The organism is Pseudomonas kulmbachensis (assembly GCF_963681935.1).
GTDB classification, from domain to species: domain Bacteria; phylum Pseudomonadota; class Gammaproteobacteria; order Pseudomonadales; family Pseudomonadaceae; genus Aquipseudomonas; species Aquipseudomonas kulmbachensis.
Map to the genome: position 1 here is coordinate 4,114,027 of NZ_OY817088.1, position 57,671 is coordinate 4,171,697.

Annotated in this window: 47 protein-coding genes and 1 pseudogene (2 of these 48 only partly in view); 16 read left to right on the forward strand and 32 right to left on the reverse strand. The window is 57.8% G+C overall.

Annotation, left to right across the window (positions count from 1 at the left end):
• From eno to rpsB, 21 genes and pseudogenes are all read right to left on the reverse strand, one after another.
• A protein-coding gene (gene eno / locus U5A05_RS19035; RefSeq protein WP_261739436.1) for a phosphopyruvate hydratase crosses the window boundary here: on the reverse strand, positions 1–322 show its 5' end (the start). It extends 968 nt beyond the left edge of the window; 322 of the gene's 1,290 nt are visible here — the first part of the coding sequence; its start codon is at positions 320–322; its stop codon lies off the left edge, out of view.
• 154 nt (positions 323–476) lie between these two features.
• Positions 477–1,322 (reverse strand): 3-deoxy-8-phosphooctulonate synthase, encoded by an 846-nt coding sequence (gene kdsA, locus U5A05_RS19040; protein WP_060694718.1) that lies wholly within the window; start codon positions 1,320–1,322, stop codon positions 477–479.
• A 5-nt stretch (positions 1,323–1,327) separates the two neighbouring features.
• Entirely contained in the window at positions 1,328–2,959 is a 1,632-nt protein-coding gene (locus U5A05_RS19045; RefSeq protein WP_261739437.1) for a CTP synthase, read from the reverse strand.
• A 272-nt stretch (positions 2,960–3,231) separates the two neighbouring features.
• Complete coding sequence (gene tilS / locus U5A05_RS19050; protein ID WP_321834342.1) at positions 3,232–4,548, reverse strand: tRNA lysidine(34) synthetase TilS; 1,317 nt, start codon at positions 4,546–4,548, stop codon at positions 3,232–3,234.
• 113 nt (positions 4,549–4,661) lie between these two features.
• A complete protein-coding gene (locus tag U5A05_RS19055) occupies positions 4,662–5,609 on the reverse strand; it encodes an acetyl-CoA carboxylase carboxyltransferase subunit alpha (RefSeq protein WP_261739439.1) in 948 nt (315 codons plus the stop codon).
• A 184-nt stretch (positions 5,610–5,793) separates the two neighbouring features.
• Positions 5,794–9,315: a DNA polymerase III subunit alpha gene (gene dnaE, locus U5A05_RS19060; RefSeq protein ID WP_261739440.1), complete on the reverse strand. Its 3,522-nt coding sequence runs from the start codon at positions 9,313–9,315 to the stop codon at positions 5,794–5,796.
• Between the two features lie 78 nt (positions 9,316–9,393).
• The gene (rnhB, locus tag U5A05_RS19065; RefSeq protein WP_261739441.1) at positions 9,394–10,011 is read right to left on the reverse strand and encodes a ribonuclease HII; all 618 of its coding nucleotides are present in this window, start codon (positions 10,009–10,011) and stop codon (positions 9,394–9,396) included.
• Positions 10,012–10,022: 11 nt separating this feature from the next.
• A complete protein-coding gene (lpxB, locus tag U5A05_RS19070) occupies positions 10,023–11,153 on the reverse strand; it encodes a lipid-A-disaccharide synthase (RefSeq protein WP_321834346.1) in 1,131 nt (376 codons plus the stop codon).
• Positions 11,154–11,155: 2 nt separating this feature from the next.
• Positions 11,156–11,932 (reverse strand): acyl-ACP--UDP-N-acetylglucosamine O-acyltransferase, encoded by a 777-nt coding sequence (gene lpxA / locus U5A05_RS19075; RefSeq protein ID WP_261739443.1) that lies wholly within the window; start codon positions 11,930–11,932, stop codon positions 11,156–11,158.
• Positions 11,929–12,369, reverse strand: a complete 441-nt coding sequence (gene fabZ / locus U5A05_RS19080) for a 3-hydroxyacyl-ACP dehydratase FabZ (RefSeq protein ID WP_261739444.1) — start codon at positions 12,367–12,369, stop codon at positions 11,929–11,931. Before fabZ ends, lpxA begins: the two co-directional genes overlap by 4 nt.
• 109 nt (positions 12,370–12,478) lie before the next feature.
• Positions 12,479–13,533 (reverse strand): annotated as a pseudogene (gene lpxD, locus U5A05_RS19085) (UDP-3-O-(3-hydroxymyristoyl)glucosamine N-acyltransferase).
• A gap of 2 nt (positions 13,534–13,535) precedes the next feature.
• Positions 13,536–14,039, reverse strand: coding sequence for an OmpH/Skp family outer membrane protein (locus U5A05_RS19090; protein WP_003440444.1), 504 nt, complete (start codon positions 14,037–14,039; stop codon positions 13,536–13,538).
• 44 nt (positions 14,040–14,083) lie between these two features.
• Positions 14,084–16,432, reverse strand: a complete 2,349-nt coding sequence (gene bamA, locus U5A05_RS19095) for an outer membrane protein assembly factor BamA (protein WP_321834355.1) — start codon at positions 16,430–16,432, stop codon at positions 14,084–14,086.
• A 75-nt stretch (positions 16,433–16,507) separates the two neighbouring features.
• Positions 16,508–17,860, reverse strand: coding sequence for an RIP metalloprotease RseP (rseP, locus tag U5A05_RS19100; RefSeq protein WP_321834357.1), 1,353 nt, complete (start codon positions 17,858–17,860; stop codon positions 16,508–16,510).
• 45 nt (positions 17,861–17,905) lie between these two features.
• Positions 17,906–19,093 carry a 1-deoxy-D-xylulose-5-phosphate reductoisomerase gene (ispC, locus tag U5A05_RS19105; protein ID WP_261739447.1) on the reverse strand — a complete coding sequence of 396 codons (1,188 nt, stop codon included), beginning with the start codon at positions 19,091–19,093 and terminating at the stop codon, positions 17,906–17,908.
• On the reverse strand, positions 19,090–19,896 hold the full coding sequence (locus U5A05_RS19110) for a phosphatidate cytidylyltransferase (protein ID WP_261739448.1): 807 nt from the start codon (positions 19,894–19,896) through the stop codon (positions 19,090–19,092). The genes ispC and U5A05_RS19110 overlap by 4 nt, the downstream gene beginning before the upstream one ends.
• Complete coding sequence (gene uppS / locus U5A05_RS19115; RefSeq protein WP_261739449.1) at positions 19,896–20,651, reverse strand: polyprenyl diphosphate synthase; 756 nt, start codon at positions 20,649–20,651, stop codon at positions 19,896–19,898. Before uppS ends, U5A05_RS19110 begins: the two co-directional genes overlap by 1 nt.
• 15 nt (positions 20,652–20,666) lie before the next feature.
• Positions 20,667–21,224 (reverse strand): ribosome recycling factor, encoded by a 558-nt coding sequence (gene frr / locus U5A05_RS19120; protein WP_261739450.1) that lies wholly within the window; start codon positions 21,222–21,224, stop codon positions 20,667–20,669.
• Complete coding sequence (gene pyrH / locus U5A05_RS19125) at positions 21,221–21,964, reverse strand: UMP kinase (RefSeq protein ID WP_003440426.1); 744 nt, start codon at positions 21,962–21,964, stop codon at positions 21,221–21,223. The genes frr and pyrH overlap by 4 nt, the downstream gene beginning before the upstream one ends.
• A 203-nt stretch (positions 21,965–22,167) precedes the next feature.
• Entirely contained in the window at positions 22,168–23,037 is an 870-nt protein-coding gene (gene tsf / locus U5A05_RS19130; protein ID WP_048359908.1) for a translation elongation factor Ts, read from the reverse strand.
• Positions 23,038–23,243: 206 nt separating this feature from the next.
• The gene (gene rpsB, locus U5A05_RS19135; RefSeq protein ID WP_016781981.1) at positions 23,244–23,987 is read right to left on the reverse strand and encodes a 30S ribosomal protein S2; all 744 of its coding nucleotides are present in this window, start codon (positions 23,985–23,987) and stop codon (positions 23,244–23,246) included.
• Between the two features lie 1,049 nt (positions 23,988–25,036).
• Here rpsB and map point away from each other — a divergent pair.
• The 3 genes from map to dapC are packed head-to-tail and all read left to right on the forward strand — an operon-like array spanning position 25,037 to position 29,851.
• Positions 25,037–25,864: a type I methionyl aminopeptidase gene (gene map, locus U5A05_RS19140; protein WP_321836536.1), complete on the forward strand. Its 828-nt coding sequence runs from the start codon at positions 25,037–25,039 to the stop codon at positions 25,862–25,864.
• 58 nt (positions 25,865–25,922) lie between these two features.
• Entirely contained in the window at positions 25,923–28,625 is a 2,703-nt protein-coding gene (locus U5A05_RS19145; RefSeq protein WP_261739453.1) for a [protein-PII] uridylyltransferase, read from the forward strand.
• 26 nt (positions 28,626–28,651) lie between these two features.
• Complete coding sequence (dapC, locus tag U5A05_RS19150) at positions 28,652–29,851, forward strand: succinyldiaminopimelate transaminase (protein ID WP_261739454.1); 1,200 nt, start codon at positions 28,652–28,654, stop codon at positions 29,849–29,851.
• Between the two features lie 175 nt (positions 29,852–30,026).
• Here the strand turns inward: dapC and U5A05_RS19155 are convergent, their stop codons facing one another.
• Positions 30,027–31,667: a Na+/H+ antiporter gene (locus tag U5A05_RS19155; protein ID WP_261739455.1), complete on the reverse strand. Its 1,641-nt coding sequence runs from the start codon at positions 31,665–31,667 to the stop codon at positions 30,027–30,029.
• Between the two features lie 229 nt (positions 31,668–31,896).
• Between U5A05_RS19155 and U5A05_RS19160 the strand changes: the two genes are divergently transcribed.
• The 4 genes from U5A05_RS19160 to U5A05_RS19175 are packed head-to-tail and all read left to right on the forward strand — an operon-like array spanning position 31,897 to position 34,993.
• Entirely contained in the window at positions 31,897–32,259 is a 363-nt protein-coding gene (locus U5A05_RS19160) for an ArsC family reductase (RefSeq protein ID WP_321834373.1), read from the forward strand.
• Between the two features lie 35 nt (positions 32,260–32,294).
• Complete coding sequence (gene dapD, locus U5A05_RS19165; RefSeq protein WP_321834375.1) at positions 32,295–33,329, forward strand: 2,3,4,5-tetrahydropyridine-2,6-dicarboxylate N-succinyltransferase; 1,035 nt, start codon at positions 32,295–32,297, stop codon at positions 33,327–33,329.
• A gap of 57 nt (positions 33,330–33,386) precedes the next feature.
• Complete coding sequence (locus U5A05_RS19170; protein WP_321834377.1) at positions 33,387–34,592, forward strand: aminotransferase class V-fold PLP-dependent enzyme; 1,206 nt, start codon at positions 33,387–33,389, stop codon at positions 34,590–34,592.
• On the forward strand, positions 34,589–34,993 hold the full coding sequence (locus tag U5A05_RS19175; RefSeq protein WP_321834378.1) for a SufE family protein: 405 nt from the start codon (positions 34,589–34,591) through the stop codon (positions 34,991–34,993). The genes U5A05_RS19170 and U5A05_RS19175 overlap by 4 nt, the downstream gene beginning before the upstream one ends.
• Positions 34,994–35,114: 121 nt before the next feature.
• Here U5A05_RS19175 and tcdA read toward each other — a convergent pair whose 3' ends face one another.
• Positions 35,115–35,933, reverse strand: a complete 819-nt coding sequence (gene tcdA, locus U5A05_RS19180; protein WP_261739459.1) for a tRNA cyclic N6-threonylcarbamoyladenosine(37) synthase TcdA — start codon at positions 35,931–35,933, stop codon at positions 35,115–35,117.
• A gap of 276 nt (positions 35,934–36,209) precedes the next feature.
• Between tcdA and U5A05_RS19185 the strand changes: the two genes are divergently transcribed.
• From U5A05_RS19185 to U5A05_RS19200, 4 genes are all read left to right on the forward strand, one after another.
• Positions 36,210–38,801, forward strand: a complete 2,592-nt coding sequence (locus U5A05_RS19185; protein ID WP_261739460.1) for a glycosyltransferase — start codon at positions 36,210–36,212, stop codon at positions 38,799–38,801.
• Between the two features lie 107 nt (positions 38,802–38,908).
• Positions 38,909–40,060 carry a succinyl-diaminopimelate desuccinylase gene (dapE, locus tag U5A05_RS19190; protein ID WP_321834380.1) on the forward strand — a complete coding sequence of 384 codons (1,152 nt, stop codon included), beginning with the start codon at positions 38,909–38,911 and terminating at the stop codon, positions 40,058–40,060.
• Entirely contained in the window at positions 40,060–40,869 is an 810-nt protein-coding gene (locus tag U5A05_RS19195) for a putative RNA methyltransferase (protein WP_321834381.1), read from the forward strand. The genes dapE and U5A05_RS19195 overlap by 1 nt, the downstream gene beginning before the upstream one ends.
• 80 nt (positions 40,870–40,949) lie before the next feature.
• A complete protein-coding gene (locus tag U5A05_RS19200) occupies positions 40,950–41,327 on the forward strand; it encodes a hypothetical protein (RefSeq protein WP_261739463.1) in 378 nt (125 codons plus the stop codon).
• A gap of 160 nt (positions 41,328–41,487) precedes the next feature.
• Here U5A05_RS19200 and U5A05_RS19205 read toward each other — a convergent pair whose 3' ends face one another.
• Complete coding sequence (locus U5A05_RS19205; protein ID WP_261739464.1) at positions 41,488–41,697, reverse strand: cold-shock protein; 210 nt, start codon at positions 41,695–41,697, stop codon at positions 41,488–41,490.
• 240 nt (positions 41,698–41,937) lie between these two features.
• On the opposite strand from U5A05_RS19205, the gene plsB reads away from it, so the two are divergent.
• From plsB to U5A05_RS19220, 3 genes are read left to right on the forward strand one after another with little or no spacing between them, the layout of a single operon-like run.
• Positions 41,938–44,448: a glycerol-3-phosphate 1-O-acyltransferase PlsB gene (gene plsB, locus U5A05_RS19210; protein ID WP_321834384.1), complete on the forward strand. Its 2,511-nt coding sequence runs from the start codon at positions 41,938–41,940 to the stop codon at positions 44,446–44,448.
• 12 nt (positions 44,449–44,460) lie between these two features.
• Positions 44,461–44,859 (forward strand): YbaY family lipoprotein, encoded by a 399-nt coding sequence (locus U5A05_RS19215; RefSeq protein ID WP_261739466.1) that lies wholly within the window; start codon positions 44,461–44,463, stop codon positions 44,857–44,859.
• 15 nt (positions 44,860–44,874) lie between these two features.
• Positions 44,875–45,564: a DUF4197 domain-containing protein gene (locus U5A05_RS19220; RefSeq protein ID WP_261739467.1), complete on the forward strand. Its 690-nt coding sequence runs from the start codon at positions 44,875–44,877 to the stop codon at positions 45,562–45,564.
• A gap of 151 nt (positions 45,565–45,715) precedes the next feature.
• Here the strand turns inward: U5A05_RS19220 and U5A05_RS19225 are convergent, their stop codons facing one another.
• Positions 45,716–48,781 carry an efflux RND transporter permease subunit gene (locus U5A05_RS19225; RefSeq protein ID WP_261739468.1) on the reverse strand — a complete coding sequence of 1,022 codons (3,066 nt, stop codon included), beginning with the start codon at positions 48,779–48,781 and terminating at the stop codon, positions 45,716–45,718.
• A gap of 5 nt (positions 48,782–48,786) precedes the next feature.
• A complete protein-coding gene (locus U5A05_RS19230; protein WP_261739469.1) occupies positions 48,787–49,887 on the reverse strand; it encodes an efflux RND transporter periplasmic adaptor subunit in 1,101 nt (366 codons plus the stop codon).
• Positions 49,888–49,977: 90 nt separating this feature from the next.
• Between U5A05_RS19230 and U5A05_RS19235 the strand changes: the two genes are divergently transcribed.
• Positions 49,978–50,619, forward strand: a complete 642-nt coding sequence (locus tag U5A05_RS19235; RefSeq protein WP_321834387.1) for a TetR/AcrR family transcriptional regulator — start codon at positions 49,978–49,980, stop codon at positions 50,617–50,619.
• Positions 50,620–50,718: 99 nt separating this feature from the next.
• Here U5A05_RS19235 and U5A05_RS19240 read toward each other — a convergent pair whose 3' ends face one another.
• Positions 50,719–51,501, reverse strand: coding sequence for a class I SAM-dependent methyltransferase (locus U5A05_RS19240; protein WP_261739471.1), 783 nt, complete (start codon positions 51,499–51,501; stop codon positions 50,719–50,721).
• A 93-nt stretch (positions 51,502–51,594) separates the two neighbouring features.
• On the opposite strand from U5A05_RS19240, the gene U5A05_RS19245 reads away from it, so the two are divergent.
• Positions 51,595–52,215, forward strand: a complete 621-nt coding sequence (locus U5A05_RS19245; protein WP_321834390.1) for an energy transducer TonB — start codon at positions 51,595–51,597, stop codon at positions 52,213–52,215.
• On the opposite strand, the gene U5A05_RS19250 is transcribed toward U5A05_RS19245, so the two are convergent.
• The 5 genes from U5A05_RS19250 to ppc all read right to left on the reverse strand — a co-directional run.
• Positions 52,212–53,081, reverse strand: coding sequence for a DUF72 domain-containing protein (locus tag U5A05_RS19250; protein ID WP_321834391.1), 870 nt, complete (start codon positions 53,079–53,081; stop codon positions 52,212–52,214). The two genes, U5A05_RS19245 and U5A05_RS19250, sit on opposite strands and share 4 nt — an antisense overlap.
• A 3-nt stretch (positions 53,082–53,084) precedes the next feature.
• Positions 53,085–53,381, reverse strand: coding sequence for a hypothetical protein (locus tag U5A05_RS19255; protein WP_261739474.1), 297 nt, complete (start codon positions 53,379–53,381; stop codon positions 53,085–53,087).
• Positions 53,382–53,614: 233 nt separating this feature from the next.
• On the reverse strand, positions 53,615–54,292 hold the full coding sequence (gene tsaB, locus U5A05_RS19260) for a tRNA (adenosine(37)-N6)-threonylcarbamoyltransferase complex dimerization subunit type 1 TsaB (protein ID WP_321834394.1): 678 nt from the start codon (positions 54,290–54,292) through the stop codon (positions 53,615–53,617).
• Positions 54,293–54,387: 95 nt separating this feature from the next.
• A complete protein-coding gene (adk, locus tag U5A05_RS19265; protein ID WP_261739476.1) occupies positions 54,388–55,035 on the reverse strand; it encodes an adenylate kinase in 648 nt (215 codons plus the stop codon).
• A 286-nt stretch (positions 55,036–55,321) separates the two neighbouring features.
• A protein-coding gene (gene ppc, locus U5A05_RS19270; RefSeq protein WP_321834396.1) for a phosphoenolpyruvate carboxylase crosses the window boundary here: on the reverse strand, positions 55,322–57,671 show its 3' portion. 281 nt of this gene lie beyond the right edge of the window; the window shows 2,350 of its 2,631 coding nt (coding positions 282–2,631); its start codon lies off the right edge, out of view — the gene reads right to left on this strand; it ends in the stop codon at positions 55,322–55,324.

Genomic DNA, 57,671 nt, shown 5'->3' on the forward strand with positions numbered 1-57,671 from the left:
CGCCCAGGGAGCCTTTGTTCTCAGTACCGTCCAACGCGATCATCGCGTGGTCCAGCGCCTTTTGGTCAACCGGGTCTTTACCCAGCAGCAAGTCACGAATCGGGCCGTTGATATTGGCAACGGCTTTCAGTACGCCCTTGCCCAGGTAACGGCTCTTGTCGCCATCACGCAGTTCCAGCGCTTCACGGGAACCGGTGGATGCACCGGACGGCGCGCAAGCGCTGCCGATGATGCCGTTGTCGAGAAGCACGTCCGCTTCCACAGTGGGATTGCCACGGGAGTCGAGAACTTCACGACCTTTGATGTCGACGATTTTTGCCATTGTTGTAAACACTCCAAAGTTGACGAAAACGACGCAGCTGAGGGAAATATTGTTATCGGCGGCAAGGGTCAAACAGCAGGCAGCCTTGCGGGCGATAAGGCTCGGGCTTCATCAGCCCGAGAAATCGTGCGGTACTTTACCGGAGAAACGAGGGTTACGCGGTTTCTATTGTCGGAAAACTTTTAACCAACTCATCCAGAGACTTCAACTGGGCCAGGAACGGCTCCAGCTTGTCCAGACGCAAGGCACAAGGGCCGTCGCATTTGGCGTTGTCCGGATCCGGGTGTGCCTCAAGGAACAGACCCGCCAGGCTCTGGCTGATGCCAGCCTTGGCCAGATCGGTCACCTGGGCACGACGACCACCGGCAGAATCCGAGCGACCACCAGGCATTTGCAGCGCGTGGGTCACGTCGAAAAACACCGGGTACTCGAACTGCTTCATGATGCCGAAGCCCAGCATGTCTACAACAAGGTTGTTGTAGCCAAAGCTGGAACCACGTTCGCAGAGGATCAACTGATCATTGCCCGCTTCTTCGCACTTGCTCAGGATGTGTTTCATCTCCTGGGGCGCAAGGAACTGGGCTTTCTTGATGTTGATCACGGCGCCGGTCTTGGCCATTGCCACGACCAGGTCAGTCTGACGCGACAGGAAAGCCGGCAGCTGGATGATGTCGCAGACTTCGGCGACCACGGCTGCCTGGGCAGGTTCGTGGACGTCGGTAATCAGCGGCACACCAAAAGCGGCCTTGATGTCTTGAAAAATCCGCATGCCTTCTTCGAGGCCAGGGCCACGGTAAGAGCTGACAGATGAGCGATTGGCCTTATCGAAACTGGCCTTGAACACGTAAGGGATACCGAGCTTTTCAGTAACCCGCACGTACTCTTCACACACCTTCATGGCCATATCACGGCTTTCCAGCACGTTCATGCCACCGAACAAGACCATTGGCTTGTCGTTGGCAATTTCGATATTGCCTACACGGATAATCTTTTGCGCCATGCTGATTACGCCTTCTTCTCGTGTTGTGCCAGTGCTGCCTTGACGAAACCGGTGAACAATGGATGGCCATCACGTGGCGTGGAGGTGAACTCCGGGTGGAACTGGCAAGCGACGAACCAAGGATGATCCGGAGCTTCAACCACTTCTACCAGCGCGCCGTCACCGGAACGACCGGTCACTTTCAGGCCAGCTTCAGTCAACTGCGACAGCAGGTTGTTGTTCACTTCATAGCGATGACGGTGACGTTCAACAATCACGTCCTTGGCATAGCAATCGTGAACCAGGGAACCGGCTTGCAGCTGGCAATCCTGGGCACCCAGACGCATGGTGCCGCCCAGATCCGAGGTTTCAGTACGGGTTTCGACTGCACCAGTGGCGTCTTCCCACTCGGTGATCAAGCCTACAACCGGGTGGCCGCTGCTGCGATCGAACTCGGTGGAGTTGGCGTCTTTCCAGCCCAGCACGTTACGTGCGAACTCGATAACCGCTACTTGCATGCCCAGGCAGATACCCAGGTATGGAACCTTGTTCTCGCGAGCATACTGAACAGCCGTGATCTTGCCTTCGACGCCGCGCAGACCGAAGCCGCCCGGAACCAGAATGGCATCACAGCCTTCAAGCAGTTCAGTGCCTTTGTTTTCGATGTCTTCGGAGTCGATATAACGCAGGTTGACCTTGGTACGGTTGGAAATACCGGCGTGGCTCATCGCTTCAATCAGCGACTTGTACGCGTCCAGCAGTTCCATGTACTTGCCAACCATCGCGATGGTGACTTCGTGCTCTGGATTGAGCTTGGCATCGACAACCTGTTCCCATTCGGACAGGTCGGCGCTGTTGCATTCCAGGCCAAAACGCTCAACAACGAAATCATCCAGACCCTGAGCGTGCAGCATGCCCGGGATACGGTAGATGGTGTCGGCGTCTTCCAGCGAAATAACGGCACGCTCTTCAACGTTGGTGAACAACGCGATCTTGCGACGCGAAGAAATATCAACGTGGTGATCGGAGCGGCAGATCAATACATCTGGCTGCAGGCCGATGGAACGCAGCTCTTTAACCGAGTGTTGCGTTGGTTTGGTTTTCGTTTCGCCAGCAGTGGCGATGTACGGAACCAGAGTCAGGTGCATCAGCATGGCGCGCTTGGCGCCTACTTCGATGCGCAACTGACGGATTGCTTCGAGGAACGGTTGCGACTCAATGTCACCCACAGTACCGCCAATCTCAACCATCGCTACGTCGGCATCGCCGGCGCCCTTGATGATTCGACGCTTGATTTCGTCGGTGATGTGCGGAATGACCTGGATGGTTGCACCCAGGTAATCACCACGGCGCTCCTTGCGCAGGACGTGTTCGTAAACGCGGCCCGTGGTGAAGTTGTTGTTCTGGGTCATGGTCGTGCGGATAAACCGCTCGTAATGGCCCAAGTCCAGGTCGGTTTCGGCGCCGTCGTGTGTGACGAACACTTCACCGTGCTGGAACGGGCTCATGGTGCCCGGATCAACGTTGATGTAGGGGTCCAGCTTCAGCATGGTGACCTTAAGTCCCCGCGCCTCCAGGATGGCTGCCAATGAAGCCGAGGCAATGCCTTTCCCCAATGAAGAAACAACACCGCCCGTGACGAAGATGTAGCGCGTCATGAAAAACCCTAGAAGTCTGCGTTAAAGCGGTCAGAGCCGCCGGGGAAAGCGAAGGAAGGCCGAAGCCCCCAATCACCAGCATTAGTCACAGTGCACCTTTCGAAAAACTGCTGCGTTGAAACAGACCGATGGAAACCATCGGTTCGATGCAAGCCACACATTTTTTTAAAATCGCCCAGCAAAGACTGCTTGGTAATCGGCAACTTCTGTAATTCTGGTGAATCCACAGAAGTTGTATCAAGAAGGGAGCGTAGTCTACCGGAAACCCCCTTTCAGCTCAAACCTTGATCGCTCAAAGTTGGCAGCCACTGTAATTGCCAGCGTCCACAGGGGCTGGAGTCCAGTCCATTGAGGTTTGCCACGGCCAATAACTGCTCATTACGGTACAGAAGCGGCAATCTGCCACGGGCGAACAACGGAACACCCCGCTCGTTCAGCAACCGCTTCAGATCGCGATGACCGCGCTGCTCCAGCGCCATCACTTCACCGCCTTGACGATAGCTCACTTGCAAGGGGCCATCGGGAATATCCCCTACAAAGCGCACCCGACCGTTACCCGGTAGTGCCAACACTTGATCGGGCTGGGCCCACGACACTGGCGCAGTTGGCTGATACAGCCAGTCACCGGACAACCACCAGATGCGCGCACCCGCGCGATGCAGCTCACCCTGGGCCAGTTTCCAGACCGGCTGCGCGCCGTCACGAGCATCGCGCAATGCGTCCCACCCGGCCCAATGGTCGGTATCAGGCAATTGCGTGAAGGCCGCCAGCCAGTGACGCAAGGCATTGCGCTGACGTGCAGGCGACAACGCTGCGACCGGAGCAAGCTCCAGCGAAGGCAGGCCTAGCCAGACAAATTCATCGGCAGCGCTTGCCGCGTGAATATCCTGCTGCGCCAACTCATCAAGCAGGCCTTGCGCCTCGGCACAATGTGCAGCGCTGCGAGCCATGCTGGCAGCGGCTTGCGGCCAGCGCCGACGCAGAGCGGGAAATACCTCATGGCGCAGGTAATTGCGGGAAAAGTCTGTCTGGGTGTTGGACGGGTCTTCGATCCAGCTCAGATTGTGCTCGCGGGCATAGGTTTCAAGCTGAGCACGAGGCACATCCAGCAAGGGCCGACACAGGTGCCCTGCCCCCAAACGACGCTGACGCGGCATGGCCGCCAAGCCGCTGACCCCAGCCCCGCGCAACAAACGAAACAGCAGGGTTTCGGCCTGATCGTCGCGATGCTGCCCGGTGAGCAACACTTCCTGAGCTCCGGTAGCTACCACAAACACCTGATAGCGCGCATCCCGAGCCGCACGCTCGATACTGGCACCCGCTTGAACTTGCACCCGAACCACCTGCAGCGGCACGCTCAGCCCGTCACACAGCACCTGGCAATGGGCCGGCCACGCATCAGCCGCCGCCTGAAGACCATGATGAACATGGATCGCGGTAATTGGAGGTAATGGGTGGGTTTGACGAAGTTGCACAAGAAGGTGCAGCAGGACGGTAGAGTCCAGACCGCCGGACAGCGCGACGTGCCAGGCTTTGGCATTGCGCCAGGGTTTCAGGGCTGCAAAAAGTAGAGTCGAAAAATCAGACATTGCAAAAACCTGTGGGAGCTGGCTTGCCTGCGATGCAGACAACTCGGTCTTTCAGACAAACCGCGTAGATACCATCGCGAGCAAGCTCGCTCCCACATTCAGATTTCGCTAAATCAGAGACCGTAGCTCATCAGGCGGTCATAACGACGCTTGAGCAGCGTTTCGTGGTCCAGCTTGTTCAGCATGTCCAACTGGGAAATCAGATCTGCACGAATCGAGGCAGATGCTGCTGCCGGATCACGGTGCGCGCCGCCCAATGGCTCGCCAATCACCTTGTCCACAATACCCAGGCCTTTCAGGCGCTCAGCGGTGATACCCATCGCTTCAGCTGCGTCCGGCGCCTTTTCGGCGGTCTTCCACAGAATCGAGGCACAACCTTCAGGCGAGATCACTGCGTAGGTCGAATACTGCAGCATGTTCAACTGGTCACAAACGCCAATTGCCAATGCACCACCCGAACCGCCTTCACCGATAACGGTCGCGATGATCGGGGTTTTCAGACGCGACATGACGCGCAGGTTCCAGGCAATAGCTTCGCTCTGGTTGCGCTCTTCAGCATCAATACCAGGGTAAGCACCCGGGGTATCGATGAAGGTCAGGATCGGCATTTTGAAGCGTTCGGCCATTTCCATCAAACGGCAGGCCTTGCGATAGCCTTCAGGGCGCGGCATACCGAAGTTGCGACGCACCTTTTCACGGACTTCACGGCCTTTCTGGTGACCAATCACCATCACTGGCTGATCGTCCAGGCGGGCAATACCACCAACGATGGCAGCGTCATCCGAGAAGTGACGATCGCCATGCAGCTCATCGAATTCGGTGAAGATGTGCTGAATATAGTCCAGCGTGTATGGACGGCGCGGGTGACGGGCCAGGCGGGCAATCTGCCAGCTGGTCAGTTTGCCGAAAATATCTTCAGTCAGCGTTTTGCTTTTGTCTTGCAGACGAGAGATTTCATCGCTGATATTCAGCGAATTGTCATTACCAACCAAGCGCAACTCTTCGATTTTGGCTTGCAGGTCAGCAATCGGCTGTTCGAAATCAAGAAAATTCGGGTTCATAAGCATCCGTCTTGGGTCGGCGGCAAAGCATGCCAGAAGGTTTGAAACCCAGCATTTGCTGGCGTTTCGAACCGAGCTGGGGCAGCCGGTTGATCTGTATCGCGCCTACCTTAAGGGACAGGCGCTCTCAGGTCGAGATTAAAAATTCAGGTCGAGGTCAGGGCGCGCTAATCGCCCCTGACCGTCAACGGTATTGGAGGAAGACGTTGTCTCGCCCGAACTGGTCACGCAGGGCTTGAATCAAGCTGTCCGCCGGATCGATTCGCCAGGTCTCGCCAAACTGCAACATGGCCTTGGCGTCTTCGCCGGTGTAGTCCATGGTAATCGGACACGCACCGCGATGTTTCTTTAACAACTCGCCCAACCAGCGCAATTGATCACCCTTAAGCGCGGCCCGGTTGACTTTCAATCGCAAGCTTTCAGCCAGACTGGTGCGCGCATCTTCCATGCTCATCACCCGCTTGACTCGCAATCGCAGCCCGCCAGAGAAATCGTCATTACTGACTTCACCTTCGACCACCACCATCGCATCAGTCTGCAACAGCGATTGCGCCGAATGGAAAGCTTCGGCAAACAGCGAGGCCTCAATCCGTGCCGAACGATCGTCAAGGGTGATGAAGCCCATCTTGTCGCCCTTTTTGTTCTTCATCACTCGCAACGCGATGATCATCCCGGCCACGGTCTGAGTGTCGCGCGCAGGTTTCAGATCAATGATGCGCTGACGGGCAAAGCGGCGAATTTCGCCTTCATACTCATCAATCGGATGACCGGTCAGATACAGGCCCAGCGTGTCCTTTTCGCCTTTGAGTCGCTCCTTGAGCGTCAGTTCCTTGGCCTTGCGGTGATTGGCATAGACGTCCGCATCGACCTCGACAAACAACCCGCCAAACAGGTCAGCGTGACCGCTGTCATGGGTGCGCGCGGTCTGCTCGGCCGCCTTGATCGCTTCTTCCAGCGCCGACAACAACACTGCGCGGTTCTGGTCGATGCTGGCCTGCCAGGCTTTGGGCTCGTCATGAAAGAACGGCCCCAAACGGTCCAGCGCGCCACTTCGGATCAGGCCATCAAGCGTGCGCTTGTTGATGCGTTTAAGGTCTACCCGGGCACAAAAGTCGAACAGATCCGTGAATGGACCGTCCTGGCGCGCTTCGGTAATCGCCTCAACCGGCCCCTCACCTACCCCCTTGATTGCCCCCAGACCGTAAATGATCCGGCCTTCGTCGTTCACCGTGAACTTGAACTCCGAAGCATTCACATCCGGCGCGTCGAGACGCAGCTTCATGCTGCGAATTTCTTCGATCAGGATCACGACTTTGTCGGTGTTGTGCATATCCGCCGACAGTACCGCAGCCATAAACGGCGCCGGGTAGTGGGTTTTCAGCCATGCGGTCTGGTATGACACCAGGCCGTAGGCAGCGGAGTGGGATTTGTTAAAGCCGTAACCGGCGAATTTTTCCACCAGGTCGAAAATGTTACCGGCCAGGTCGCCATCAATATTGTTGTTGGCACAACCCTCAATAAAGCCGCCGCGCTGCTTGGCCATTTCTTCGGGTTTTTTCTTGCCCATGGCCCGACGCAGCATGTCAGCGCCGCCGAGGGTATAACCGGCCATGACCTGGGCAATCTGCATCACCTGTTCCTGATACAGGATGATGCCGTAGGTCGGTGCCAGTACGGGCTTGAGCCCTTCGTACTGATAGTCCGAGTGCGGATATGCCAGTTCGGCCCGGCCGTGCTTACGGTTGATAAAGTCGTCAACCATGCCTGACTGCAATGGGCCTGGACGGAACAAGGCCACCAATGCGATCAAGTCTTCCAGGCAGTCGGGCTTGAGCTTTTTGATCAGCTCTTTCATGCCACGCGACTCAAGCTGGAACACCGCGGTGGTCTCGGCCTTTTGCAGCAACTGGTAGGTCGGTTTGTCGTCAAGCGGGATAAAAGCGATATCCAGCGGTGGCTCATCAACCTTGGCACGCTCGCGGTTGATGGTTTTCAGGGCCCAGTCGATAACCGTCAGGGTCCGCAGACCGAGGAAGTCGAACTTCACCAGACCGGCAGACTCAACGTCATCCTTGTCGAACTGGGTAACCAGACCGCCACCCTCTTCGTCGCAGTAAATCGGCGAGAAGTCTGTCAGTTTGGTCGGCGCGATAACCACACCACCGGCGTGCTTGCCGACGTTACGCACAACGCCCTCAAGCTTGCGGGCCATTTCCCAGATTTCAGCTGCTTCTTCATCGACCTTGATGAAGTCACGCAGGATTTCTTCCTGTTCGTAGGCTTTTTCCAGGGTCATGCCGACTTCAAACGGAATCATCTTCGACAGACGATCCGCCAGGCCGTAGGACTTGCCCTGCACCCGCGCCACGTCACGGATTACCGCCTTGGCGGCCATCGAACCAAAGGTGATGATCTGGCTTACCGCGTTACGACCGTATTTTTCGGCCACATACTCGATGACCCGGTCGCGACCATCCATACAGAAGTCGACGTCGAAGTCGGGCATCGATACCCGTTCCGGGTTAAGGAATCGCTCGAACAGCAGGTCGTATTCCAACGGATCAAGGTCAGTAATCTTCTGCACATAGGCCACCAGCGACCCTGCACCCGAACCACGGCCCGGCCCTACCGGCACACCGTTGCTCTTGGCCCACTGGATAAAGTCCATAACGATCAGGAAGTAACCGGGGAACCCCATCTGGATGATGATATCCAGCTCGAAATTAAGCCGGTCGACATACACCTGACGCTTGGCGTCGTAATCTTCGGTGGTGTCCTTGGGCAGCAGAACGCTCAGGCGATCTTCCAGGCCATCAAACGATACTTTGCGGAAATACTCATCGATGGTCATGCCATCGGGAATCGGGAAGTTGGGCAAAAAGTGAGTGCCCAACTTGACTTCAATATTGCAGCGCTTGGCGATTTCAACCGTGTTTGCCAGCGCCTCAGGCAGATCACTGAACAGCTCGGCCATTTCCTCGGCACTTTTCAGATACTGCTGATCGCTGTAGTTCTTGGAGCGGCGCGGATCATCCAGGGCCCGGCCTTCACCAATGCACACGCGGGTTTCGTGAGCTTCGAAATCCTGCTGCTTGATAAAACGCACATCGTTGGTCGCCACCAGCGGCGCGCCAATCCTGTCCGCCAGGGCTACGGCAGCATGCAGATGCTCTTCGTCGTTTGGGCGCTTGGTGCGCTGAATTTCCAGATAAAAACGGTCCGGGAACACCGCCATCCATTCGCGGGCCAGGGTCTCGGCTTCTTCAGTGTTGCCACTGATCAGCGCAACACCTATCTCGCCCTCTTTCGCTGCCGAAAGCATGATCAGGCCTGCAGCAGCCTCGGCTACCCACTCGCGCTCAATGATCACCTGGCCATTGCGCTGACCATCGATGTAACCACGGGAGATCAGCTCGGTGAGGTTGCGATAACCCAAAGGGTTCATCGCCAACAGACTGATACGACTCAGCGGGTTTTCCGGGTCCTTGTTCGACAACCACAGATCCGCGCCACTGATCGGCTTGATCCCGCCGCCCATGGCCGCTTTGTAGAATTTGACCAGGGAGCACATGTTGTTCTGATCGGTCACCGCGACAGCGGGCATATTCATGCCGGCCAGGGTTTTGATCAGCGGTTTGATCCGCACCAGGCCATCGACCAGGGAGTATTCAGTGTGCAGGCGCAGGTGAACGAATGAAGCCGGCATGGTGATCCTGTCTATAAGCTTTGAGAAACAACAAGGCCCGGATTGTACCGGGCCTTGGCAAAAACATCAGCCTTGCGGCTAAACCTTGGCGAGACCTTCAAGGGCCTCATAGGCACGACGCACCGGACCAAACGAACGCCGGTGAATGGGTGTCGGGCCAAGACGCTCAAGGGCTTCGAGGTGCACCGGTGTTGGGTAACCCTTGTGACCTCCGATACCATAGCCCGGATACTGCAACTCAAATGCAGCCATTTCACGGTCACGGCTGACCTTGGCCAGAATCGACGCCGCCGCAATCGCCGGAACCTTGCTATCGCCTTTAACAACGGCTTCAGCAGGCATTGCCAACTTGGGGCAGCGATTACCGTCGATCATCGCCAGTTTAGGGGTAATGCTCAGCCCTTCGACTGCACGCTGCATGGCTAGCATGGTGGCGTGCAAAATATTCAGCTCGTCGATCTCTTCGACTTCGGCCCGAGCAATACACCAGCTCAGGGCTTTTTCACAGATTTCGTCATAAAGTTTTTCACGACGCGCTTCGGTGAGTTTTTTCGAATCGTTGAGCCCGACGATAGGCCGATTGGGGTCAAGAATAACGGCAGCAGTCACCACGGCGCCACACAGTGGGCCGCGACCCACCTCATCGACACCGGCAACAAGGTCTTCGACCAGATTGAAGTCCAATCCGATTTGCATGGTTACTTTACTCACTTGGATTGTGCAATCAGGTCCAGTACCGCTTTGGCGGCCTGATTGGAAGCGTCGAGGCGCAATGTGCGATGAATCTCGTCAAAGCCGCGAGTCTGCTCTTCACCGCCGTCCAGCAGGGGCAGCAGGGTCTGGGCCAGGGCTTCAGGCGTCGCAGCGTCCTGCAACAGCTCGGGCACCAGCATCCGCTGAGCCAGCAAGTTGGGCAGCGACACGTACGGACTTTTGACCAGGCGCTTGAGAATCCAGAACGTCAACCGAGCCAGGCGATAAGCCACCACCATCGGCCGCTTGTAGAGCAAGGCTTCCAGCGTGGCAGTGCCGGATGCAATCAGCACCGCATCGCAGGCTGCCAGTGCCAGGTGTGATTGACCATCAAGCAAGGTCAGCGGCAGGTCGCGCCCAACCAGCAACTGCTCGATTTGCTCACGGCGCGCGGCACTCGCACACGGCAATACAAAACGCACATCAGGCCGGGCTTCGCGGATTTTTTGCGCCGCATCGAGAAACAACCCACCAAGCTTGCCCACTTCACCGCCGCGACTACCGGGCATCAAAGCGACCAACGGCCCGTCAGGCAGACCCAGTTCAACGCGAGCACCGGCTTTATCTGCTTCAAGCGGGATAGTGTCGGCCAGCGAGTGCCCGACGAAACGCACAGGTACGCCGTGCTCTTGGTAAAACTTGGCTTCAAAAGGCAACAGTGTGAGCATCAAATCGCAGCCTTCGCGAATTTTCAGCACGCGCTTCTGACGCCAGGCCCATACCGAAGGGCTGACGTAGTGCACGGTCTTGATTCCGGCACGGCGCAATTGAAGTTCAATATTGAGGGTAAAATCAGGTGCATCAATACCGATAAACACATCGGGTTTTTCGGCAATCAATGTCTGAACCAAGAGCTTGCGGCGCTTGAGCAGCTCACGCAGACGCCCCAGCACCTCAACCAGCCCCATCACCGACAAACGCTCCATCGGGAAGTAGGAGGTCATACCCTCTGCTTCCATCAACGGACCGCCAACGCCGATAAATTCGATATCAGAATGCTGAGCCTTGAGTGCCCGCATCAATCCCGAGCCCAAAATGTCGCCCGAGGCCTCCCCCGCTACCAGCGCGATACGCAATCTGGCCATGACTAGCGCGTAATGCCGCGGGTGGAAGAGCGAATGGACTCAACAAACATGGCAACTTCAGGGAACAGCAGAGCAGGCTCGGCCAACTCGGCAAGTGCCTGATCAACGGTCAGCCCCTGGCGGTAGACCACTTTATAGGCACGACGCAACGCATGAATGGCGTCATCACTGAAACCGCGACGGCGCATACCTTCGAAGTTCATGCTGCGGGCTTCGGCAGGGCTGCCGAACACAGTCACAAACGCAGGAACATCCTTGCCGATGGCGGTGCCCATGCCCGAAAAGCTGTGGGCGCCGATATGGCAAAACTGATGAACCAGGGTAAAACCTGACAGGATCGCCCAATCGCCCATATGCACATGGCCCGCCAACGCTGAGTTGTTGACCAGAATGCAGTGGTTGCCGATCACGCTGTCATGCCCGATATGGGCATAGGCCATCACCAGGTTGTGATCACCCAGCGTGGTCTCGGCACGGTCCTGAATGGTTCCGCGATGAATCGTCACACCTTCACGAATAACGTTGTGATCACCGATAACCAGGCGAGTTTCCTCACCCTTGTACTTGAGATCAGGCGTGTCTTCGCCCACCGATGAAAACTGGTAGATACGGTTGTGCTTACCGATTTTGGTTGGGCCCTTGAGAATCACATGCGGCCCAATCACTGTCCCCTCGCCGATTTCCACACCTGCGCCGACGATCGACCAAGGGCCGACCTCGACGTCGTCGGCCAATATGGCCGTCGGATCGATGATTGCGCGAGGGTCAATCAAACTCATAGTTTGCGTTCCGCACAGATGATTTCAGCCGAGCATACCGGCTTGCCATCCACCGTGGCCTGACACTCGAACTTCCAGATGGAGCGCTTGCAGCTCACGAACTTGGCTTCAAGGATCAACTGATCACCCGGCAGCACAGGCTGACGGAAGCGCAGCTTGTCGGAGCCTACGAAGTAATACAGTGTGCCGTCAGCCGGCTTGAGATCCATCATCTTGAAGCCAAGAATGCCGGCAGCCTGAGCCATCGCTTCAATGATCAACACACCGGGCATGATCGGGTGCGCCGGGAAGTGGCCGTTAAAAAAAGGCTCATTGATGCTGACATTCTTGTAGGCACGAATGCGCTTGTTCTCGACATCCAGATCCACCACTCGGTCCACCAGCAGGAACGGGTAACGGTGGGGCAGATATTCGCGAATCTCGTTGATGTCCATCATTTCGTGGGGAAGCCTGTAATAAAGATTGGGCGCGCGCGACTAAGGCGCGCTCCTCTAGCAAATCAAGGAAGCAAACCAGGGGTTCAGCACGCTTGATATGGAAATTGTATTAGCCTTTTGAAGAAGCTTTGCCGCCGGGGGTCACTTACCGACGCGCTTTTCCAGTTGTTTCAACCGTCTGGCAATGTCGTCCAGCTGACGAATACGTGCCGCACTCTTGCGCCACTCAGCGGCTGGTTGCATAGCCGTACCGGAAGAATAGGCGCCTGGCTCGGTAATCGAGTGGGTCACCATCGTCATGCCAGTCAAGAACACATTGTCACAAATTTCAATATGCCCAACCAAACCGACACCACCCGCCAACATGCAGTGCTTGCCGATTTTAGTGCTACCGGAAATCCCGACACAGGCGGCCATGGCCGTATGGTCACCCACCTGAACGTTGTGTGCGATCTGGATCTGGTTATCCAGCTTGACGCCATTACCGATCAGTGTGTCGGCCAAAGCACCGCGGTCGATGGCGGTATTAACACCGATTTCGACATCATCACCGATGGTTACACCACCGATTTGAGCGATCTTTTGCCAAACACCCTTCTCGTTGGCAAAGCCAAAACCCTCGCCACCCAGCACGGCACCCGACTGAATAACCACACGCTGACCGATGCGAACATCGTGATAAAGCGTCACACGCGGAGCCAGCCAGCCGTCTTCGCCAATTACACAGCGAGCCCCGATAAAGCAATGAGGCCCGACCGTGACGCCAGCAGCGATGCGCGCACCGCTTTCGATCACAGCAAAGGCACCAATGCATGCTGCAGGATCAACCACCGCGTCAGCAGCAATCACTGCCGTTGGATGAACGCCGGCAACCGCTTTGGGCTTGGGGTCAAACAGATGGGAAATTCGGGCATAAGCCAGATACGGATCGGGTACAACCAGCGCATCCCCGACATACTCCTCGGCGTCTGCAGCCTTGAGCAATACAGCCCCGGCATGGCAATCAACGAGGAATTTTCGGTATTGGGGGTTGGCCAGAAAGCTCAACTGAGCTGGGCCAGCCTCTTGTAAAGTGGCTAGCCCAGTGATTTCTTTCTCCGCAGAGCCACGCAATGTGGCTCCAAGGAACTCGGCCAATTGGCCGAGTTTTATAGTCGCAGTCATAATTACTTCAGCTGATTCATGCGCTCGATAACCTGGCGAGTGATGTCGTACTGAGGTTTGACATCAATCACAGCACCACGCTCGAACACCAGGTCAAAGGCGCCTTTCTTGATGACTTCTTCAACAGCGCTGTCCAGTTTTGGCTTCAGCTGTTTAAGCATTTCGCGGTCAGCAACGGCTTTGGCTTCGTTCAGCTCCTTGGATTGGAACTGGAAGTCACGGGCCTTTTGCTTGAATTCAAGTTCCAGGCGTTCACGTTCGCCCTGCTGCATTTTGTCGCCGCCCTTCACCAGACGATCCTGAATGCCTTTGGCGCTGCTTTCCAGGCTTTTGAGCTTGGTCAGTTGCGGGCCAAACTTCTTCTCGGCATCCACGGCATAACGCTTGGCTGCGTCCGACTCAAGCAATGCCATCTGATAGTTCAGTACGGCAATTTTCATGTCGGCGAAAGCCGGGCCTGCCACTAGAACCGAAGCCAGGAGAACCAATTGAGTCAACTTACGCACGATGCACTCCTAAAAAATCCGTTGTCTATATCTAAGGTCAGGCTTTAGAAAGTCTGGCCGAGGGAGAATTGGAACACTTGAGTGTCTGCGTCATCCGGTTTCTTGATCGGCATGGCCAAGCTGAAGCTCAACGGGCCAAGCGCAGTTACCCAGGTCACGCCAACACCAACAGAACTGGCCATGTTACTAAAGCCGATATCGCAATCCTTGGTATCGCCCTTGCAGTTGGTGTCGAACACGTTACCCACATCCCAGAACACGGAGGTACGCAGGGAGCGCTGGTCTTTCACAAACGGCATAGGGAACAGAACCTCTACACCACCCTGGATCAGCACGTTACCACCAAACGGCAGCGGATCTTGATCCGGGTCCGCAATGGTGCCCGGATTTTTACCGGAGCTTGGAGTGCTGCGAGGGCCCAAGGCGCTGTCCTTGAAACCACGTACCGAGTTGAAACCACCAGCGTAGTAGTTCTCATAGAACGGCAGGCCAGCGGTCGAACCATAACCATCACCATAGCCCAACTCTGTGTGCAGACGCATGGTGTAGGTGTCGGTCAGTGGCTGGAACAGCTGAGCGCGATAATCAAGCTTGTAGAACTGCAGGTCACTGCCCGGAATCGTGGACTCAAGCACCAGACTCTGGGAACTGCCACGTGTTGGCAACACACCTTTGTTCAGGGTCGACTCGGACCAACCTACCGATGCCTTGAAGTTGAGGTACTTGTCGCCTTCACGATTTACGAAGTCGAAAATTTCGTCAACGGTGTACTGACCGGTACTGATTTCATCCTGCTGCACTGTCAGACCGTAGGTCAGACGCGATGTATCACTGATCGGGTAGCCCATGGTGATACCAGCACCAAGGCTGTCCACCGAGTAGTTTGCTACGTCAACGTCCAGCTCTTTGTAGTCGGTTGTACGGTAGAACGCGTTGTAACCCAGGCTCACACCATCAGCAGTCCAGTACGGATCAACATAGCTGAAGTTGTAGCGGCTCTGGTATTCGCTGCGCGTCAGGCCAATGCTGACCTTGTTACCCGTACCCAGGAAGTTGTTCTGGGTAATCGAGCCGCCAAGGATCAAACCGGCGCTCTGGGCAAAACCGACGCTGGCAGTGATCGAACCCGACGCCTGTTCTTCAACTGCGTAGTTTACGTCCACCATATCGTCAGTACCGGGTACTGCCGGGGTTTCAACGTTGACTTCCTTGAAGAAGCCCAGGCGCTCAAGGCGAACCTTGGACTGATCAATCAGGTAGGTCGAAGCCCAGCCACCTTCCATCTGACGCATTTCGCGACGCAGCACTTCGTCGGCCGACTTGGTGTTGCCGCGGTAGTTGATGCGGTTTACGTAAGCACGCTTGCCCGGATCGACCACAAAGGTAATGGCAACAGTGTGATTCTCAGGGTTTGGCTGAGGCACGCCGTTGACGTTGGCGAAGGTGTAGCCTTCGTTACCCAGGCGACGGGTAATCAGCTCGGAAGTAGTGGTCATCAGCTTGCGCGAGAACACTTGGCCCGGCTGAACCAGCAGCAGCGACTTGATCTGATCTTCAGGAACCTTGAGGTCACCGCTCAGTTTTACTTCGCCGACGTTGTATTTTTCGCCTTCGTTCACGTTAACGGTGATGTAGACGCTTTTCTTGTCGGGCGTGATCGAGACCTGGGTCGAAGCGATATCCATATTGATATAGCCGCGATCGAGGTAGTAGGAGCGCAGACGCTCAAGGTCACCCGACAGTTTTTCACGAGCGTACTTGTCGTCATTCTTGAAGAACGACAACCAGTTCGTGGTTTTCAGTTCGAACAGGTCAACCAGATCCGATTCAGGGAAAACCGTATTACCCACCACGTTGATGTGCTGGATAGCGGCAACCGTGCCTTCGTTGATATTGACCTTCAAGGCAACGCGGTTACGCGGCTCGGGCACCACTTCGGTGTCTACCGTCGCCGAATAGCGGCCCTGGGCAACATACTGACGTTGCAGTTCGTTACGCACACCTTCAAGGGTGGCGCGCTGGAAAATCTCACCTTCGGCCAACCCCGACTGTTTAAGACCTTTCATCAGGTCATCAGTGGAGATCGCCTTGTTCCCGTCAATTGTGATGCTGGAGACGGAAGGACGCTCGACAACCGTGATAACAAGCACATTGCCATCACGACCCAGTTGGATATCCTGAAAGAACCCGGTTTTGAACAACGCACGAGTGGATTCCACCAAACGGCGGTCATCCGCGACCTCACCCACGTTCAGAGGCAACGCACCAAACACGCTACCGGCGGAAACCCGCTGGAGCCCGTTGACACGGATATCAGAGATAGTGAAGGACTCGGCGTGAACTTCGGCGATCATCAGTACGGCGAGAACCGCAGTTAGCAGCAGACGTTTCATGAAGTCCTTTCTTATTCCAACTGGCAATAAACAAACTGCCGCAAAATGCGGCAGATTCGCAATTCAGCGAAGCGTTTACAGACGACCCAGATCGTTGATCAAGGCAAGTAACATCACCCCGACCACCAAGCTGATCCCGATCTGCATTCCCCAACCCTGCACCCGATCCGACAAGGGACGACCACGCGCCCACTCGATCAGATAAAACAACAAATGCCCCCCATCCAGTACAGGTATGGGCAACAAGTTCAGAACCCCCAGGCTTATGCTCAGATAAGCCAGAAAATTCAAGAAATCCGCAACACCCGACTGGGCAGAAGCGCCCGCCACTTTAGCAATGGTTATCGGTCCACTCAAGTTTTTTACCGAGAGCTCACCGAACAACATTTTCTTCAGCGAGTCGAGCGTCAATATGCTCATGGTCCAGGTGCGTTTTGCCCCTTCCCCGATTGCTGCGAGCGGGCCATAACTGACTTCCCGGATCATCGCTGGTGGCCAATCGACACCTTTGACCCCTGCCCCCAGGTAACCCGTTGCCGCCTTGCCCTCACCGCGAGCTGCCAGCGTGACAGGTATCTCAACAGGCACGCCATCGCGTTCAACACGCAACACGACACGAGCATCCGGGCGCACACGAACCCAGTCAACAACCTGCTGCCAATCCTTGATGACCTGATCATTCATGGCCAGCAGCTTGTCACCGGTTTTAAGCCCTGCGGCCTGCGCTGGACCTTTCGGGTCCAGCTCTGCCAGAACTGCCGGCAGCTCGGGACGCCACGGACGAATCCCCAAGGAGGTGATAGGGTCCGGCTCATCGGCACCCTTGAGCCAGTCTTTCAATACAAGTTGATGCGACGCTTGGGCAGAGGAGTCCGGCTCACGCACAACAACCTGCAGAGAGCCGCTTTCACCCAGACGTCGAACCAGTTGCAGATTGACGTTGGACCAGCCTGTCGTAGCCTCGCCATCAATGGAAACAATTTCCTGACCCGCTACCAAACCGGCTTGCGCCGCCAGGCTGCCGCTTTCAACCGCACCGATGACCGGCCGCACTTGCTGGCTGCCCATCATGGCCAGCACCCAGAAGAACGCCATCGCCAGCATGAAGTTGGCTATCGGCCCGGCCGCGACAATGGCAATGCGCTGACCTACGGTTTTACGATTGAACGACTGATCGAGTTGATCGGCAGGCACTTCACCTTCGCGCTCGTCGAGCATTTTAACGTAGCCACCCAACGGGATGGCTGCGACAACAAACTCGGTGCCCTGGCGATCATGCCAGCGCAATAGAGGCGTACCGAAGCCCACGGAGAAGCGCAGAACCTTGACGCCACAACGGCGCGCCACCCAAAAGTGACCGAATTCATGAAAAGTGACCAGCACCCCCAATGCCACCAGGGTGCCAACAATCATATAGAGCGCACTCATCTACTTTCTCCGCGATTCTGTCCGGTTCCGGCAAGCACCACTTTTTCAGCCGTTACGACTCAACCACTGTTCAGCCAGCATACGAGCTTTGGTATCAGCGGCAAACACCGCTTCCAGCTCGTCTACGGCGACTACAGGCTCGCTATTCAATACATCTTCGATAATACGGGCGATCTGCGGATAACGGATTCGCCCGTCCAAAAAGGCAGCCACTGCAACCTCGTTCGCCGCATTAAGCATCGCTGGGGCACTATTACCGGCCTCGGCCGCCTCGCGAGCCAGACGCAAACAAGGGAAACGTTGCTCGTCAGGACGCTGGAAGTCCAGTCGTGCCACTGCAAACAGGTCCAGCGGCGCAACACCCGAGTCGATACGCTCAGGCCAGGCCAAGGCATTGGCAATCGGCGTACGCATATCCGGATTACCCAACTGAGCCAGCACCGAGCCATCCACATAATCGACCAGCGAATGAATCACGCTTTGCGGATGGATAACCACTTCAACCTGATCCGGCCGGGCATCGAACAACCAGCAAGCCTCGATCAGTTCCAGGCCCTTGTTCATCATGCTGGCTGAATCGACCGAAATCTTGCGCCCCATCGACCAATTGGGATGAGCGCAGGCCTGATCTGGAGTGACATGCTCAAGCTGGGCCAGCGGCGTTTCACGGAACGGCCCGCCAGACGCGGTAAGCAAAATCCGACGAACCCCTACATTCCCCAGACCGCGGGCAAAATCCTGCGGCAAGCACTGGAAGATCGCATTGTGTTCGCTGTCGATGGGCAGCAATACCGAGCCGCTACGACGTACGGCCTGCATAAACAGGTCGCCGGTCATCACCAGCGCTTCCTTGTTGGCCAGCAGGATCTTCTTGCCGGCATTGACTGCGGCCAGTGTCGGACGCAGGCCCGCAGCACCAACGATTGCCGCCATTACCGCATCGACTTCAGGAGCCGAGGATATCTGGCACAAGCCCTCCTCACCCACCAATACCTCGGTGTTGAGCCCCGCAGCGCGCAAATCCGCCTGCAACCGGCTCGCAGCCTGCTCATGGGGTACCACCACAACTTGCGGTCGGTGCTTGACGCACAAGGCCAGCAGCTCGGCGAGACGGCTATAGCCGCTCAAGGCAAAGACCTGATAACGATCAGGGTGACGCGCAATAACATCCAGGGTGCTCAGGCCAATAGAGCCCGTAGCCCCCAGAACAGTAATCTGTTGTGGGCGACTCATGACGCAGCCATCCACAGTAATACCGCAAATACAGGGATCGCCGCCGTCAGGCTGTCGATCCGGTCCAGCACACCGCCATGGCCCGGCAGCAGATTGCTGCTGTCTTTAATTCCAGCCTGGCGCTTGAACATGCTTTCCGTGAGATCGCCCACCACCGAGATCAATACAATCACGGCGGCGCCGACCAGCGCAGCAAACATCTGCGAAGCGCTCCAGCTACGCACTACACCGACGACAGCAGTGATCAGCAGGCTCAGCAACAAACCACCAAAAACACCTTCCCAGCTTTTGCCCGGACTGACTTTAGGGGCCAGCTTGCGTTTGCCAAATTTGCGCCCGGAAAAATAAGCGCCAATATCTGCGCCCCAGACCAGAACCATCACTGCCATGATCAGCCAGTTACCCAGCGGCATTGCCTTGATCAGAACCAGACCTTGCCAAGCTGGCAACAGGATCAGCAGACCAATAACCAGCTTGGCCGCAATACTCGACCAGTGCCCGGCCGATTGCGGAAAGGTCAGCACCAAAAAGGTTGCTGCTGCCCACCACAATACCGCCGCACCCAGCACCCAAGGCGCCAGATCAGGGAAAACGTGCAGACCAAACAACAACAAGGCCACTATCGCGGCAAACAAAACCCGCGCAGTTTGAGCCTCAAAGCCTGCAAGACGCGCCCATTCCCAGGCACCCAAAGTAACGACTACGCCAATAAACAGCGCAAAGCCGCTGCCCTCAAGCAGAAAAAAACCGCACAAGGCAATTGGCAGCAAGATAAGCGCAGTGATGATTCGTTGTTTCAGCATTAAATCCGGGCTCCAGCCTCAACCTGCTCGCTCGTTTTACCGAAGCGGCGCTGGCGAGAAGCGAAATCAGCCAATGCATGACGCATGGCCTCGTGTTTGAAGTCCGGCCAGAACAGGTCGGAGAAGTACAACTCGGAATAGGCTAGCTGCCACAGCAAGAAATTGCTGATGCGGTGCTCGCCTCCGGTACGGATACACAAATCAGGCAACGGCTGATCACCCGTTACCAGACAGGTTTGCAACAACCGGGGGGTGATTTCCTCCGGCTGCAAATGACCTGCCTGGACTTGACGTGCCAGCTGCTGGGCAGCTTGCGCGATGTCCCACTGACCACCGTAGTTAGCGGCGATCTGCAACACAAAGCGACCCTCGCCCACCGTCATTGCTTCCGCTTCACTCATCGCCTTTTGCAAGTCCGGATGAAAGCGTGAGCGGTCGCCAATGATCCGCAAACTGATCTCGTTTTCGTTGAGGCGCTTGGCCTCACGACGCAGCGCCCGGAAGAACAGTTCCATCAGGGCACTGACTTCCGCAGCAGGTCGCTGCCAGTTTTCACTGGAAAACGCGAACAGGGTAAGCACCTCGACTCCCGCCTGGGCACATACCTCAATTACCGCACGAACCGCATCCACACCCGCTTTATGCCCGGCAACACCCGGCAGAAAGCGTTTTTTCGCCCAGCGATTATTACCGTCCATGATGATCGCGACATGTCGCGGAACAGATGACGGGTCAGCCTGCTTCGTCTTTTCCATAAAACGCCCTGACCCTTATACGGCCATCAGGTCCGCTTCTTTCTGCTTGGTGGCAACTTCAATATCTGCCACAGCCTTGTCGGTCAGCTTCTGGATATCATCAGCGCCACGACGCTCTTCGTCTTCGCTGATTTCCTTTTCCTTGACCAGGTCTTTGAGCTGGCTCAAGGCGTCACGACGGATATTACGTACGGCAATACGGGCATCTTCAGCAGCGTCACGCGCCTGTTTGGCGAAAACCTTACGGGTTTCTTCAGTCAGGGCAGGCATGGAGATCAACAACAATTCGCCCAGGTTGGTCGGATTGAGGTTCAGACCAGCGCTCTGGATTGCCTTGTCGACTGCGCCCAGCATGTTGCGCTCGAACGCTACGACTTGCAGGGTACGGGAGTCTTTAACGGTGATGTTCGCTACCTGGCTGATCGGAGTATCCGAGCCGTAGTAAGGAACCATCACGCTACCCAGAATGCTTGGGTGAGCCTTGCCGGTACGGATCTGGCCAAATGCATGGGACAGAGATTCCAGCGACTTCTGCATGCGCGTTTGAGCGTCTTTCTTGATTTCGTTGATCATTGTTGACCTTCCTCGATCAGAGTACCTTCAGCGCCGCCGTGGACAATATTAAGCAGGGCGCCGGGCTTGTTCATATTAAATACACGCAATGGCATTTTGTGGTCACGGCACAGACAGATAGCCGTCAGATCCATAACACCCAGTTTGCGATCCAGTACTTCATCGTAAGTCAGATGATCGAACTTCTCGGCATGTGGGTCTTTGAATGGGTCTGCGGTGTACACGCCGTCAACCTTGGTCGCCTTGAGCACCACATCAGCATCGATTTCAATGGCACGCAAACAGGCAGCCGAATCCGTTGTGAAAAATGGATTACCGGTACCTGCAGCAAAAATCACCACATCCTTGGCGTTGAGATGGCGCATGGCCTTACGACGATCGTAATGATCGGTCACGCCTACCATGGAAATAGCCGACATAACGATGGCGGAGATATTCGCACGTTCCAGCGCATCGCGCATGGCCAAGGCGTTCATCACGGTAGCCAGCATGCCCATATGGTCGCCAGTTACACGGTCCATACCTGCGGCGCTCAATGCGGCACCACGGAACAGGTTGCCACCACCAATTACCAATCCTACCTGAACGCCGATGCCGACCAACTGGCCCACTTCCAGCGCCATGCGGTCGAGTACTTTGGGGTCGATCCCGAACTCTTCAGAGCCCATCAGGGCTTCGCCGCTTAGCTTGAGTAGAATGCGTTTATAGCGAGCTTGATAACCACTGCCCTGCTGAGCCATTGCGAATCTCTCCTGCCGCGTTTTATTGAAAATCTGTGCGAGGCCATTCTGCAGCCTGCGCTCTAACTGTGGCACTGCACAGCAGTGCCATCGGAACACGATTTTGTTAACCGGTTCCGTTGAGAAGGTAAAAACCCCTCCCATCTGAAAAGAGGCTGCGCGCGTGAGCGGGCAGCCTCTTGGGTCGACAGTTAAAAACCGTCTTATTGCTTGCTTGCAGCCACTTGAGCAGCAACTTCTGCTGCGAAGTCATCAACTGGCTTCTCGATGCCATCACCTACTTTGAAGTAAGTGAAGGAAACGATTTCAGCGCCGGCTTTCTTGGCCAGTTCGCCGACTTTGATTTCCGGGTTCTTGACGAAAGCTTGCTCAACCAGGCTGGCTTCAGCCAGGAACTTGCTGATACGACCGGCAACCATTTTTTCAACGATTTCTGCTGGCTTGCCTTTGATCTTGTCTTCGTTGAGGCTCATGAACACGGTTTTTTCGCGTTCGATAGCATCAGCGGAAACTTGCGATGGCAGCAGGAACTCAGGGTTGCTTGCAGCTACGTGCATGGCGATGTCACGAGCCAGCTCAGCGTTGCCGCCTTTCAGAGCAACTACAACACCGATTTTGTTGCCGTGCAGGTAAGCATCAACAACATCGCCTTCGATACGAGCCAGACGACGGATGTTAACGTTCTCGCCTACTTTACCAACCAGAATCAGACGAGCTTCTTCTTGAGCGGCGATCAGCGGAGCTGCGTCGGTCAGTTTGTCAGCAAACGCTTTTTCAACGCTGGCAGCGACGAAGTTTTTGAAGTCTTCTTGCAGAGCCAGGAAGTCGGTTTGCGAGTTGACTTCAAGAATTACGGCAGACTTGTTGTCTTCCGCAACTTTAACTGCGATAGCGCCTTCAGCAGCAACGTTGCCTGCTTTTTTGGCTGCCTTGATAGCGCCCGAAGCACGCATGTCATCAATGGCTTTTTCGATGTCGCCGCCAGCCTTGGTCAAGGCTTTCTTGCAATCCATCATGCCTTCGCCAGTACGCTCACGCAGTTCTTTAACCAACGCTGCAGTAATCTCTGCCATTTCAAAATTCCTCTTGGATAGGTTTTCAACCATTCCACCCGACCGAACGGGCGTTCAATTCGTGTGAAGCCCACCTCGAATCAACTGTGCAGGCCGCCATCTGATACAGATACGACAAACATGGTTACAACAAATGGATTTCGAGGTGGCAAAAAGGGGGCCAAGCCCCCTTTTTGCGTACTGAGTAAACGCTAGGCGTTAATTACTCAGCCTTCAACTACCGCTGCAGCTGGAGCTTCTTCGACGAAAACGTCGGTGCCGCCAGCAACGTGGTTACGGCCTTTGATCACAGCATCAGCCATCGCACCCATGTACAGCTGGATAGCGCGGATTGCGTCATCGTTACCCGGGATGATGTAGTCAACACCTTCTGGGCTGCTGTTGGTATCGACAACGCCGATTACCGGGATACCCAACTTGTTAGCTTCGGTGATCGCGATACGCTCGTGGTCAACGTCGATAACGAACAGTGCGTCTGGCAGACCGCCCATGTCCTTGATACCACCCAGGCTACGATCCAGCTTCTGCAGATCGCGAGTACGCATCAGCGCCTCTTTCTTGGTCAGCTTGGCGAAAGTACCGTCTTCTGCCTGGATTTCAAGGTCACGAAGACGCTTGATCGAAGCACGAATGGTTTTGAAGTTGGTGAGCATGCCGCCCAACCAGCGGTGATCCACGTACGGCGAACCGCAACGTGCTGCTTCTTCAGCAACGATCTTGCCAGCGGAACGCTTGGTGCCGACGAACAGAATCTTGTTTTTGCCCTGGGCCAGACGCTCTACGAAAGTCAGAGCTTCGTTGAACATTGGCAGGGTTTTTTCAAGGTTGATGATGTGGATCTTGTTACGCGCGCCAAAGATGTATTTACCCATCTTCGGGTTCCAGTAACGGGTTTGGTGACCGAAGTGCACACCGGCCTTCAGCATATCGCGCATGTTGACTTGGGACATGATAGTTCCTTAATAAGTCGGGTTAGGCCTCCACGTATCCCAACGACCAACCAGCAGCTTCAAGCTGAAGGCACCCAGGTCATCGTGTCGACACGTGTGTGGGTTTGTGCTCTGCGGGCTATACCCGCAAAGCGGCGCATTTTATACCACAAGAAGGTCAAAAAACGAAGCGTGGATTTTGACTTTATTGCTAAGCCTTTGCCTGACAAGGGTTTACCCCAGGCTGGCTCTTGGCTCTTGCCTGACAATGTTACTGCCGCCACTAAAATATTCCAAACACCGCTGAGGCCCATAACAGTGCCGGAGTGAGGGCACCGCCGAGCTTGGACGAGGCGGCCGTATGGTAGGGCAAGGCCTTTTTGGTTCCTTTTGTGGCTGTTTGCCAAAAGTAACCCGCCGTAAGGGCGGAACCTTTATTTCAGTTGGACGCGAATGCTGGATATGTACTCACAACTCAAGTGAAAACCACCGAGTACATATCCATTCGATGTATCACGGCTTTCTACGGGTTCCGCCCTTACGGCGTCTCACTTTTGTCAAACAGCCACAAAAGTAAGCAAAAAGGCCTCGCCCCAGCGTACGGCCCTCGCTTCGCTCAGGTGCCCCTCACTCCGGTCCCGCTCCGTGGGCACGCCGTGACGGGCCATCCTTGGCCCGGCACGGCTCTCCCGGCATCCATGCCGGTCAACCCACTGCGCAGAACCTCCATTCGGCCTCCCGAAGGGGCAGGTAGATCAAAAGCCAAGTCAAAAACAGATCAAATGCAGATCAAATACAGATCAAATGCAGATCAAATGCAGATCAAATGCAGATCAAATGCAGATCAAATGCAGATCAAATGCAGATCAAATGCAGATCAAATGCAGATCAAATGCAGATCAAATGCAGATCAAAAGATGGATCATTAACCGCCACCTTTTTTGCGCAGGCCTTCGAATAGAGCCAGAATGCTCCACTCTATTAATAGAAGCGATGGCGCTTGGCTCATGATTCACGCCGGCCGTCTGTTAGAATCGCGTTTTCATGACGGTGTGCAGCTATAACAGCACATCCGCAATCCTGATGATGAGCGCCAACGCGCGAAGAGAGCCCGAATGACCGTCACCCTCAAAACCCCCGAGGACATCGCAAAAATGCGTGTCGCCGGCAAACTGGCCGCCGAAGTCCTGGAAATGATCGCCGAGCACGTCAAGCCAGGCGTTACTACTGAAGAGCTGGACCGCATCTGCCACGACTATATCGTCAATGTGCAAGAGGCCATCCCTGCTCCGCTCAATTACAAAGGCTTCCCCAAGTCGATCTGCACCTCGATCAACCATGTGGTGTGCCACGGCATCCCGGGTGACAAGGTCCTGAAAGACGGCGATACCCTGAACATCGATGTGACCGTGATCAAGGATGGCTATCACGGCGACACCAGCCGCATGTTCCACGTCGGCAAGGTTCCAGTCTGGGCCGAACGCCTGTCGCAAGTGACACAGGAATGCATGTACAAGGCCATCGAAATCGTCAAACCGGGCTGCCGCCTGGGCGATATCGGCGAAGTGATCCAAAAGCACGCTGAAAAGAACGGCTTCTCGGTAGTGCGCGAGTTCTGCGGCCACGGTATCGGCAAGGTGTTCCACGAAGAGCCGCAAATCCTGCACTACGGTCGCGCAGGCACCGGCATGGAGCTCAAGGCAGGCATGACATTCACCATCGAGCCGATGATCAACCAGGGCAAGGCCGACACCAAGGTGCTGGGCGACGGTTGGACCGCAATTACCAAAGACCGCAAGCTGTCTGCACAGTGGGAGCACACCCTGCTGGTGACCGAGACCGGCTACGAGATCTTCACCCTGCGCAGCGATGACACCATCCCACGCGTTTCGGCCTGATACTTGCCTGTTTTCACCGTTTGAACAGAAACAAATCCCACGACAGGAATGCCAATCGATGCCGCAGGTGGATCCAGAACTTTTTGACCGTGGCCAGTTCCAGGCCGAACTGGCATTAAAGGCAAGCCCCATTGCCGCTTTCAAAAAGGCGATCCGCCAGGCACGCGAGGTGCTCGACGAACGCTTCAAAAGGGGGCGCGATATTCGCCGCTTGATCGAAGATCGTGCATGGTTCGTCGATAACATCCTGCAACAGGCCTGGGATCAGTTCAGCTGGAGCGACCAGGCCGACATTGCTCTGGTCGCCGTCGGCGGCTACGGCCGTGGCGAGTTGCACCCCTACTCCGACATCGATCTGCTGATCCTGCTGGACAACGCCGATCACGAAGTTTTCCGCGACTCCATTGAACGCTTTCTGACACTCCTTTGGGACATTGGCCTGGAAGTAGGTCAGAGCGTGCGCTCAGTGGAGGAATGCGCCGAGCAGGCCCGCGCCGACCTGACCATCATCACCAACCTGATGGAAAGCCGTACCGTGGCAGGCCCCGAGCATTTGCGCCAACGCATGCTGGATGTCACCAGCACCGCGCATATGTGGCCCAGCAAGGACTTTTTCCTGGCCAAGCGCGCAGAGCAAAAAGCCCGTCACCACAAGTACAACGACACCGAATACAACCTGGAACCCAACGTCAAAGGCTCGCCTGGCGGCCTGCGCGATATCCAGACCCTTTTGTGGGTAGCCCGTCGCCAGTACGGGACCCTGAATCTGCGCGCCCTGGCAGGCGAAGGCTTTCTGGTGGAAAGCGAACACGCCCTGCTCGCCTCTTCCCAGGAGTTCCTATGGAAGGTGCGCTACGCCCTGCACATGCTCGCAGGCCGCTCTGAAGACCGCCTGCTGTTTGATCATCAGCGCAGCATCGGCGAACTGCTCGGTTTTACCGGCGAAGATGCCAAGCAGACCATCGAAAACTTTATGCAGCAGTACTACCGGGTGGTCATGAGCATTGCCCAGCTCAGCGACCTGATCATCCAGCACTTCGAAGAGATCATCCTCGCCCCCGAAGACGAAGCGCCGCCAACGCCGTTGAACTCACGCTTCCAGTTGCACGATGGCTATATCGAAGCCACCAGTGACTACGTGTTCAAGCGCACCCCGTTCGCCATGCTCGAAATATTCCTGCTGATGGCCCAACACCCTGAAATCAAAGGTGTACGCGCGGACACGATTCGTCTGCTACGGGAGCACCGTTATCTGATCGACGACGAATTCCGTAAAGACATTCGCAACACCAGCCTGTTTATCGAGTTGTTCAAGTGCAAGATCGGCATCCATCGCAACCTGCGCCGGATGAACCGATACGGCATTCTCGGACGCTACCTGCCAGAGTTCGGCTTTATCGTCGGACAAATGCAGCATGACCTGTTCCACATTTACACGGTCGACGCGCACACCCTGAACCTGATCAAGCACCTGCGTAAGTTGCAATACACCCAAGTGTCAGAGAAATTCCCGCTGGCCAGCAAGCTAATGGCCAAGCTGCCCAAGCCCGAGCTGATTTATCTGGCCGGGCTGTACCACGATATCGGCAAGGGCCGGCACGGCGATCACTCAGAAATTGGCGCCGTGGATGCCGAAGCGTTCTGTATTCGCCACCAGTTGCCGCAGTGGGATACCCGCCTGATTGTCTGGCTGGTGCAAAACCACCTGGTCATGTCGACCACCGCCCAGCGCAAGGACCTGTCCGATCCGCAGGTCATCCATGACTTTGCCCAGATCGTGGGCGATGAGACCCATCTCGACTACCTGTACGTACTGACCGTGGCCGACATTAACGCCACCAACCCGACGCTGTGGAACTCCTGGCGCGCCAGCCTGTTGCGCCAGCTCTACACCGAAACCAAGCGCGCCTTGCGTCGCGGCCTGGAAAACCCGGTAGACCGCGAAGAGCAAATCCGCCAGACCCAAAGTGCTGCGCTGGATACGCTGGTGCGCAACGGCAACGATCAGGATGACGTGGAGCAACTCTGGTCGCAGCTGGGCGACGACTACTTCTTGCGCCACACCTCGGCCGACGTAGCCCTGCACACCGAAGCCATCCTGCAACAACCTGCCGATGGCGGCCCCCTGGTGCTGATCAAGGAAACTACCCAGCGCGAGTTCGAGGGCGGTACGCAGATCTTCATCTATGCGCCTGACCAGCACGACTTCTTCGCCGTGACCGTGGCCGCCATGGACCAACTCAACCTGAACATCCATGACGCGCGCATCATCACGTCCAGCAGCCAGTTCACCCTCGACACCTATATCGTGCTCGACAACGACGGCGGCTCGATCGGCAACAACCCGGCGCGCATTGAAAAAATCCGCAAGGGCCTGACTGAAGCCCTGCGCAACCCGGATGACTACCCGACCATCATCCAGCGCCGCGTGCCGCGCCAGCTCAAGCACTTTGCATTCGCCCCCCAGGTGACGATCCACAACGACGCCCAGCGCCCGGTCACCGTACTGGAGCTCAGCGCCCCTGACCGCCCGGGCCTGCTGGCGCGGATCGGAATGATCTTCCTGGAGTTCGACCTGTCACTGCAAAATGCCAAGATCGCCACTTTGGGAGAGCGGGTCGAAGACGTATTTTTCATTACCGACGCACACAACCAGCCGCTGTCAGACCCGCAGTTATGCATGCGCTTGCAGGACGCCATTGTTGAACAACTGACGGTCAACCAAGACTCAACCCCAGAACCGTGGCGCCTGAGCATCTAACCGCCGCCGAGTGAGACCCGCACCCCATGAACAACGCTCTAAAACAGCTACAGCCTTACCCGTTCGAGAAACTGCGCGCCCTGCTTGGCAGCGTGCAGCCCAACGCCGACAAACGCCCGATTGCGCTGTCGATTGGCGAACCAAAACACCGCTCACCGGACTTCGTGGCCAAGGCGCTGGCTGACAACCTCGACCAGATGGCGGTCTACCCGACCACATTGGGCATCCCGGCGCTGCGTGAAGCCATCGCTGGCTGGGCCGAGCGTCGCTTCAACGTACCAAAAGGCTGGCTCGATCCGGCGCGCAACATCCTGCCGGTCAACGGCACCCGTGAAGCCTTGTTCGCCTTCACCCAAACCGTGGTCAACCGTGGCGACGATGCTCTGGTCGTCAGCCCGAACCCGTTCTACCAGATCTATGAAGGCGCAGCCTTCCTTGCAGGCGCCCAGCCGCACTACCTGCCCTGCCTGGCCGAACATGGTTTCAACCCGGATTTCGACGCTGTTACGCCCGACATTTGGAAGCGCTGCCAGATCCTGTTCCTGTGCTCGCCGGGCAACCCTACCGGTGCACTGATCCCGCTCGACACCTTGAAAAAACTGATCGCACTGGCCGACGAATACGACTTCGTGATCGCTGCTGACGAATGCTACAGCGAGCTGTACTTCGACGAGCAAACGCCGCCGGTTGGCCTGCTCAGCGCTTGCGTGGCACTGGGCCGCGAAGATTTCAAACGTTGTGTGGTGTTCCACAGCCTGTCCAAGCGCTCGAACCTGCCAGGTTTGCGTTCAGGGTTCGTGGCGGGCGATGCAGAGATCCTCAAGGCATTTCTGCTGTATCGCACCTACCACGGCTGCGCCATGCCGGTTCAGACCCAACTGGCCAGCATTGCCGCCTGGAACGACGAAGCTCACGTGCGTACCAACCGTGATCTGTATCGCGAGAAGTTCGATGCGGTGCTGGAGATTCTGGCCCCGGTGCTGGATGTACAGCGACCGGATGGCGGTTTTTACCTGTGGCCCAAGGTTGAAGGCGACGACGCCGAATTCTGCCGCGACCTGTTCGCAGAAGAGCATGTGACCGTGGTTCCGGGTTCATACCTGTCCCGCGAAGTCGACGGCTTCAACCCCGGCGCAGGCCGCGTGCGCATGGCACTGGTTGCACCACTGGCTGAATGCGTGGAAGCCGCCGAGCGCATCCGCGACTTTATCCAGCGCCGCCGCTAACCCCTCGCGACCCTGTAGCAGCTGCCGAAGGAACGAGGCTGCGTCCGGCGGCGCAGCCGCCGTAAGTCCGGCAAATGCGGTTTATCAGTGACACCCGCATATGCCTGATTTACGACCGCTGCGCGCTCGAACGCAGCCTTCGTTCCTCGGCAGCTGCTACGGTTTTATCAAGCCGTTACTTCACCGCCCCAAGATTCGCCTCGCTCAAGTCCAGATCCTTGAGGATCTCACCCAACGCGTCATCGCCGATTTCGTGATGCCGACGCAAGCTGTACAGCTCCAGCCGCTGTGCCCGCAGCGCCTTGAGACGCAATCGGCTTTCCAACTGGTCCATCTGCGTAGCCAGTGCCTGCGCCTCTGCCGAGTCGTTGTACACCGCCAGCTGATGGCGGTATTCCGACATGATCCGCGCCTTCAGTTCCGCCGCCAGGGCTGCCTGTGCTGCATCCTGCGGCCCGTCGACCACATCTTCAGCCTCCAGCGCGTGAATCGCAGCTTCTGCCGTACGCCGCCAGGCCTCGCGCACCTCATTGCGCATCGCATCGTCCGGGCCTTTCTGGATGCCGCGTAACAACAAGGGCAGCGCAATACAGGCCGCCACCAGCGACAGCAAGATCACCCCCGCCGCAATGAAGATCAGCAGGTCACGCTCAGGAAAATCCAATCCCTCGTTCAGCAACAGCGGTATCGACATCACCCCCGCCAGCGTCACTGCCCCACGCACCCCGCCTACGGTCAGCAGCCAGCAGGAGCGTGCGGTCGGCACCATTGTCAGCTCGCCCTTGCCGCGCCAGCGACGCAACAGGCCGGACAGGCGCCAGATGCTCTGCACCCAGATAAAACGCAGCGCCAACAACACCAGAAAAATCGCGACTACGTCCAGACAGCGGTACATCAAAGCCGGCCACAGGGTTGGTTCAAGGTGGACTACGGCCTTGATGATGTCCGGCAGTTGCAGGCCCAGCAACAAGAAGATCAGACCGTTAAACGCAAACTCCAGCAGCGACCACACACTGCGATTAAGCAACCGGGTGCTGGTCTGACGCGGCAGCAAGTCCAGCCAGCTCTGCATCATGCCTGCGGCTACGGCCGACAAAATCCCCGACGCCCCCAAACGTTCAGCCAACACATAGGCGGCAAAGGGCAGCAGCAACATGAACACCACATGAGTCGCCGGGTCATCCCAGCCACGGGCGATCATCCACGAACGCAAGCGCCCCACCAACCAGCTCAAGGCCACGCCGATGGCCAGCCCACCGCAAGCCACCAGGACAAAAGTCAGGCTGGCGTTGGCCAAGGAAAACACCCCGGTAATGGCCGCTACCAGTGCGAACTTGAACGTCACCAGACCCGTTGCGTCATTCATCAACGCCTCGCCTTGAAGCATATGCATCAAGGGCGCTGGCAACCGGTTTTGGGCGATGGCCGACACCGCTACCGCATCGGTGGGCGACAACACCGCAGCCAGGGCAAACGCCACAGGCAACGGAATGGTCGGCAGCAACCAATGAATGAAATAACCGGCACCCACTACCGTAAACAGCACCAGGCCTACGGCCAGCGTCAGAATCGGCCCACGCAGGCGCCAGAACTCACGTTTTGGCATGCGCCAGCCATCCGAGAACAGCAACGGCGGCAAGAACAGAAACAGAAACAATTCAGGGTCCAGAGCCACATGCAGGCCCAGAGTCGGCCAGGCCAACACGGCACCTGCAGCTATCTGCACCAACGGCAAAGGCAAGGGAATCAAGCGTCCCAACAGACGCGAGACACTCACCAGCATTAGCAGGATGAGTACGGTATAGGCGGTTTGCATATCTACAAGGTTCCCAAACTTTCAGCTTCTACTAGACACAGCTAGCAACATTTTTGCATTGCAGGTCATAGTAGCCGCTAGCGACAAATCTTGAGTCTGAACATAAGTCGCAGTGCGACGACATGTCACAAGAGCGTGCGATGCTCAAGCCATCCACGCCCAAGCACGCGACCCATGGCATAATCCTCGACTGCTCATTTACAGCATCTCCAAAGGAGGGGCAATTTCCGTGAACGATTCAAGCAAGACGTTGCACCTTTTCGGCATCAAAGCCTGCGATACCATGAAAAAGGCTCGCACCTGGCTGGATGAACATGCAGTGCGCTACGACTTCCATGACTACAAAAGCAGCGGCATTGACCGTGAACACCTGACCCAGTGGTGCAACGAGCACGGCTGGCAAGTGGTGCTCAATCGCGCCGGTACAACCTTTCGCAAGCTCGACGACGAACGCAAAGCCGATCTCGACCAAGCCAAAGCCATTGAACTGATGCTCGCCCAACCCTCGATGATCAAGCGCCCGGTGCTGGATCTCGGGGACAAAACCCTGATTGGCTTCAAGCCTGATCTTTATGCGGCGGCGCTTCTTTAAACGACCGCCCATTTATTTTTGTAAGAGGTAATTGCATGTCTACTACCCTGTTCAGCGCAGCCTTCGGCGTCGGCACCCAAAACCGTCAAGGCGCATGGCTGGAAGTGTTCTACGCACAACCCCTGATCAATCCATCGGTCGAGCTGATCGCAGCCGTAGCCCCAATCCTGGGCTACACCGGCGGCAATCAGGCAATCACCTTTACCACCGCTCAAGCCGCACAAATGGCTGAAGCCGTTAAGCCGCTCGACGCTGCTCAAGCAGCCCTGCTGACCCGTCTGGCCGAAAGCCACAAGCCACTGGTCGCAACCCTGCTGGCCGAAGACGCCACCCTGACCTCCACGCCTGAGGCTTACCTCAAGCTGCACTTGCTGTCCCATCGCCTGGTCAAGCCGCATGGCCTGAACCTGGCCGGTGTGTTCCCGCTGCTGCCAAACGTGGCATGGACCACCCAAGGCGCCATCGACCTGGGCGAGCTGGCAGAGCGTCAACTCGAAGCGCGCCTGCGTGGCGAACTGCTGGAAGTGTTCTCGGTCGACAAGTTCCCGAAAATGACCGACTACGTGGTTCCGGCTGGCGTGCGTATCGCTGACGCGGCACGTATTCGCCTGGGCGCTTACGTTGGCGAAGGCACCACCGTGATGCACGAAGGTTTCGTCAACTTCAACGCGGGCACCGAAGGCCCGGGCATGATCGAAGGTCGTGTCTCGGCTGGCGTATTCGTCGGCAAGGGTTCGGACCTGGGCGGCGGCTGCTCGACCATGGGTACTTTGTCGGGCGGTGGCAACATCGTGATCAAGGTTGGCGAAGGCTGCCTGATCGGCGCCAACGCCGGTATCGGTATCCCGTTGGGCGACCGCAACACCGTCGAGTCGGGCCTGTACCTGACCGCGGGCACCAAAGTGGCCCTGCTGGATGAAAACAACCAACTGGTCAAAGTGCTCAAAGCCCGTGATCTGGCCGGCCAGCCTGACCTGCTGTTCCGTCGCAACTCGCAAACTGGCGCTGTGGAATGCAAAACCCACAAGTCGGCCATCGAGCTGAACGAAGCACTGCACGCTCACAACTAAGCGTTTATCTGCAACTGACGGAGCCAGTCTCTGGCTTCGTCGACAGAGCCCCACACCATGCTTTTGCCTTCTCCTTGGCGCGCTGACTTCCCTGCCATCGCCGCCTTGCAACGTCAGGACCAGACCTATCTGGACAACGCTGCAACCACACAAAAACCCCAAGCCCTGCTCGACGCACTGACGCATTACTACGCCAATGGCGCAGCCAATGTGCACCGGGCCCAGCATTTGCCGGGTGCCCACGCGACTCAGGCATTTGAAAACACCCGCCACAAAGTGACGCAATGGCTCAATGCTGGCGAGTGCGGGCAAATTGTTTTCACCCACGGCGCCACCTCGGCGCTGAACCTTCTGGCCTATGGCCTGGAGCACCAATTCAATCCGGGCGATGAAATTGTTATCAGCGCTCTGGAACACCACGCCAACCTGCTGCCGTGGCAACAGCTTGCACAGCGCAAAAAACTGACTCTGGTGGTATTGCCTCTGGATGCCGACGGAGTGATCGACCTCGATGCCGCGGCACGCCTGATCACCCCGCGTACCCGCCTGCTGGCCGTGAGCCAACTGTCCAACGTGCTCGGCGTGTGGCAACCCCTGCCCGCGTTGCTGGCAATGGCCAAGGCCCACGATGCACTGACAGTGGTCGATGGCGCACAGGGCGTCGTGCATGGTCGCCATGACGTGCAAGTGCTGGGCTGCGACTTCTATGTGTTTTCCAGCCACAAGCTCTACGGCCCCGACGGGCTGGGTGTACTGTTCGGTCGCCACGAAGCACTGGCCCGCCTGCAGCACTGGCAGTTTGGTGGTGAGATGGTGCAAGACGCCGACTACCAGCACGCCACATTTCGTCCGGCACCGCTGGGCTTTGAAGCGGGCACCCCGCCGATTGCCAGCGTGATTGCGCTGGGCGCCACCCTCAACTATTTGGCCAACCTTGATCAGACAGCGGTTGAGGCCCACGAAGCGGCACTGCATGCGCTACTGGTCGAAGGTTTGAAACAGCGTCAGGGCATTCGCCTGCTGGGGTCGCCGCAACTGGCGCTGGTCAGCTTCGTGGTCGAGGGCGTGCACAACGCCGACCTGGCGCACTTGCTCACCGAACAGGGGATTGCCGTACGCGCCGGGCACCACTGCGCCATGCCACTGCTGAAAGGTTTTGGTCTGGCAGGCGCCATCCGTGTCTCGCTGGCGCTGTACAACGATTCTGAAGACCTCGAGCGTTTCTTCGTCGCGCTCGATCAGGCGCTGGAGCTACTGCAATGACCCTGCCCGCCGACGCACAGGCTGCACTCGATAGTTTTGAGCACTGCTCCGGCTGGGAGCAGCGTGCACGCCTGCTGATGCAATGGGGCCAGCGTTTGCCGGAACTGAACGATGCCGACAAAACCGAAGCCAATCGCGTGCATGGCTGTGAAAGCCTGATGTGGCTGGTGGGTGAGCAAGTAGATGGCCATTGGCAATTTGCTGCCAGCAGCGAGGCGCGACTGATTCGCGGGCTGGTGGCGTTGCTGTTGGCGCGGGTGAACGGGTTATCGACGCAAGCGCTGCAGCAGGTCGACCTGCCCGAGTGGTTCAACCAACTGGGCCTGAGTCGCCAGCTGTCGCCATCGCGTAGCAATGGGCTGAATGCAGTGTTGGTGAGGATGCGGGAACTGGCAGGCTAGCCATTGCCGCCCTCTCTGGGAGCGGGCTTGATCGCGATGCGGGCGATTCGGTTCATCTGAAAAACCGCGCCGATACTATCGCGAGCAAGCCCGCTCCCACAGGTCAGGTCCGAGGCGAGCCTTATTCCTGTGGTGCAGGCTTCACCCGCTCCGAAGGTCGCCTGACCCCAGCCACGATTTTGTCCACTGCCTTGGTGGCCGCCACCATACCGAAAGTCGCCGTCACCATCATCACCGCGCCAAAACCACCTGCGCAATCCAGCTTCACCCCATCGCCGACGAAACTCTTCTGCAAGCAGATGCTGCCATCAGGCTTGGGATAGCGCAGCTGCTCGGTGGAGAACACGCATGGCACGCTGTAATGGCGGGTCATGGTGCGAGAAAAACCGTAATCGCGGCGCAAGGTCGAACGCACTTTCGAGGCCAGCGGGTCATTGAACGTACGGTTCAAGTCGCAAACCTGAATCAGCGTCGGGTCGATTTGCCCGCCCGCGCCGCCAGTTGTGATGATCTGAATCTTGCGGCGCTTGCACCAGGCAATCAGTGCGGCCTTGGCATTCACGCTGTCGATGCAGTCGATCACACAATCAATATTGGGGGTGATGTACTCGGCCATGGTTTCGCGCGTTACGAAATCCGCCACTTCGTGGACCACACAATCCGGGTTGATCTGACGCAGACGCTCGGCCATGACTTCGACCTTGTCCCGACCAACGGTCGTGCTCAAGGCGTGCAACTGCCGATTGCTGTTGCTGACGCAAACATCATCCAGGTCAAACAGCGAAATCTCGCCGACGCCGCATCGCGCAATCGCTTCTGCCGCCCACGACCCGACACCGCCCACACCGACGATCGCCACATGCGCCGCCTTCAGTCGCTCAAGGCCTTCCAGCCCATATAACCGGGCTACACCGGCAAAACGTGGATCTTCTGTACTCATGACCAACACCCCAAAAACCGGCGCGCATTATAGGGGGCTTACATTGCATTGAGTATCTTTCCTACAGGCTAGGCGACCAAGCCTGCTTTAATAGCCTGCTGAGTAGAGAGATAAGAGCTACAAGTAATAAAGAAAGAACTTAAGTCGGCTGCAACTGCCAAATGCCAGACCCAATTCCGTCAGCTATACGATGGGTCAGAGCACAGTGTAGGATGCGCGCCGTTTGGCACCCGCCGAGCGATCTTCGTTCCACTCCCTTTGGAACCCGAAATAGTTATGTCATCGCGTAAATTTGGACTCAACCTGGTGGTGGTATTGGCCATCGCCGCCCTGTTCACAGGCTTCTGGGCACTGATTAATCGCCCGGTTTCTGCACCGAACTGGCCCGAGCAAATCTCCGGCTTTTCGTACTCGCCGTTCCAGCAAGGCCAGTACCCGCAGAAAGACCAATACCCGACCGACGATGAAATGCGTCGCGATCTGGAAATCATGAGCAAGCTGACCGACAACATTCGGACCTACTCGGTCGACGGCACCTTGGGGGATATCCCCAAGCTGGCGGAAGAATTCGGTTTGCGCGTGACCATCGGGATCTGGATCAGCCCTGATCTGGAGCGCAACGAACGCGAAATCCAGAGAGCCATCGAACTGGCCAATAACTCGCGCAGCGTGGTGCGGGTTGTGGTGGGTAACGAAGCCCTGTTCCGCGAAGAAATCACCCCTGAAGACCTGATCGTGTTGCTGGATCGGGTTCGCGCTGCAGTCAAGGTGCCGGTCACTACGTCCGAGCAATGGCATATCTGGGAGAAATACCCGCAACTGGCCAAGCACGTTGACCTGATCGCCGCGCACATTCTGCCGTACTGGGAGTTTATCCCGGTGGACGAGGCGGGGCAGTTTGTACTGGACCGTGCCCGCGACCTGAAAAAGATGTTCCCGAAAAAACCACTGCTGCTGTCGGAGGTTGGCTGGCCGAGCAATGGCCGCATGCGCGGTGGCGCTGATGCCACTCCGGCCGACCAGGCGATTTACCTGCGTACACTGGTCAACACCCTGAACCGTCGCGGTTACAACTACTTTGTGATCGAAGCCTTCGACCAGCCGTGGAAGGCCAGCGATGAAGGCTCGGTGGGCGCGTACTGGGGCGTGTACAACGCTGCTCGTCAGCAAAAATTCAACTTTGAAGGCCCGGTGGTCGCGATTCCACAGTGGCGCGTGCTGGCAATTGGCTCAGTGGTCATGGGCCTGCTGTCGCTGGCACTGCTGCTGATCGACGGTTCGGCCTTGCGCCAGCGTGGCCGAACCTTCCTGACCTTTACCGCGTTCCTGTGCGGGTCGGTGCTGGTCTGGATCGGTTACGACTACAGCCAGCAATACAGCACCTGGTTTAGCCTGACCGTGGGCTTCTTGCTCGGATTGGGTGCACTCGGGGTGTTTATCGTCCTGCTTACCGAGGCCCATGAACTGGCCGAGGCGGTATGGACGCACAAACGGCGACGGGAATTTTTACCGGTCGAAGCCGACGATGCCTATCGCCCGAAAGTCTCAATCCATGTGCCGTGCTACAACGAGCCGCCGGAGATGGTCAAACAGACCCTCGACGCCCTCGCGAACCTCGACTATCCCGATTTCGAAGTGTTGATCATCGACAACAACACCAAGGACCCGGCGGTCTGGGAGCCGGTGCGCGACTACTGCGCCACCCTCGGCCCACGCTTCAAGTTCTTCCACGTCGCGCCTCTGGCTGGCTTCAAGGGCGGCGCGTTGAACTACCTGATCCCGCACACCGCGCCGGATGCCGAAGTGATCGCGGTGATCGACTCCGATTACTGCGTGGACCGCAACTGGCTCAAGCACATGGTGCCGCACTTTGCCGACCCGAAAATCGCCATCGTGCAATCGCCCCAGGACTACCGCGACCAGAACGAAAGCAAGTTCAAGAAGCTCTGCTACTCGGAATACAAGGGCTTCTTCCATATCGGTATGGTCACCCGCAACGACCGTGACGCGATCATTCAGCACGGCACCATGACCATGACCCGACGCTCCGTGCTCGAAGAGCTCGGCTGGGCGGACTGGTGCATCTGTGAAGACGCCGAGCTGGGCCTGCGTGTGTTCGAAAAAGGTTATTCAGCAGCTTATTCGCACAATAGCTACGGCAAGGGCCTGATGCCTGACACCTTTATCGACTTCAAGAAACAGCGGTTCCGCTGGGCCTACGGTGCGATTCAGATTATCAAGCGTCACACCTCCAGCCTGCTGCGCGGCAAAGACACGGAACTGACCCGTGGTCAGCGCTATCACTTCCTTGCGGGCTGGTTGCCGTGGGTGGCCGATGGTATGAACATCTTCTTCACCGTGGGTGCCCTGTTGTGGTCGGCGGCAATGATTATTGTGCCGACGCGGGTCGATCCGCCGCTGCTGATTTTCGCTATCCCGCCATTGGCACTGTTTGTGTTCAAGGTTGGCAAGATCATCTTCCTGTACCGTCGTGCAGTGGGGGTTAACCTCAAGGATGCATTTGCCGCGGCTCTGGCCGGGCTGGCGTTGTCCCATACCATCGCCAAAGCGGTGCTCTACGGGTTCTTCACCACCAGCATTCCGTTCTTCCGTACACCTAAAAACGCCGATAACCACGGCTTTTGGGTCGCGATCTCGGAAGCCCGCGAAGAAGTGTTCATCATGCTGCTGCTTTGGGGCGCTGCGCTGGGGATCTTCCTGGTACAAGGCCTGCCAAGCAACGACATGCGTTTCTGGGTGGTGATGCTGCTGGTGCAATCGCTGCCGTATCTGGCGGCGTTGATCATGGCCTTTATGTCTTCGTTGCCCAAACCGGTCGAAGAAGCAGAAGAACAACCTGCTGCATAAATTGACTGCAACCACTAAACGGCGGCCTCTGGTCGCCGTTTTGCTTTAAGATAACCGCCCTTTTGTGCCGTGCCGCCCCGCACCTGTCCCGCTTCGGAGTCCATACCATGACGGCCCACGCCGACCTTTCGCCGACCCTGCAACTTGCCTGCGATCTGATCCGTCGCCCATCCGTGACGCCGATCGATGCCGACTGCCAGAAGCTGATGATGCAGCGCCTGGGCGATGCAGGCTTCAAGCTTGAGCCGATGCGCATCGAAGACGTCGACAACTTCTGGGCCACCCACGGCAAACACGAAGGCCCGGTACTGTGCTTCGCCGGTCACACCGACGTAGTGCCGACCGGCCCGGTGCAAGCCTGGCAAAACGACCCGTTTGATGCGCTGATCGATGAGCACGGCATGCTTTGTGGTCGTGGTGCTGCCGATATGAAAGGCAGCCTGGCCGCCATGCTGGTGGCTGCTGAGCGCTTCGTCGCCGACTACCCGGACCACAAGGGTTCGGTCGCATTTCTGATTACCAGCGACGAAGAAGGCCCGGCCCATCACGGCACCAAGGCGGTGATTGAGCGTTTCGCTGCCCGCAACGAACGTCTGGACTGGTGCATCGTCGGCGAACCGTCGAGCACCACGCTGGTGGGTGACGTGGTTAAAAACGGCCGGCGCGGCTCGCTGGGCGCCAAGCTCACCGTGCGCGGTGTGCAAGGCCATGTGGCCTACCCGCATCTGGCCAAGAATCCGATTCATCTCGCAGTACCCGCACTGACCGAACTGGCCGCCGAGCACTGGGACAACGGCAACACCTTTTTCCCGCCGACCAGCTTCCAGATTTCCAACCTCAACTCCGGTACTGGCGCGACCAACGTGATCCCCGGTGATCTGGTAGCGGTGTTCAACTTCCGCTTCTCGACCGAATCCACCGTTGAAGGCCTGCAAAAACGCGTGGCGGACATTCTGGACAAGCACGATCTGGACTGGCACATCGAGTGGGCGCTGTCCGGGCTGCCATTCCTGACCGAGCCAGGCGCTCTGCTGGACGCGGTATCGTCGAGCATCAAGCAGGTGACCGGCCGCGAAACCAAAGCCTCCACCAGCGGCGGCACGTCCGACGGGCGCTTTATCGCCACCCTGGGCACGCAAGTTGTAGAGCTGGGGCCGGTCAACGCGACCATTCACCAGGTCAACGAACGGGTTCTGGCCAGCGATCTTGATGTGCTGACCGAAATCTACTACCAGACCCTGATCAAGTTGCTCGCCTGATGCTTGCCTGCCCAATCTGCTCCGAGCCGCTGCATGCGGTCGACAATGGCGTGGCCTGCCCAGCCGGGCATAGCTTTGACCGTGCCCGCCAGGGTTATTTGAACTTGCTGGCAGTGCAACACAAAAACAGCCGCGACCCTGGCGACAACCAGGCCATGGTCGAGGCCCGCCGCGACTTTCTCAACGCTGGCCATTACGCACCGGTGGCCAAACGCCTGGCGGAATTGGCAGCCGAGCGCGCACCGCAACGCTGGCTCGACATCGGCTGTGGCGAGGGTTACTACACCGCGCAAATCGCCGAGGCGCTGCCCAACGCGGATGGCTACGCGCTGGATATCTCCCGCGAAGCGGTCAAGCGCGCCTGCAAACGCAACCCGCAACTGACCTGGTTGATCGCCAGCATGGCCCGCGTGCCTATGGCCGACGCCAGTTGCCAGTTTTTGGCCAGCGTATTCAGCCCGCTGGATTGGCTCGAAGCCAAGCGCCTGCTGACCCCGGGCGGCGGCCTGATGCGTATCGGCCCAACCCGCGGGCATTTGATGCAATTGCGCGAACGACTGTACGACGAAGTACGCGACTATGCCGACGACAAACACCTGGCCCTGGTGCCCGAAGGCATGCAGTTGCAACACAGCGAAACCCTGGAGTTCACACTCAGCTTGAGCGAATCCCAGGATCGCGCCAACCTGCTGGCCATGACCCCCCATGGCTGGCGCGCCAGCGCCGAGCGTCGGGCCCAGGTCATCGAACACCCCGAGCCTTTAGTGGTGACGGTTTCGATGCGCTACGATTACTTCGTTCTTCAATAACCAACTTTACGGTCAGGGGCATACGCCCTTGATCCGATTAATCCGCGAGTGGATTTTTCAGACCCACAGTGAGGACATCCATGCGCCAACCCGATATCGAGATTTACCTGAAAGAAGCGGTCACTTACAAAGACGTCGAAGCCTGGCTCGCGAAAGTGCTGGGCCCGTGCACGGAATGGAAAAAGAAAGGCGAAACCTGGAAGTGTACCGCAGGCGACGTACCCGTTACCTGGATGCCAAAAGCCGTCGGCAAATGGAACAGCCTGTATCTGGACAGCGATAAAACGCCGTGGGAAGACGACATCACTTGCGCCCACGCAGCCTTTAAAGCGCTGAACGTGGAAGTACGTTGCGCGCCGGGTAGCTGGGTCGAAGAACAGGGCGAGGCCGACGCCGACCGCTGGATTCGTATCAGCGAAGACGGCCAGGAAGAAATCACCTGGAAAACTGGTTCCTGAGTGCCGTAGCAGCTGCCGAAGGAACGAAGCTGCGTTCGGCGGCGAAGCCGTCGTAAAGTCAGGCCACGCGCAGGCTCAGATAAGCTGCGCGCTCACGTTCTACAACGGCTTCGCCGCCGAACGCAGCCTCGTTCCTTCGGCAGCTGCTACAAGGCTGGCGTTACAACCCCACTACATCCTCGGCCTGCAAGCCCTTGTCACCGGTGACCTGGGTGTATTCGACCTGCTGGCCTTCAGCCAGACTGCGATGGCCTTCACCGCGAATAGCGCGGTAATGCACAAACACATCAGCCCCGTTTTCACACTGAATAAAGCCGTAGCCCTTGGCATCGTTGAACCACTTCACATTGCCTGTTACGCGCGTTGTCATGGAACCTTTCCCCCTTTTTATTATTGATCGGGCTCGTTAATTGGCCCTTTGAGAACTATCGTTTAACGCTGATCTTTGAAGATTCGGTCTTACGCACAATCGCGAAAGAACACCGAGTATAAGTCAGGCAAAAAAACACTCAATCAATATTAGTTCGCCGCTTTTTTGCCGATTTTCCGGAGATACGGCAAACTACCCGACCGAGTAAACACTCGTTTAATCCACTAACGCAGAAGCCGTATGACCCCCTCCCCGTTCCGCCGCCTTGTATTTGGCGCCCTGCGTCGCTTGCTGTACCTGTGGGTGCGCTCGGAGACGATTAATCAGTCTTCCCTTTCCCTGAACCTGGATCGCAGCCGACCGGTGTTCTATGTGTTGCAATCGCCTTCGCTGACCGAACTGGCCGTGGTCGACACCGAATGCTCCAAGGCCGGTCTGCCGCGCCCGGTATTGCCGGTCGCCGTGGGCGAGATGATTGAGCCTGCCGCCTTCTTTTACCTGACCCCCGAGCCAGACTGGCTGGGCCGTCAGGACAAGCGCGGGGCACCGCCGGTGTTGACCCGTCTGGTCGACGGCCTGACCCACAATCCGGGCGAAGATGCGCAAATCATTCCAGTCAGCGTGTTTTGGGGCCAGTCCCCGGACAGCGAATCGAGCCCCTGGAAGCTACTGTTTGCCGACAGCTGGGCAGTGACCGGGCGCCTGCGCCGCATGCTGCGGATCCTGATACTGGGCCGCAAAACCCGCGTGCAGTTCTCGGCACCGATTCATTTGCGCGAACTGATCGACCTCAACAAAGGCCACGAACGCACCGTGCGCATGGCCCAACGCATTTTGCGGGTGCACTTTCGCAACCTGAAAACCGCCACCATCGGCCCCGATCTGTCGCACCGTCGCAACCTGGTCAAGGGCCTGGTCAACGAGCCTGCCGTGCGCCAGGCGATCCTCGATGAAGCCGAGCGCGAGAACATCTCGCCGGACAAGGCCCGAGCCCAGGCGCTGCGCTACGCCAATGAAATCGCATCCGACTACACCTACACCGCGATCCGTTTTTTCGAAGTGCTCCTGAGCTGGTTCTGGAACAAGATTTATGACGGGGTCAAGGTCAACCATATCGAGAGCGTGCAAAAGGTCGCCCAAGGCCACGAAATTATTTACGTGCCGTGCCACCGTAGCCATATCGACTACCTGCTGCTGTCCTACCTGCTGTTTCGCAATGGTCTGACCCCGCCGCATGTCGCCGCCGGGATCAACCTGAACATGCCGGTACTGGGCCGCCTGCTGCGTCGGGGCGGGGCTTTTTTCATGCGCCGCACCTTCAAGGGCAACCCGCTGTACACCTCGGTGTTCAACGAATACATGCATACCTTGTTCACCAAAGGTTTCCCGGTGGAGTACTTCGTCGAAGGCGGTCGCTCCCGCACCGGGCGCATGCTGCAACCGAAAACCGGAATGCTGGCCATCACCGTGCGCAGCTTCTTGCGTTCATCGCGTACACCGATTGTGTTTGTACCGGTCTACATCGGCTACGAGCGCGTACTCGAGGGTCGTACCTACTTGGGCGAATTGCGCGGTGCGAGCAAGAAGAAAGAATCGATTTTCGATATTTTCAAAGTAATTGGCGCCCTTAAAAAACAGAAGTTCGGTCAGGTCGCGGTCAACTTTGGTGAACCGATCAAACTCGCCGAGTTTCTTGAACAAGAGCAACCGGGCTGGCGCCAGCAGGAACTGGCGCCGCTGTATCGCCCGGAATGGTTGAGCCCAACCACCAATCGCCTGGCTGAAAAGGTTGCTCAGCATTTGAATGAAGCGGCAGCCATCAATCCGGTAAACCTGGTGGCGCTGGCCCTGCTTTCCACCACCCGACTGGCACTGGACGAACAGGCTATGGCGCGGGTGCTGGATCTGTATCTGGCCCTGCTGCGCCGCGTACCCTACTCGCCGCACACCACCTTGCCCGAAGGCGACGGCCGGGCGCTGATCAACCATGTGAAAGACATGAACCTGCTCGCCGAGCAAAGCGATGCGCTGGGCAAAATCCTTTATCTGGATGAGCAGAACGCAGTCCTGATGACCTATTACCGCAACAACGTGCTGCATATTTTTGCATTGCCTTCGTTGCTGGCCAGCTTCTTCCAAAGCGCCTCGCGCATGAGCCGCGAACAGATCCTGCGCTACACCCACGCACTGTATCCGTACCTGCAATCGGAGTTGTTTATCCGCTGGTCAGCGCAAGAACTCGACGGCGTGGTCGACCAGTGGCTCGAGGCTTTTGTCGAACAAGGCTTGTTGCGCTTCGAAAACGGCGTGTACCTGCGCCCGGCGCCAAGTTCGCGGCATTTTGTACTGCTGACCCTGTTGTCCAGGAGCATTGCGCAAACCCTGCAACGCTTCTACATGGCCATATCCTTGCTGCTCAACAGTGGTCAGAACACCTTGAGCGCCGAAGAACTGGAAGATTTGTGCACCATGATGGCCCAACGGCTTTCGATCCTGCACGGGCTCAACGCTCCCGAGTTTTTCGACAAGAGCCTGTTCCGCCACTTTATCCAGACATTGCTTGAAGAAGACGTACTGCGCCGTGATGCCAGCGGTAAGTTGAGCTACCACGAACTGCTCGGCGAACTGGCCGAAGGCGCCGCCAAACGTGTATTGCCGGCCGAAATTCGCTTGTCGATTCGCCAGGTTGCCTTGCACCGCAGCGAAGACCCACAAGAGCAGCCGCCGCTTGCGCTCGAAAAAACATCTTGATAGGAGCTCCCCATGAAAAAAGTACTTTTACTCAGCCTCACAGCCCTGCTCGGAGCCTGTAGTTCCATGACCTCAGCCCCGCAAGCGTCCCTCGACGGTGAAGTGTTTTACCTGCAACGTATTGCCCTGCCGCCTACGGCTACACTGGAAGTGAGCTTGCAGGATGTCTCGCTGGCCGACGCTCCGGCGGTAACGCTTGCCAAGCAAAGTGGCCAAATCAACGGTCAGGTGCCACTACCGTTCCACCTGACTTATGACCCGGCGCAGGTCAAGCCCGGCCATACCTATGCGGTGAGTGCGCGGATTGAAGAGAATGGCCAGTTGCTGTTTATCAGCACTGAGCGCAACAGCGTCGACCTGAATGCAAAAACCCTGCAACCGATCCGTTTGCGTGTGGATCAGGTTCGCTAATCAAGGAGTTACCCCATGCTGCGTCCTTCTCTACGTTTCGCGGGCCTGTGCGCAGGCCTGCTGATTTCGGCCAACGCGCTGGCGTTGTCGTTGAGCGATCTGTCGCAAAGCGATGCCACTGGCGGCCTTAAAGACGCCCTGACCCAAGGTGCGCAGATTGCGGTCAAGCAACTGGGTACCCCCGGTGGTTTCAGCAACAACCCCGAGGTCAAGATCGAGTTGCCGGGCAACCTCGGTAAAGTCGCGAAAAAGATGAAGCAATTCGGCATGGGCGCTCAGGTCGACCAACTTGAAACCAGCATGAACAAGGCCGCAGAAGCGGCCGTGCCACAAGCCCAAGTGTTGTTGGTGAATGCGGTGAAAAACATGAGCGTGGCAGATGCCAAGGGCATCCTCACCGGAGGCCAGGACTCAGCCACCCAGTACCTGAACAAAAGCAGCCGCGAACAGATCCGCGCCAAGTTCCTGCCAATCGTCAAAGCCGCCACGGACAAGGTTGGTCTGGCCCAGCAGTACAACGCATTCGCAGGGCAAGCGGCCACGCTGGGTGTGGTGGACGCCAAAAGCGCCAATATCGAAAGCTACGTGACCGAAAAAGCCCTGGATGGCTTGTTCGAAATGATCGGCAAACAGGAAGAAACCATCCGCCAGAACCCGGCAGCAGCAGCTACCAGTTTGGCCAAGAAGGTGTTTGGGACGCTTTAAGAGCAACCCTAGCCCCCTCCCGGAGGGAGAGGGGACTGACCGAGCTGTTGTCGGATTCAGTGCAGTATCTTCAGACTGCTGTGGCGCTCCAATATCCCCCAATCGGCCCCCTCACCCTCGGGGAGAGGGTTGGGGTGAGGGGCTTTTGCCTTTAAACCTTCCTCACCTTGAACCACGCCGCATACAAAGCCGGCAAAAACAGCAGGGTCAGCGCAGTCGCCACGATCAGCCCGCCCATGATGGCCACCGCCATCGGGCCGAAGAACACGCTGCGTGACAGCGGGATCATTGCCAGCACCGCCGCCAGCGCGGTCAGCACAATCGGGCGAAAACGCCGCACCGTCGCTTCAATAATCGCCCGCCACGGGTCCAGCCCCGCCGCTTTGTCCTGCTCGATCTGATCCACCAGGATCACCGAGTTGCGCATGATCATCCCCGACAGCGCAATGGTGCCCAGCATCGCCACAAAGCCGAATGGCTTGCCGAACAGCAGCAGGAACAGCGTCACACCGATCAAGCCCAACGGCGCCGTCAGAAACACCATCACCATGCGCGAGAAGCTGCGCAGCTGCACCATCAACAACGTCAGCACCACCACGATAAACAGCGGCACACCGGCTTTCACCGAGTCCTGACCACGGGTGGAGTCTTCAACGGTGCCGCCCACTTCCAGCAAGTAACCATCCGGCAACTCGGCGCGTACATCTTCAAGGGTCGGCAAAATCTGCTGTACCAAAGTTGCGGGTTGCTCCTTGCCATAAATGTCCGCACGCACGGTCACGGTCGGCAGACGGTTGCGGTGCCAGATAATGCCCTCTTCAAAGCCATATTCCAGGGTCGCTATTTGCGACAGGGCAACGCTCTGGCCATTGTCGGTCGGCACTGCCAGGCTCGGCAGCAATGACAGTTCAGTGCGTTCGTGAGGCGTGCCGCGCAGCAGAATCTCGATCAACTCGTTGTCTTCGCGGTACTGACTGACGGTTGAGCCAAGCAAGGTGCTTTGCAAAAAGCGCGACAGGTTGGCCGTGCTCACGCCCAAGGCCCGAGCACGGTCCTGATCGACATTGAGGTACACCACTTTGCTCGGTTCTTCCCAGTCCAGGTGCACGTTCACCACATAAGGGTTGTCGCGAACCTTGGCCGCCACCTTGCGCGCCAGTGCCCTTACCTCTTCGATATGCTCACCGGTGACCCGGAACTGCACCGGATAGCCCACAGGCGGGCCGTTCTCCAGACGCGTGACCCGCGACCGTATTGTCGGAAACTGCTCGTTAAGGGTGCTAATCAACCAGGTGCGCAGGTTTTCGCGGTCCTCGATGGTCTTGGCCAGCACTACAAACTGGGCGAAGCTGGCCGCAGGCAACTGCTGATCCAGTGGCAGGTAAAAACGTGGCGAGCCGGTCCCGGCATAGGCCACGTAGTTGGCGATCCCAGGGTGATCCTTGAGCAGCGCTTCGAGCTGTTTGACCTGATCGGTGGTGTTGCTCAACGAAGCGCCTTCGGCCAGTTTCATATCGACCATCAGCTCCAGACGGCTGGACGCCGGAAAGAACTGCTGAGGGACGAATTTGAACAACACTACCGACCCCAGGAACAGCAGTACGGTCAGTGCTATCACGGTTTTGCGCCGCGTCACGCACCACTCCACCAGCCGTCGAACCCGCTGGTAAAACGGTGTCGCATAGGGGTCAGGCACGCCAGCTCCGGTGCCGTGCTTGGCGGCATGGATCTTCGCCAGATCCGGCAACAACAGCGCGCCCAGGTACGGCACAAACACTACTGCCGCAACCCACGACGCCAGCAGGGCAATGGTCACCACCTGAAAAATCGAGCGGGTGTATTCGCCCGTGCTCGACTGCGCCATGGCAATCGGCAAGAAACCCGCAGCGGTAATCAGCGTACCGGTGAGCATCGGGAACGCAGTGCTGGTCCAGGCAAAGCTCGCCGCCTTGAGCCGGTCGTAGCCCTGCTCCATTTTGATCGCCATCATTTCCACGGCAATGATCGCGTCGTCCACCAACAGGCCCAGCGCCAGCACCAGAGCACCCAGGGAGATTTTATGCAGCCCGATGCCGAAGTAATGCATAGCGGCAAAGGTCATTGCCAGCACCAGCGGAATGGCCAGCGCCACCACCATGCCAGTGCGTATACCCAGCGAGAAAAAACTCACCAGCAACACAATAACCAGTGCTTCCACCAGCACCTGCACAAATTCGCCAACGCTGGTTTTCACCGCCGCAGGCTGATCAGAGACCTTGCCCAATTGCATGCCGGCCGGGAGATGCTTCTGGATTCGTTCAAACTCGGTGTCCAGCGCCTTGCCCAGCACCAGAATATCGCCGCCATCTTTCATCGCTACAGCCAGACCAATTGCGTCCTGGCCCATAAAGCGTATACGCGGCGCAGGTGGGTCATTAAAGCCACGACGCACATCGGCCACATCGCTGATCCGCAAGGTGCGCTCACCTACGCGAATCGGGAAATGTTCGATCTCTTCGACCGTTTTGAAATTACCGCTGACGCGCAATTGCACACGTTCGGCCGGGGTTTCGAAGAAGCCCGCAGTCGATACCGCATTTTGCTCTTCAAGTGCCTTTTGCACCGCCGCCAGCGGCAAGCCCAGGGTTGCGAGCTTGAGGTTGGAAAGCTCGATCCAGATTTTTTCGTCCTGCAGCCCCAGTAGCTCGACCTTGCCTACATCCTTGACCCGTTGCAGTTGGATCTGGATGCGATCGGCGTAGTCCTTGAGCACTGCGTAGTCGTAACCTTCGCCGCTTAAACTGTAGATATTGCCGAAGGTGGTGCCGAACTCATCATTGAAAAACGGCCCCTGCACATCCGGCGGCAAGGTGTAACGGATGTCACTGATCTTTTTGCGGACCTGGTACCACAACTCCGGAATCTGGTTTGAGTGCATCGAGTCGCGTGCCATAAAGGTCACTTGCGACTCACCAGGGCGCGAAAACGAGACAATCCGTTCGTATTCGCCCGTCTCCATCAGTTTCTTTTCAATACGCTCAGTGACTTGGCGCGAGACTTCTTCAGCCGTGGCACCCGGCCACAGGGTTCGAATCACCATGGCTTTGAAGGTAAACGGCGGGTCTTCGCTTTGGCCTAATTTGGTGTAAGAAAGCCCGCCGACAATTGCCAGCAAAAGCATCAGGAACAGTACGATTTGGCGATTGCGCAACGCCCATGCGGAAAGGTTAAAACCCATGGGGATTACTCCTTCGCCGCAACATTGATCGCCCGGTTGGAGCGATCAATCGGCCGCACCTCCTGTCCCGGGTGCAACACATGCACCCCGGCGGCAACGATCCAGTCATCGGCCTTGAGGCCTTCGAGTACCGGCACGCTTTTCTCGCCAAACGGTCCTACACGCACGGGGACCTGCTCCAACTTGTTGCCCTGGCCGACGCGCCACACGTAGGCTGCACCGTTCTCGGCAGTCAAGGCCGACAAAGGTACCGACAACGTGCTGACGCCTTCGCTCTGAATAAAGACCCGGGCGCTTTGGCCCAATTCGGCAGGCACTTTGCCCGCAGTGAAGGCGATACGGGCAGCAAAGGTGCGCGACTTTGGATCGGCCGACGGTGACAGTTCTCGAATACGTCCACTGAAGCGCTGGCCGGGTTGCGACCACAGCTCCACCGCTACCGGCAAACCGATCTTGAAGCGGCCAAAGTCCTGCTCCGGCAGGCTGATCAGCACTTCACGTTCGCCATCGGCAGCCAAGGTGAACACCGTCTGCCCGGCGTTTACCACTTGCCCGACTTCGACCTGACGCTGAGCGATCACACCATCTTGTGGCGCACGCAACACGGCGTAGCTTGCCTGATTGCTGGCTACGTCCTGCTCGGCCTTGAGCTGCTGCAGCTTGGCTTCACCCGAGCGGTAGAGGTTTTCGGCGTTGTCGAACTGCGAACGGCTGACCATCTGCCGATCCAGCAGGGTCTTGTAGCGATCGCGTTCAGCCCGTACCAGATTCAGGTTGGCCTGCCCGGCGGCCACTTGAGCACGGGTAGCGTCCAGTTGCAGGCGTACGTCTTGCGGGTCCAGCTCGGCCAGTGGCTGATTCGCCTTGACCCGCTCGCCTTCGTCAACCAGACGTTTGGTGACTTTGCCGCCAATACGAAACGCCAACTGCGGGTCAAAACGGGCCCGCACCTCACCAGGATAACTTTGGTTCGCCTGCGCCGAAGGCTGCGGTTGCACCACCATCGCCGGGCTAATGCTGATTTTGGCAGGCTCTTCATGCCCACACCCAGATAATAAAAAAACCAGACACAGAGGCACAGCGCGGGGCAAGGCATGGCGCAACATGGTGACGACCTTTCGCTAATGGGGCTTGGAATATTTATACTGACCAGCATGTTATTAATACTAAACTCACCAGTCCAGTAATAAACGGATATGCCTGACCATCATTTACCCCCCAATGCCCTCGGCCGCCCCAAGGACCTGGCAAAACGCCAGTCGATCCTTGACGCCGCCAAAACCCTGTTTTTGACCAATGGCTATGCCAATACCAGCATGGATGCGGTTGCAGGCCTGGCGGGCGTGTCAAAACTGACGGTCTACAGCCACTTCACCGACAAGGAAACGCTGTTTTCTTCGGCGATCATGTCCAAATGCACTGAGCAATTACCGGAACTGTTTTTTGAATTACCCGCAGGCAAGCCGATAGAGGCGGTGCTGTTGAATATCGCCCGCGGCTTTCAGGGGCTGATCAACAGTGAGGAGTCGCTGAACCTGCACCGCCTGATGGTCACCCTGGGCAGCCAGGACCCCAAGCTGTCGCAAATTTTCCTCGAAGCGGGCCCCGAGCGCGTGGTTCACGAGATGGAGGGGTTGTTGCGCAAGATCGATCAGAGCGGTGGGTTGCAGATAGACGACCCTCACTACGCGGCGGAGCACTTCTTCTGCATGCTCAAGGGCGCACCCAACTTTCGCCTGCTGTTTGCCGGCGGCGAGCCGCCGGGCCCCGAAGCGAGCGAGGCCCATGTACAGGAGGTCGTGGGGATTTTCATGCGGGCTTATCGGCCGTTCCTGTAGACACTCGGTTGTTGCTCCCGTGGGAGCGAGCCTGCTCGCGAAGGCCGTTCGCGAGCAACCACGGTTAAGGTTCTCTGCTGGCGCTGCCCAAGCTTTGTATCAGGGCTTCAACGCCTTCTTCGGATAAATATCGTATCGGCTCGATTTGCCATCCAATGCATGGCTCGGCTTTGGCCCTGCAATGCACGGTGCCTTGCGTGGGCGCTTGACCACCACCCGGTGAGTCGCCAGCGCCAGCGCCGCTTCAAGCAGGGCCGGGGCATCATTGTCATCACCGACTAACGGGCGAAACAGGCGCATCTCTTTCTTCACCAACGCGGTTTTCTCACGATGCGGGAACATCGGGTCGAGGTAGATCACCTGCGGCGGTTCGCCTTCCCAGTTGCGCATCACTTCAATCGAATTGCCTTTAAGCAAGTGCATGCGCGACACGATAGGCGCCACTTCAAAATCATCCAGGCCACGAGCCAGGCCGTCCTCAAGCAGCGCGCCAATCAGTGGTTGGCGTTCGATCAGGCTCATTTCACAGCCCAGACTCGCCAGAACGAACGCATCCTTGCCCAAACCCGCTGTGGCATCCAGCACCCGCGGGCGTACGCCCTGCTGGATGCCTACCGCCTTGGCAATCATCTGCCCGGTCCCGCCGCCGAACAAACGACGATGGGCCGCGCCGCCTTCCACGAAGTCGACCCGCACTGGCCCCGGCGCATCCGGGCCCAGTTGCTGCAATTGCAAACCCTGGGCGCTCAACTGCAAGGCGAACTGCGCATCCGGCTCGTCCAGAGGCAAACCCAGGCGCTCAGCCCATTGCTCGGCCAGGGCCTGATAGGCCTCGTCCAATGCCTCGACTTTGATACGACAGCCCGCTGCTTGCTCAATCATCTAAAAACACGCCCAAAAATTTAATGATCGGCAAAGACTGCCGATAAATGAAATATCCGCCATTTTGCCAGAGCCGGGCGTTGTCCGAGAGCTATGTCAGACATTCATTCCACATCCATCGGCTTTATTGCGCCAATTGGCGACTTTGGCCGACACAATTCGCAGATCACGGGCAGCGTCAATCACCTGTGGAAGGACTTCTACGCCCAAGCATTGGCAGAACAGTCCGGCACTGAAGAGTTTGCAGCGATAGATGTGGCCAACCTGGCCAGGGATGTAAATGCCGAGCCCCGTGGCGGGAGTGAGGTACTGGGTACTATCGTGACCCAGCGCCATTGCGAAGTTCAGGACACCGAGCTGCGCCCGCCGCAAGCTCTGTTTTTGCCCATTGCCGAATTCGAACTGGACCTGCTGCCACCGCCAGCCGTGCCCTACCCGGCTGAAGATCTTATCGCCCAACAGCAGCAACAGAATTTCAACAAGACCTGGGTGCGGCCGCTGGTCATGGCACAGGGACATCCGCTGCCCGCCCTAGGCCCGGGGCCTGAGCCACGCCCACTGCATCTGCCGATTGCAGAATTCGAGCTGGACCTGTTGCCACCCCCTGCCGAGCCATTCGACACCATGACCCTGATCGAGCAACAACGGGCAATGGACTTCGATCTGGGCTGGGCCCGCCCATTGGTGGTCAACAACCTGCGAATGGCGGCTTAAAGCAGGCCCAACTGTTCCACCGCCGTCTGCTGATGCAACTCAGGCAGTGCGGGCAGCCCCGGTAACCTTGCACTCAGTTGCCGATGAAAACGCCGCGCCAGTTCAGGCGCGCGGTGATTGTCCGGCGTGTGCAGAAACACATATGGCGTGCGCCCTTCCTCGATCCAGCCCGCGACTTTTTCAATCCAGGGCAACAAATACGGATCATTGGCCTCCAGCTCCGGGCGACCAATAAACCGCACCTGCGGGAATTGCGTGAAGGCTGCCGGGCGCGGAGGCACTTTGGGCTTTTTCGATTGCGCGTGAAGCACCGCAGGATCGGTCGAGGTGCAACTGAACAGTGCGCGCGGATCAAGGCAGATACGCTCGACCCCGCGATCCATCAGCAGGCGATTGAGCAAGCGCTCGGCATCGCCCCTGGCAAAGAACTCCGGGTGACGCACTTCAACGGCCAGCGGGCACTCCAGAGCGTCTATAAAGCTCACCAGCTCGGCCAAACGATGAGGGCCGAAGCTAGCCGGTAGTTGTAGCCAAAACGGCGCTACGCGTGCTCCCAAGGGCCGCAACAACTGCAGGAAGCTTTCTGCTGCCGGTGTTTGCTCACGCAAATCACCGCCATGGCTGATTTCCCTCGGGAACTTGGCGGTAAAGCGAAAGTGTTCCGGCAGGCTTTGCGCCCAGCGCTCGACCGTGGTCGGTGCGGGCCTGGCATAGAAGGTAGTGTTGCCTTCGACGGCATTGAAGACCTGCGCATACAAGCTTAGAAAATCGGTCGAGCGAGCGTTCTGCGGGTACAGGCCTTCGCGCCAGGCGTTGTCACTCCAGGACGGGCAACCAAGGTAATAAGGCAGAGGTAATTGAGTCATGGCTCAAATATACAGGTCCAGCCCTAGCACTTGGGTTTCCCATTCAACAAAGCCTGCGGTGGTCAGGTAGCTGGCAAGGGCACTGGCTGCGTTTTTGCTCATGGCACGTTGGAAGATCATGTCCTGGGAGCGCACTGGCAACTGGCTGATGCGGTCGCTGGATGAGGACGTACGGGTAGCTTGCGGAGCGCTTTCGAGCGGAACTTCACTGTCCTCAACCGACTCATCAAGCAGCGGCTGGCCTTTACGCGGCTTGCGCTTGATCGGGTAGGACTGGGAAGAAAAGCCGTCAATGCGCATGGCAGCAAGCTCGGTAGCGATAGTTACAATTTAGCGGCGCCAGGCTGACTAAGCAAATGAGCCAGCGATTGGTTGCGCGGTGCAAACAATATGCGTAGCAGCTGCCGAGGTACGAAGGCTGCGTTCGGCGGCGAAGCCGTCGTGAATTCAAGCGCCCCAGTGTGTCAGATACAATGAGAGCTCAGGTTTTACGACGGCTTCGTACCTCGGCAGCTGCTACAGGGCAGCGGGGTTTAGCGCTCGGCTTTGGGTGTCGCCACCTTGTCACGCAGGTACACCGGCTGCGCGTCATCGGCGCGGATGGCTTCGCCACGGGCCCAGGCAAATCGGGCCAGGGTCAGCAGGTCTTCAGCGTGGGGCAACATGCCCGCATCCATCGCGTACGGCTTGACCTGCAAACGCTCGGCGTAACCCCAGCCAGTGCCCGCGCCAAACCAGTCGCCTGTGGCGCCATCGGGCAAGGTGGCAGCCTCGGGCGCCAAGACGGCTTCAGCGCCTTGCAGACGCATTTCCCCCGCCTCTTCGCGATAGCAACCCCAATACACTTCATCCATCCGCGCATCAATGGCCGACACCACCTGGGTCGCGCCGTGCTCGCGATGGGCACGCTGGGCCAGTACCGCCAGGTTGGAGATCGGCAACACCGGGCGCTCCAGCGCAAAAGCCAAGCCCTGGACCACGCCAATGGCAATACGCACGCCGGTAAAGGCACCAGGCCCACGACCAAAGGCAATGGCATCGACTGCCGACAGCTCGATACCCGCCTGAGCCAACAGCTCTTTAATCATCGGCAACAGCTTTTGCGCGTGCAGGCGCGGGATCACCTCGTAGTGGCTCGTGACCTTGCCATCGTGCAACAGGGCAACAGAACAAGCTTCAGTCGCGGTATCCAGGGCCAGCAAGGTGCTCATCGGTGTTCCCGTCAGAATCAGAATTGGAAATAGTGCAGCAGTATAAACAACAACAGCCCGCAAGCGGGCTGTTGTGATGACGCAAAATCGACTTATCAGCTCAACGCTTCAAGCACCTTGGCAGTGATCGATTCTACCGAGCCAACGCCTTCAACGTGGCTGTACTTCGGCTTGCCATGGGCAGCAGCCAGCTTCTGGTAGAAGTCCACCAGCGGCTTGGTTTGCGAATGGTAAACCGACAGGCGATGACGAACGGTTTCTTCGGTGTCGTCCTTGCGCTGTACCAGGTCTTCGCCAGTGGCGTCGTCCTTGCCTTCAACCTTTGGCGGGTTGTAGACGGTGTGGTAAACGCGGCCCGAAGCTTCGTGTACACGACGGCCAGCAATACGCTGAACGATCTCTTCGTCTTCTACTGCAATTTCCAGCACGTGGTCCAGCTCGACACCGGCTTTGACCAAGGCTTCAGCTTGCGGAATGGTGCGCGGGAAACCGTCGAACAGAAAACCGTTTACGCAGTCCGGCTGAGCAATACGCTCTTTGACCAGGTTGATGATCAGGTCGTCGGAGACCAGACCACCGCTGTCCATTACGCCTTTGGCGATCAGGCCCAGCTCGGTGCCGGCTTTAACGGCTGCACGCAACATGTCGCCAGTGGAGATTTGCGGGATGCCAAATTTTTCAGTAATGAACTTTGCCTGAGTACCTTTACCGGCCCCGGGAGCTCCCAGCAGAATTACGCGCATCGATGTGCTCCTCAAATTTTTTATTTAAATGACAACAGACTCGCCTCTTTGGGCCAGTCTCAAAATCGGGTTATGGCCATCAAAACGGCCAAGGGCTGATCAAGATACACAGCAGGCCCGGCCCACACAAGACGCCAAAAGTAGGAAAAATTACAGCTAAACGGGCCTGTGCGGCCGGGTGTCACAGGTCTCAACCCCACAATAAAGTGTCGCGCCCGCGCAGGAATCGGTAGCAACTCTGCCCGGCCCCCACGCCCCCTGGTGCGACATTGGCCGCTCTTTTGCCTTAGCCGGTGTTGCGCAAGCCCGCCGCGATCCCGGCCACAGTTACCAGTAATGCCTGTTCCAGAGGGCTGTCCTGGGCTGCTTGCTGGCGACGCGAGCGCGCCAGAAGCTCGGCCTGCAATAGATGAAGAGGATCAAGGTAAGTGTTGCGTAAACGAATGAATTCAAGGGTCTCCGGGCTATGCGCCATCAACTGCGCCTGACCGGTCAAACCCAGAACCACCGCGCATGCCTGCGACAATAAGTCGCGTAAGTGCGCACCCAATGGCAGCAGTTCCGGGCTCACCAAACGCTCGTCGTAGAGCCGGGCGATATCGGCATCGGCCTTGGCCAGGACCATTTCCAGCATGTCGATGCGAGTGCGGAAGAACGGCCACTGCTCGCGCATTTGCGCCAACTGCTCGCCTTCACCGCGTGCCAGCGCCTGGCTCAACGCGGTTTCCCAGCCCAGCCAGGCGGGTAGCATCAGACGGGTCTGGGTCCAGCCGAAAATCCACGGGATAGCCCGCAGGCTTTCAATCCCGCCTGCCCGACGTTTGGCCGGACGGCTGCCCAACGGCAAACGGCCCAACTCCTGCTCCGGGGTGGATTGGCGGAAGTACTCGACGAACTGCGGGTTATCGCGCACCACCCCACGGTAGGCCTTGACCCCGTCTGCCGCCAACTCATCCATCAGCGCCCGCCAACCCGGCTCCGGCAGGGGTGGCGGGAGCAAGGTGGCTTCCAGTACAGCGGCCAGATACAGGTTCAGATTTTGCTCGGCGATATCCGGCAGGCCGAACTTGAAGCGAATCATTTCGCCCTGCTCCGTAGTACGGAAACGCCCCGCCACCGACCCCGGCGGCTGCGACAGAATCGCCGCGTGGGCCGGGCCACCGCCACGCCCCACGGTGCCGCCGCGACCATGGAACAACAGCAGCTCAACGCTTTGCGTACGGCAGATATTGACCAGGGTTTCCTGCGCTCGATACTGCGCCCAGGCCGCCGCCGTGGTGCCCGCGTCCTTGGCCGAATCGGAGTAGCCAATCATGACTTCCTGCGGGCCATGCAAACGGGCGCGATAACCCGGCAGTAACAGCAAACGTTCGATAACCGGACCTGCATTGTCGAGATCCGCGAGGGTTTCAAACAGCGGCACCACACGCATCGCACGCTCAAGCCCGGCTTCTTTGAGCAGCAGTTGCACCGCCAGCACATCAGAAGCGGCTCCCGCCATCGAAATCACATAAGAACCCAGCGAGGCCCCCGGTGCAGCGGCCACTTCGCGGCATGTCGCCAGGACTTCGGCGGTGTCGGCACCGGGTTTGAAGTAGCCCGGCAGCAGCGGTCGGCGGTTGGCCAGTTCGCGCATCAGGAAGATCAAGCGCGCTTCTTCGTCCCAGTCCTCGTAACGGCCCAGACCCAGATAGTCAGTGATTTCCGTCATTGCCGCCGTGTGGCGAGAGGCGTCCTGACGCACATCGAGGCGCACCAAAAACAGGCCAAAGGTTACGGCCCGACGCAGGCAATCAAGCAATGGACCGTCAGCAATGACACCCATGCCACAGGCATGCAGGGACTGATAACACAGTTGCAACGGCGCCAGCAGATCGCGATTGTCCTGCAACACCGCCTCGGGAGCGCTCTGGTTACTGCTCAGCGCGCTCTGGGCCCAGCTACGGGTAGCGCGCAGGCGCTCACGCAATTGCTTGAGCACGGCCCGATACGGTTCGCCGCTCTCCCCTGCTACGGCCAGCAACGCGGGCGTGGCCTGCTGCATCGAAAGGTCAGCCGCCAGTTTGTCGATATCGCGCAGATACAGATCAGCCGCCATCCAGCGCGCCAGCAGCAGCACCTCACGGGTCACAGTGGCCGTGACATTGGGGTTGCCGTCACGGTCGCCGCCCATCCAGGAAGCAAAACGGATCGGTGCCGCTTCCAGCGGTAAATGCAGCCCGGTGGTCGCATGCAGAGCCTTGTCCGCCTTGCGCAACATGTGCGGCACCGCGTGCCATAACGAATGTTCAATGACCGCAAACCCCCACTTGGCCTCATCGACAGGCGTGGGACGAGTACGACGGATTTCTTCGGTGTGCCAGGCTTCAGCGATCAACCGCTGCAGGCGCTGTTCGATCTCGGTTTTTTCCGCGAGGGTCAGGTCACGATGGTCCTGGGCAGCCAGTTGCTCGGCAATTGCATCGTACTTTTGAATCAAGGTACGCCGGGTCACTTCAGTGGGATGTGCGGTGAGCACCAGCTCGATTTCCAGACGGCCTACCTGACGCGCCAGCGACTCGGCACTATGCCCCTCGGCCAGCAGACGCTCGAGCAACTGCGGCAACACCAGCGCCTCGAAAGGCTCGGCCTGCCCC

Excerpts from the sequence above, each read along its gene's own strand:
- kdsA (WP_060694718.1), bottom strand. The coding sequence starts at position 1,322 with ATGGCGCAAAAGATTATCCGTGTAGGCAATATCGAAATTGCCAACGAC.
- U5A05_RS19045 (WP_261739437.1), bottom strand. The coding sequence starts at position 2,959 with ATGACGCGCTACATCTTCGTCACGGGCGGTGTTGTTTCTTCATTGGGG.
- tilS (WP_321834342.1), bottom strand. The coding sequence starts at position 4,548 with ATGTCTGATTTTTCGACTCTACTTTTTGCAGCCCTGAAACCCTGGCGC.
- U5A05_RS19055 (WP_261739439.1), bottom strand. The coding sequence starts at position 5,609 with ATGAACCCGAATTTTCTTGATTTCGAACAGCCGATTGCTGACCTGCAA.
- dnaE (WP_261739440.1), bottom strand. The coding sequence starts at position 9,315 with ATGCCGGCTTCATTCGTTCACCTGCGCCTGCACACTGAATACTCCCTG.
- rnhB (WP_261739441.1), bottom strand. The coding sequence starts at position 10,011 with ATGCAAATCGGATTGGACTTCAATCTGGTCGAAGACCTTGTTGCCGGT.
- lpxB (WP_321834346.1), bottom strand. The coding sequence starts at position 11,153 with ATGGCCAGATTGCGTATCGCGCTGGTAGCGGGGGAGGCCTCGGGCGAC.
- lpxA (WP_261739443.1), bottom strand. The coding sequence starts at position 11,932 with ATGAGTTTGATTGACCCTCGCGCAATCATCGATCCGACGGCCATATTG.
- fabZ (WP_261739444.1), bottom strand. The coding sequence starts at position 12,369 with ATGATGGACATCAACGAGATTCGCGAATATCTGCCCCACCGTTACCCG.
- bamA (WP_321834355.1), bottom strand. The coding sequence starts at position 16,432 with ATGAAACGTCTGCTGCTAACTGCGGTTCTCGCCGTACTGATGATCGCC.
- rseP (WP_321834357.1), bottom strand. The coding sequence starts at position 17,860 with ATGAGTGCGCTCTATATGATTGTTGGCACCCTGGTGGCATTGGGGGTG.
- ispC (WP_261739447.1), bottom strand. The coding sequence starts at position 19,093 with ATGAGTCGCCCACAACAGATTACTGTTCTGGGGGCTACGGGCTCTATT.
- U5A05_RS19110 (WP_261739448.1), bottom strand. The coding sequence starts at position 19,896 with ATGCTGAAACAACGAATCATCACTGCGCTTATCTTGCTGCCAATTGCC.
- uppS (WP_261739449.1), bottom strand. The coding sequence starts at position 20,651 with ATGGAAAAGACGAAGCAGGCTGACCCGTCATCTGTTCCGCGACATGTC.
- frr (WP_261739450.1), bottom strand. The coding sequence starts at position 21,224 with ATGATCAACGAAATCAAGAAAGACGCTCAAACGCGCATGCAGAAGTCG.
- pyrH (WP_003440426.1), bottom strand. The coding sequence starts at position 21,964 with ATGGCTCAGCAGGGCAGTGGTTATCAAGCTCGCTATAAACGCATTCTA.
- tsf (WP_048359908.1), bottom strand. The coding sequence starts at position 23,037 with ATGGCAGAGATTACTGCAGCGTTGGTTAAAGAACTGCGTGAGCGTACT.
- rpsB (WP_016781981.1), bottom strand. The coding sequence starts at position 23,987 with ATGTCCCAAGTCAACATGCGCGATATGCTGAAGGCCGGTGTGCACTTC.
- U5A05_RS19145 (WP_261739453.1), top strand. The coding sequence starts at position 25,923 with ATGCCGCAGGTGGATCCAGAACTTTTTGACCGTGGCCAGTTCCAGGCC.
- dapC (WP_261739454.1), top strand. The coding sequence starts at position 28,652 with ATGAACAACGCTCTAAAACAGCTACAGCCTTACCCGTTCGAGAAACTG.
- U5A05_RS19155 (WP_261739455.1), bottom strand. The coding sequence starts at position 31,667 with ATGCAAACCGCCTATACCGTACTCATCCTGCTAATGCTGGTGAGTGTC.
- dapD (WP_321834375.1), top strand. The coding sequence starts at position 32,295 with ATGTCTACTACCCTGTTCAGCGCAGCCTTCGGCGTCGGCACCCAAAAC.
- U5A05_RS19170 (WP_321834377.1), top strand. The coding sequence starts at position 33,387 with ATGCTTTTGCCTTCTCCTTGGCGCGCTGACTTCCCTGCCATCGCCGCC.
- U5A05_RS19175 (WP_321834378.1), top strand. The coding sequence starts at position 34,589 with ATGACCCTGCCCGCCGACGCACAGGCTGCACTCGATAGTTTTGAGCAC.
- tcdA (WP_261739459.1), bottom strand. The coding sequence starts at position 35,933 with ATGAGTACAGAAGATCCACGTTTTGCCGGTGTAGCCCGGTTATATGGG.
- U5A05_RS19185 (WP_261739460.1), top strand. The coding sequence starts at position 36,210 with ATGTCATCGCGTAAATTTGGACTCAACCTGGTGGTGGTATTGGCCATC.
- dapE (WP_321834380.1), top strand. The coding sequence starts at position 38,909 with ATGACGGCCCACGCCGACCTTTCGCCGACCCTGCAACTTGCCTGCGAT.
- U5A05_RS19195 (WP_321834381.1), top strand. The coding sequence starts at position 40,060 with ATGCTTGCCTGCCCAATCTGCTCCGAGCCGCTGCATGCGGTCGACAAT.
- U5A05_RS19200 (WP_261739463.1), top strand. The coding sequence starts at position 40,950 with ATGCGCCAACCCGATATCGAGATTTACCTGAAAGAAGCGGTCACTTAC.
- U5A05_RS19205 (WP_261739464.1), bottom strand. The coding sequence starts at position 41,697 with ATGACAACGCGCGTAACAGGCAATGTGAAGTGGTTCAACGATGCCAAG.
- plsB (WP_321834384.1), top strand. The coding sequence starts at position 41,938 with ATGACCCCCTCCCCGTTCCGCCGCCTTGTATTTGGCGCCCTGCGTCGC.
- U5A05_RS19215 (WP_261739466.1), top strand. The coding sequence starts at position 44,461 with ATGAAAAAAGTACTTTTACTCAGCCTCACAGCCCTGCTCGGAGCCTGT.
- U5A05_RS19220 (WP_261739467.1), top strand. The coding sequence starts at position 44,875 with ATGCTGCGTCCTTCTCTACGTTTCGCGGGCCTGTGCGCAGGCCTGCTG.
- U5A05_RS19225 (WP_261739468.1), bottom strand. The coding sequence starts at position 48,781 with ATGGGTTTTAACCTTTCCGCATGGGCGTTGCGCAATCGCCAAATCGTA.
- U5A05_RS19230 (WP_261739469.1), bottom strand. The coding sequence starts at position 49,887 with ATGTTGCGCCATGCCTTGCCCCGCGCTGTGCCTCTGTGTCTGGTTTTT.
- U5A05_RS19235 (WP_321834387.1), top strand. The coding sequence starts at position 49,978 with ATGCCTGACCATCATTTACCCCCCAATGCCCTCGGCCGCCCCAAGGAC.
- U5A05_RS19240 (WP_261739471.1), bottom strand. The coding sequence starts at position 51,501 with ATGATTGAGCAAGCAGCGGGCTGTCGTATCAAAGTCGAGGCATTGGAC.
- U5A05_RS19245 (WP_321834390.1), top strand. The coding sequence starts at position 51,595 with ATGTCAGACATTCATTCCACATCCATCGGCTTTATTGCGCCAATTGGC.
- U5A05_RS19250 (WP_321834391.1), bottom strand. The coding sequence starts at position 53,081 with ATGACTCAATTACCTCTGCCTTATTACCTTGGTTGCCCGTCCTGGAGT.
- U5A05_RS19255 (WP_261739474.1), bottom strand. The coding sequence starts at position 53,381 with ATGCGCATTGACGGCTTTTCTTCCCAGTCCTACCCGATCAAGCGCAAG.
- tsaB (WP_321834394.1), bottom strand. The coding sequence starts at position 54,292 with ATGAGCACCTTGCTGGCCCTGGATACCGCGACTGAAGCTTGTTCTGTT.
- adk (WP_261739476.1), bottom strand. The coding sequence starts at position 55,035 with ATGCGCGTAATTCTGCTGGGAGCTCCCGGGGCCGGTAAAGGTACTCAG.